We start from the raw sequence: 57,489 nt of genomic DNA on the forward strand, positions 1-57,489 counted from the left end.
GGCCGCGTGGCCCTCGGCGACCGTCCTGCTCACCACGTCCGCCGTCCGGGCCGGGCGGGCGGCGTCCTGGTGCGGTCCGTCCCCGTCGGCCCGGACGGCGGACGTGGTGAGCAGGACGGTCGCCGAGGCCCACGCGGCCCGGTCCAGGCCACCGGGCCACGCGCTCGCCTCCCCGGACACGTTGGCCACCACGAGCAGGGTGGTGGCACCGAGGCGCCGCTCCACCGCGTAGACGTGGCGGTGGTCCGGCAGGAGCACGGTGATGTCGCCGTCCACCAGCGCGGGCTCGTCGCGGCGCAGGCGGAGCAGCGCCCGGTGCAGCGCCAGCACCGACGCGGGGTCGTCCCGCTGGGCGGCGACGTTCCGGTGCGGGCTGTCCGGGTGGGCGGGCATCCACGGCGTCCCCGTGGTGAAGCCGCCGTGCCGCCCGGCGTCCCACGCGACCGGCACCCGGGCGTGGTCCCGGCCGAGCGCGCGCAGCCCGTCGAGCACGGCGTCCGCGTCCTCCCCCGCCGCGACGGCGGCCGCGAGGACGCCGCGGGCCTCGACGTCCAGCACGTCGCGGACGCCGGCCAGCGGCCGGTTCGCCATGCCGATCTCGTCGCCCTGGTAGAGGAACGGCGTCCCCCGGTGCGCGTGCAGCAGGACGGCCCACAGCGCCGCGGACCGGGACTGCCACCGTCCGGGGGACCCGTACCGCGAGGCGATGCGCGCCTGGTCGTGGTTGCCGAGGAACAGCGCCGGCCACGGATCGGGTCCGGACTGCCACCGCCGCGCCCACGCCTTGAGGTCCCGCAGGTCGAACGGCCGCCGTCGCCAGCGGGCCGGCTCGCGGTCGAGCTCGGCGTGCTCGAACTGCAGCACCATGTCGAGCCCTCCCGCGCGGGGGTCCGTGAGGGTCGCGGCCTGGGCCGGCGTGGTGCCCGGGGCCTCCCCGAGCAGCAGCACGGCGTCGTCCGGGCGGACCGGGCGACCGCGCCGCACGGGCGCCCGGTCGGCGGCGTCCCGCAGCTCCCGCAGGTACCCGGGCAGCCGCGGCCCGCCGGCGCACAGCGCGACCCCGTCGGCGTACCGCGCGCCCGGCGGCACGGGACCGTCCCGGAGCACCGGCGGCTTGTCGACCAGGTTGATCACGTCGAGCCGGAACCCGTCCACGCCGCGCCCGCGCCACCACCGCAGCACGTCCGCGAGCGCCGCCCGGACGTCCGGGTTCGACCAGTCGAGGTCCGGCTGCCACGGGGAGAACAGACCGAGCCGGTACCGCCCGGTCGCGGGCTCCCACGTCCAGGCCGACCCGCCGAACGCCGCGCCCCAGTTGGTGGGCTCGGCGCCGGGCGTGCCGCCGACGTGCCCGGAGCGCGGCGGGCGCCACAGGTACCAGTCGTGACGCGGCGCGGCGAGCGACCCCGCCGCCTCGCGGAACCAGGGGTGCTGGTCCGAGGTGTGGTGCAGCACCTGGTCGAGCACGACGCGGATCCCCCGCCGGTGCGCCTCGTCGACCACGGCGTCCAGGTCGGCGAGCGTGCCGAACCGCGGGTCGACCGCGCAGTGGTCAGCGACGTCGTAGCCGTTGTCCCGCTGCGGCGAGGGGTACACCGGGCACAGCCACAGCGCGCCGACCCCGAGCCAGGCGAGGTGGTCGATCCGCGCGAGCAGCCCGCCGAGGTCCCCGACGCCGTCCCCGTCCGAGTCCGCGAACGAGCGCGGGTAGACCTCGTAGACGACGGCGTCCCGCCACCAGGAGCCGCGACGCGCGCGCGACAGCGCGGGCCGCCGCTGCGCCGGCGCGGTCATGCGCCGGCCCCAGGCACGCCGACCACCGCCACCGTGCCGCGGCCCGCGAGCCGCAGGGCCCCCTCGGCGTCGGGCACGAGCACGGACTCCCCCGCCCCGAGCGCGCACCGTCCTTCGCGCGTGGTCACCGTCACCGCCCCGGACAGCCCGAGGACCGCACGCGGCCCGCCCGGCGTCGGGACCGCGGTCGCCGCGTCGACGTCCAGGTCCACGACGGCCAGCGCGAACTCCGCGGTGTCCGTCACGTACTGCCGGACGGCGACTCCGCTGCCGTGCGCGCGGGGCACGGGTCGCAGGACGGGCGCCGGTCCCGGGTGGGTCCGCACCACCGCGAGCAGCTCGCCGACGTCCACGCGCTTGCCCGTGAGCCCGGCGCGGAGCACGTCGTCGGACGCCGCCATCACCTCCAGCCCCAGCCCCGCGACGTAGCAGTGCAGCACGCCCGCGTCGACGAACAGCGCCTCCCCTTGGGCGAGCACGACGGCGTGCATCAGGAACGACGCGACCACGCCGCGGTCGGCGGGGAACTGGTCGGCCAGCAGCCGCGCCACGCCCCGGGCATCGACGTCGGCGACGGGGGGCAGCGCGCAGGGAGCGGTCGACGCCAGCGCGGCGGTGACGGCGGCGACGGCCTCCAGCGGCAGCGCCAGCACGCACGTGAGCGCCGTCCGCAGCCGGACGTCCTCGGGACCCGGGGCGCGCAGCGCGGCGACCACGTCCGCCACCGCGTCCCCCGCGTCCAGGGCGGCGAGAGCAGCGGCGGCCTCGTCCGGCGGGCGCAGACCCGCGAGGGCGAGCGTCGGGGCGAGCGCGACGAGCAGCTCGGGCTTGTGCCAGGGGTCGGGGTAGCTCCGCTCCGCCGCGGGGACGCCCTGCGCCGTCTCCTCGTCGTGCCGGCGACGCGCACGGTCGGCGTCGGGGTGCACCTGCAACGACAGCGCCCGCTCCGCGGCGAGCAGCTTGACCAGGTACGGCAGCCGGTCGCCGAACCGGGCGCGCACGCCGGCCCCGAGGATGCCGTCCGGGTCGTCCGCGACGAGCGCGTCGAGGGGACGGACGACGGGCGCCTCGGCCCCGGACGTCCGCACGGCGGCGGACGGGCCGGCCGGGTGCGCCCCGAGCCACAGCTCCGCGTGCGGGCGGCCGTCCGGCGGCCGTCCGAGCAGCGCGGGCAGCGCGTCGGTCGACCCCCACGCGTAGTGCTGGACGGCGTTCTCGAGCCGCAGCACGTCAGGCCACCCGGTCGAGGCGGGCGACACCGATGCGGGCGTCCGCCATGCCGTAGAACACGAAGGTCGCGTCCCCGATCCGCTCGATCGCCGTCGGGAAGACGACGTCCGCGACGGTGCCCACCCGCTCGTCCGGCGTCTCCGGCTCCAGGAGCGGGCGCTCGGTCCGGGCGATGACCCGGCCGGGGTCCTCCGCGTCCAGCAGCATCGCTCCCGCGCAGTACCGGACCGGGTTGTGCGGGGACCACGGGTCCCGGATCTCCCCCGTCACGCCGTGGTGGAGCAGCAGCCAGCCCTCGGGGACCCGGATCGGTGCCGGGCCGGCGCCGATCTTCAGCGCCTCGAAGGGGTACGCCGGGGCGGCCAGCTCGCGGGCGCCGTGCTGCAGGGCCAGGGCGGCGAGGTCCTCCCGGACGGCCGCAGCGGGCGCGTAGGAGATCCAGATCGCCGGGCGGGGGTCGGTCACGTGACCGGGCGGCCTCTCCCCCTCGCCGGCGCGGACCAGCCCGAGGTCCCACGTGGGGCGGTGCAGCAGCGCGTAGCTGGGCTCGCCCCCGGGCCCGGGCACGACCTCCGGGAGCAGCACGACGTCCTTGGTCGGGTACAGGTTGAGGTCGACGTCCAGGTCGGGGTCGTACCGGAACAGCAGGGGCCCGAGGCGGCGCCACCGCACGAGGTCCTCGGACACGGCGAGCGCCGTGCGGGGCCCGAGCGGCCCGTAGGAGACGTACGTCATGACGTGCACCTGCAGGTCCGGCAGCCACGTCGTGCGCGGGTCCTCGGTGCCGGCGTTCCGGGCTCCGCTCTCCCAGCGGTTCGCGGGCTCCAGCACGACGCCGCGGCGCTCCACGCCGACGGGCTCGCCGTCCTCGACGACCACCCGGGCGAGGCCGACACGGGACACGTTGCCTGCCGCGACGAGTCGCGGCAGGAGGTGCAGCTCCCCGTCGGGGGTGCGTCCGGAGGCGGGGTTGAGGACGCCCTCCGCCTCGAGCGGGTTGCCGGGCTCGGCCTCCATCAGCGTGCGCAGCCGCGTGAGGGTGTACGGGACGGACGTGGGGATCACGGGTCTCCTCGGTGCCGGAGCGGGTCAGGGGCGGCGGCTGAGGTGCGGCAGGGCGCGCGAGGGCGCACGGTCGCGTGGCGATCGGGCGACGCGGTGAGCGTGTCGCCCCGTCGGAGCAGGGGGGTCGTGCACACCACGGACGCGCGGTGGTGGTCAGAGGTCAGTGGTCGGTCATCAGTGGTCGGTGCCCGGCGGCGCGGTCGAGTCCCGCACCACCAGCCGGGGCGCCTGCATGGTGATCTCGACGCGGCCGCGGCCGTGCACGAGGTCGATCAGGCAGCGGCCCGCGGCGGCGCCCCACCCGTACGGGTCGGTGCGGATGGTGGTGAGCGCGGGACGCACGTGCGCGGACAGCTCGGCGTCGTCGAACCCCACGACGGACAGGTCGCGCGGGAGCACGAGGCCGCGCGACTGCGCCGCGACGGTCCCGGCGACGGCCATGGTGTCGTTGCCGTAGAGCACGGCGGTCGGCCGCTCGTCCGGTGTGCGGTCGAGGAGCGCGTGCGTCGCCTGGGCACCGCCCTGCGCCGTGAAGTCCGACTCCTCCCACGCCCCCGGCGCGAGCCCGTGACCGGCGAGGGCGTCGAGCCAGGCGTCGCGCCGCCGGAGGGCGTGCAGGTACCGCAGGGGGCCGCTGACGTGGCCGATCCGGCGGTGCCCGAGCGCGACGAGGTGCGACACCGCGTGCCGCACCGCCGAGAGGTCGTCCTGCCGCACCGCGAGGAACGGCGACGGCACGTCCGGCTCGTTGAGGGTCACGGCGGGCAGCCCCAGCCCCGCGACCAGATCGATGCGTGGGTCGTCGCACCGCAGGTCGGCCAGGACCAGCCCGTCGACCCGGCGCCCCTCCGCCAGGCTGCGGTGCGCGGCGACCTCCTGCTCCTCGTCCGCGACGAAGCGCAGCAGGACGGCCGTGTCGGTGCCGGCGAGGCCCTGCTCGAGCCCGCCGAGGAACGCGGCGAAGAACGAGTCCGACCGCAGCGTCTCCGGGTGCCGGGCGAGCACGAGCCCGATGGCGTCGGCGCGGGACCGGGACAGGGCGCGGGCCGCGCCGCTGGGCGAGAAGCCGAGCTCGTCGATCGCCGCGAGGACTCGCGCACGGGTCGCCGGGGCGACACCCGCGCGGCCGTTGAGCACGAACGACACGGTCCCCTTGGACGTGCCGGCGCGCGCTGCGACGTCGCTGATCGTGGGACGCCGCTGCGCGACGGGTCGGACGGCGTCCGCGTCGGGACCCTCACTCGCCATGCGTGCCTCCGTGCCGTCAACGTGTTGAAACCGGTGTTGAACCGGTTTGAGCCCAGTCAAGCGAACCGGCCGGGCCACGTCAAGTGCCGCCCGGTCGGCCCGTAGATCGCGCGACCGCAGCGCCCCTTGACACCGCCGAGCCACTCATGAGTAGCATCTTTCAAACCGGTTCAGACGCCGGTCCACCGCCCGTGGTGCCGCGCACGGGCCCATCCAGAACGGGAGATGCGCGATGAAGCGTCCGACCACGGTGGCAGCGCTGGCTGCCGCAGCCCTCACCCTCGCGGCCTGCGGGACCGCCTCCGGCGACGGGAGCGGTGCCGACCCCCGCACCTCCTCCGGGCCCATCACCATCTGGTACTCCAACAACGCGCAGGAGGTCGCGTGGGGCGAGGCCGCCGTCAGCGCCTGGAACGCCGACCACCCCGACGAGCAGGTGACCGCCGAGGAGATCCCCGCCGGCAAGTCCTCGGAAGAGGTCATCGGCGCCTCGATCGCGGCGGGCAACACCCCGTGCCTCGTCTACAACACCGCCCCCGCCGCCGTCGCGGACTTCGAGCGGCAGGGCGGTCTGGTCGACCTCTCGCAGTTCGAGGACGGGACGGCGTACATCGAGGACCGGTCCGGCGAGGCAGCGGCGCAGTTCGCCTCCGCGGACGGCTACTTCCAGATGCCGTGGAAGTCGAACCCCGTCGTGATCTTCTACAACCGCGCCCTGTTCGAGCAGGCGGGTCTCGACCCCGACCAGCCGCGGCTCGGCACCCACGAGGACCTGCTGGCGACGGCCCGGGCGCTCGTCGACGCCGGCGTGTCGCCCTACGCGATCTACCCGTCGCCCAGCAGCGAGTACTACCAGGCCTGGTTCGACTTCTACCCGTTCTACGCGGCCGAGTCCGGCGGCCGGCAGCTCCTGGTCGACGGCGAGCCGACGTTCACGGACGACGACGCGCTGGCCGTCGCGGAGCTGTGGCGCACCCTCTACGACGAGGGGCTGGCCGGGCAGGAGCCCTACACCGGGGACGCCTTCGTCGACGGGGTCGCCGCCATGGCGGTCGCCGGCCCGTGGGCGGTCGCGAGCTTCGCCGACAAGGTCGACTGGGGAACCGTCCCCGTGCCGACGTCGGCCGGGACGGACGCCGCGACCACCGCGACGTTCGACGACGCCAAGAACATCGGCATGTACACGTCGTGCGAGAACCAGGCGACGGCCTGGGAGTTCCTCAAGTTCACCACGAGCACCGAGCAGGACGGCGCGCTGCTCGAGCTGACCGGGCAGATGCCGCTGCGCACCGACCTCGCGGGGACGTACGCGGAGTACTTCGCCGCGAACCCGGAGTACGCCACGTGGTCCACCGGGAAGACGGTCGCCGTGCCGAACACCCTCGGGTCCACCGAGATCTGGCAGACCTTCCGCGACGCCTGGTCGAGCGCCGTGATCTTCGGCGAGGGCGAGATCGCCCCCACGCTGGACGGCGCCGCCCGCACCGTCGCCGACCTGGCGCAGGACTGACGTGGCGGGGCTCCGCCGGCTCACCGGACGGGACCCGGTCGGCTGGGTGCTGTCCGCGCCGTACGCCGTCTTCCTCGCCGCGGTGTTCGTCTACCCGCTCGGCCTCGGCGTGTGGATCGCGTTCCACGAGTACACGTTCACCGCGCCGGGCGCGACCGTCGACCGGCCGTTCGTCGGGCTGGACAACCTCACCGCCGCGCTGAGCGACCCGCAGGTGCTGGCGGCGTTCCGGCACGTCGCCGTCTTCCTGGTGATCAACGTGCCGCTCACGGTCGCCGGGTCGCTCCTGCTCGCGGTGGCGCTGAACGCGGCGGTGCGCGGCCGGACGTTCTTCCGGGTCGCGTACTACGTCCCCTACGTGACGGCCAGCGTCGCGACGGTCACCGTGTGGCTCTTCATGTTCAGCGAGGACGGCGTGGTCAACGGTGCGCTCGGCGGCCTCGCGCCGAGCCCCTCGTGGCTGGTGAGCTCCACCTGGGCGATGCCGATGATCGCGCTGTACGTGACGTGGAAGCAGCTGGGCTTCTTCATCCTGCTGTACCTGTCGTCGCTGCAGAACGTCCCGCGCGAGCTCTACGAGTCGGCGCGCACGGACGGGGCGGGCTGGTGGCAGTCGTTCCGCGCGGTGACCTGGCCCGGGACCCGCGCCGCGACCGCGCTGGTCGTGACGCTGGCGCTGATCACCGGCGCCAACCTGTTCACGGAGCCGTACCTGCTGACCAACGGTGGCGGCCCGAACGGCGCGTCGACCACTCCGGTGCTGCTGATCTACCAGCAGGCGATCCAGCAGAACCACCCGGACCGCGCCGCCGCGATCGGCCTGGTGCTCGTCGTGGGCGTGCTCGCGCTCGCGTGGGTCGGGCGGCGTCTGACCGAGGGACGCGACTGATGCCGGCCCGTCGCTGGTGGTCCGTCGTCGCCTCGTACGTCACGCTCACGGCCGGTGCCGTCCTGTTCGCGTTCCCGTTCGCGTACATGGTCGTCGCCTCGCTGCAGCGCACCAAGGACGCGACGCTCTCGGGCACGGTGCCTCGACCGTCCAACATGGCCCTCGACAACTACCGCGCGATCGACCAGGCGGTGGACCTCGCCGGCTCGCTGCTCAACTCGTTCGTCGTCACCGGAGGCGTCGTCGGCTGCACGCTCCTGCTGGGCTCCGTCGCCGGCTACGCGCTGGCGGTCCTCCGGTGGCGCGGCCGGGGCAGCCTCTTCGCGCTCGTCCTGCTCGTCCAGGCGGTGCCGTTCCAGCTCCTGATGGTGCCGCTGTACGTGCTGACGGTCCGGACGTTCGGGCTCGCGGACACCTACCTCGGCATGATCCTGCCGTTCGCGGTGAACTCCACGGCGGTGCTGATCTTCCGCTCGTACTTCCTGCAGCTGCCGCCGGAGCTGTTCCACGCCGCGCGCATCGACGGGGCGTCCGAGCTGCGGATCCTGCGGTCGATCGCCCTGCCGCTCGTCCGCCCCGCCCTGCTGACGGCGACGCTCGTGACGTTCATCGGGCCGTGGAACGAGTTCCTGTGGCCCTTCCTGGTCACGAAGAAGCAGTCGATGCAGCCGCTCGCCGTCGCGCTCGCGAACTACATCGACAACGCCGCGGCCACGGCCGCGAACCCGTTCGGCGTCGCGCTCGCCGGCGCGGTGGTGCTGTCCCTGCCGGCGGTCGCGCTCTTCGTGGCGTTCCAGCGGCACTTCACCTCGGCCGACCTCGGGTCCGGGGTGAAGGGGTGACTTGACGGCGCTCCACCCCGTGCGGCTACGATCCACTAAACCGGTTTGAACCACACCGGAGCACGTCCCTCAGCCGCAGCACGCAGAGCGCGCCGTCCGTCGACGCGCCCTTCCCCAGCACCGTGCCGTCCGACACCCAGAGCCGGGTGCCGGGCCGATGAGGAGACCCCATGCACCGACGACTGCTCACCCCTGCCCCGGCGCTCGCCGTGGGGGTCACCCTGGTCCTCGCGGCCTGCGGTGGCCCGGCCGCCTCCGACGACGAGGCCGGTCCGGTCGAGCTCACGCTCGCGACGTGGGCCAACGAGACCGAGTCGGGCGAGCTCGACGCGATCCTCGACGAGCTCAACGCCGCGCAGGACGTCTACCGCCTCGAGCAGATGGTCGTGCCGGGCGGCGAGTACTACACCAAGCTCCAGACGATGATCGCCGGACGGCAGGCCCCGGACCTGTACTGGCTGTCCCAGGAGTACGTGCCCGCGTACGCGACGAACGGCACGCTGACGGACCTCACCGGTCTGGTGGAGGACGCCGTCGACCTCGACGACTACCTGCCGGGCTCGCTCGACACCGCCACCGTCGACGACACGTTGTACGGCCTGCCGTGGATCGGCCAGCCGTACGTCGTCTACTACAACGCCGACCGCTTCGCCGAGGCGGGGCTCACCGCCCCGGCCGACGACTGGACGTGGCCCGAGTTCCAGGAGACGGCTCGTACCCTCACGGGCGACTCCCGCTGGGGGTACGCGACCACGGGGACACCGCCGCTGGCGCTCCACGCCTGGGGCGAGGGCGGCGACTACGTCGACCCGGACGGCGAGATCGTCCTCGATTCCGAGGAGACGATCCGGGGCCTGACCCTCGCGCACGAGCTCGCGAACGACCCGGCGACCACGATGCCCCAAGCGCTGGCGCAGTCCCGCGGCGTCGAGTCCTCGTTCGTCGACGGGACGGTGGCGATGATGGTGGGTGGAGCGGCCGACGACGTCGAACGGAAGGTGGCGGAGTCCGGCGACCCGTTCGAGGTGGGCATGGCGCTCATGCCGGCCGGCAGCGCGGAGCAGGTCACCTTCAGCTGGACGGCCTCCACCGTGCTGTCGGCGGGCGTGGCGGACCAGGACGCCGGGATCGCGGCGCTCACGGACCTGACCCAGGCGATGTTCGACTGGAAGGTCCCGGCGCCCGTGGCATCCCGGGTGGGCGACATCGCGTCCGTCAACCCCGAGAAGGCGTACGCGGTCGACGTGGTGACCCGGTCGGCCGAGATGGCGCGCGGCTTCCACAACCTCCCCGAGCAGAACGAGCTCGGGACGGTGCTCTGGGAGCAGCTGGAGAGCCCGATCCTGACGGACGGCGACGGACGCGGAGTCGGTGACGTCGGGGACCTGGCGCGGGCCGCTGCGGACCGGATGCGGACGATCGTCGACCGCTGACGAGCGCTGCCCGGGCTGGCGCACGCGCCCGCCCGGGCAGCACCCGCCGCTCCCCCACTCTTCCTCGGAGGATCCGTGCCTCGACCCGACCCCGCCCCCGCTGCGGTGGCCCTGCACCGCGGGACGCCGCCCGTGCGCACACCCGCGGAGCGCGAGCGCCGCGCCGCCGAGCTCGTCGCCGCCCGGACGCGGCGGCGTCGCATCAGCCCCGCCTACGCCTACGTCGCGCCCTGGTTCGTCGCGTTCGGCCTGTTCGCGCTGGTGCCGATGATCATGTCGGCGGTCATGAGCTTCACCGACTGGCCCGTGATCGGCACCCCCACCTGGCGCGGCCTCGGCAACTTCACCGAGCTGGCCCGGGACGAGCAGTTCTGGCGGTCGCTGTGGGTGACCGTGCGCTTCGGCCTCGTGTCCGTCCCCCTGGGCATGGCCGCCTCGCTCGGCGTCGCGATGGTGCTGAACTCCCGCATCAAGGGCATCAGCCTCTACCGGACGATCTACTACCTGCCGGCCGTCGTGTCCGGCGTCGCGGTGGGCCTGATCTGGCGGTGGGTGCTGGACCCGGCCGCGGGCCTCGTCAACGGCGCCCTCGGCATGCTCGGGGTGCAGGGCCCGGGCTGGCTCACCGACCCGGCGTGGGTCCTGCCCTCCTACACGATGATCGCCCTGTGGGGCGCGGGCGGCGGGATGCTCACCTACCTGGTGGCGCTGAACGAGGTGCCGCGGGACCTCGGGGAGGCCGCGACCCTCCAGGGTGCGGGGTGGTGGGCGCGGCTCGCGTTCGTCACCCTCCCGCTGATGCGGCCGATCCTCTTCTACAACCTCGTGATGGGGATCATCGGCGCGTTCAAGAAGTTCAACGACGCGTACGTGCTCGGTGGTGCCGGCGGCGAGGGCAACTTCGTGATGCTGCACATCTACCGGACCGCGTTCGAGCACTTCCGCATGGGCTACGCCTCGGCGATGTCGTGGGTGTTCCTGGTCGTCGTCCTGGCCGCCACCGCCCTGGTGTTCCGCTTCAGCGACTTCTGGACCTTCTCCCGCGCGAACGAGGAGTCATGACGGCCGCCGACCCGCGCCGGGGGCGGGTGCTCGCCGTGGCCGCCGCCCGCCGCCGTGCGCACCGGCGCCGCACCTGGCACCGCTCGGTCGCCAAGCACGCGATGCTGTCGGTCGTCGCCCTGTCGATGCTGCTGCCGTTCGCGTGGATGGTCACGACGTCGCTGAAGCCGGACGGCGACGTGTTCTCGATCCCGCCGCAGTGGCTCCCCTCGGACCCGCAGTGGCAGCACTACCGCGAGGTCTTCGAGGCGCTCCCGTTCGCCCGGTTCTTCCTCAACACCGCGCTCTACACGCTCGCCGTGATGGCCGGTGAGGTCGTGGTGTCGATCGTCGTGGCGTACGGCTTCGCCCGGTTCGAGTTCCGGTGGAAGAAGCCGCTGTTCCTGTTCCTCCTGGTGACGATCATGCTGCCCGGCGAGATCACCATCGTGCCCGGGTACATCTTCTGGGCGGAGATCGGGGACCGCCTCGGCGTCGAGCTGATCAACACCTACTGGCCGCTGATCCTCCCCGCGCTCGGCGGGCAGGCGGTGCACGTGTTCTTCCTGTTCCAGTTCTTCCGGTCGATCCCGCGGGACTTCGCCGAGGCGGCCTACATGAACGGCGCCGGCTGGTGGGCGATCCTCTGGCGCGTCTTCGTCCCCATGTCCCGCCCGGCGATCGTCACCGTCGCGGTCACCGCCTTCATGGGCACCTGGAACGCCTTCCTCGGGCCGCTGATCTACCTCAACGACGTCGAGAAGTTCACCGTCCAGGTGGGCCTCACGATGTTCCGCGGCCAGTTCGAGACCGACTGGCCGCTCCTCATGGCCGCGACCACGCTCTCGATCGTCCCCGTGCTCGTCCTGTTCTTCACCATGCAGCGGTACTTCGTGCCGTCCCACACGTCCGAGGCGGTCCGGTGACCGCCGCCCCTGCCGAGAGCGAGGCCCCCGTGCCCCCGACCGTCCGCACCGATCAGCTGCTGGCCGCGTACCGCGGGTCCGGCCACGGTCCCCGCGCCGTACGCCGCCTGGCGTTCGACGGCGTCGGTGACCGCGACGTCTACAACGTCTCGGCGCCGTTCGCAGGGCCGGACGGGACGCTCCTGCTGGCCGGCCGCGTGGAGCACCGGGCCGACGAGCGGTCCGAGACCGTCCTCTTCGGCCGCGGCGACGACGGCACCTGGCGGCCGCTGCCCGGCGCCGCACGGCCGGCGCTGCAGGACCCGTTCGTGTTCCAGCACGACGGCGCGACGCACCTCGGCGGGGTCGAGGTCGTGGAGGTGCCGGACGCCCCGCTCCCCGACGGGCGGCCGACCCTGCTGTACCGGACCGTGGTGCTGCGTCTGGTCGACCCGTGGCACCCCGCGTCGGCGTTCGCGGGGCCGTGGGGCATGAAGGACCTCCGGTTCGCCGAGCTGCGCGACGGCCGGCTCGCCGTGCTGACGCGGCCCCAGGGCGGCTCGGACGGGCGGGGCCGGATCGGCGTGACCGTCGTCCCGTCGCTCGCCGCGCTCACCCTCGCGGACGTGGCGACGGCTCCGCGCCTCGAGCACCTGTTCGCCGCCGACGAGTGGGGCGGGGTCAACCAGGCGGCGGTGCTCGACGACGGGACGCTCGGGCTGCTCGGTCACATCGCCCGGTTCGACGCCGCCGGCGACCGCCACTACTACCCGTTCGCCTTCGTGCTCGACCCCGGGACCCTCGCGTACACCGCCCCCCGTCTGCTCTTCGAGCGCGCCGACCTGCCCCCGGGCGCGAGCAAGCGGCCGGACCTCGCGGACGTCGTGTTCCCCGGTGCGATGGTGCCGCGCGAGGGCGGCGTGACCGTGTACTGCGGCGCCGGCGACGCCGAGGCCTTCGAGGTCGACCTCGACCCGGTGCACGAGGTCTGAGCGATGGCACCCGGCCCGCGGCCCGGTCCGGCCGCCCGGATCGCCGCCCTCCCGCGGCTCTGGGTGGTGCTGCTGCTCGCGGTCGGCGCGCTCAACCTCGCCGTGGTGTCCTCCGCGCCCGCGCACGGGCTCGAGGGGCTCCGCCCCGCCGATCTCGCACCGCTCGTGGCGGCACTGCCGGACCCCGTGCTGGTGGCGGACGGCAGCCTCGTCGCCGCCGCGACCACGCGCTCCGACGCCCACCACGCGGTCGTGGTCGACCCGACGACCACCGTCGCCGACGCCCAGCCGCCCGCCGGCACGTCCGCGGTCGTGCTCGCGGGCGACGGGCTCGCCCTGCTGTCCGGAGGCGACCGGTGGACCGTCCCGTACGCGGGCTCGCTGCACGCCAGCGAGCTCGGAGCGCTGCTCGCGGGGTGGGAGCAGGCGCAGCGTGGCCCCACGCTCGCGTTCGCCGTGATGTCCGGCGTGCTGGCCGCGACGCTGGCCACCGCCGTGCTCACCTTCGGCATGCGGCTCGCCGCACCGCCCGGCCGTGCGGGCGCACCGCGGTCGCCCGCGGTGATCCGCTGGTGGTCGGTCTGCCTGGCCGGCGCGAGCACCGTCGCAGCGACGAGCGTCTCCCTGACCGACCGTGGCGGTCAGGGCGATCACGCCGCCACGCTCGCCGTCGACGACGTCTCGCTGAGCATCGACGACCGTGAGTTCGTCGTCCTGATCGGACCCTCCGGCTGCGGCAAGTCGACGCTGCTGCGCATGCTCGCGGGCCTGGAGGACGTGACGGCGGGCGACGTCCTGGTCGACGGGCGCCGGATGAACGACGTCCACCCCAAGAACCGGGACGTCTCGATGGTGTTCCAGAACTACGCGCTGTACCCGCACATGTCCGTGGCGCAGAACATCTCGTTCGGGCTCCGGCTCCGCCGCACGCCGCGCGCCGTCGTGCAGCAGAAGGTGGGCGCGGTCGCGGACGCCCTCGGGCTCACGCCCTACCTGGACCGGCCGCCGGCCGAGCTGTCGGGCGGTCAGCGTCAGCGCGTCGCGCTCGCCCGCGCCATGGTGCAGGACTCGCGGATCTTCCTCATGGACGAGCCGCTGTCGAACCTCGACGCGAAGCTCCGGAGCACGATGCGGGCGGAGATCCTGGACCTGCACCGCTCGCTCGGGGTCACGACGGTGTACGTCACGCACGACCAGGTCGAGGCGATGACGATGGCGGACCGGGTGGTGCTGCTCCGCGACGGGGTGGTCGTCCAGCAGGGTCCCCCGCGTGAGCTGTACCGGAACCCCGTGGACCGGTTCGTCGCCACGTTCCTCGGCGACCCGGAGATCAACCTGCTCCCGGCGGTCCGTGACCACGCCGGGCTCGACGTCCCGGGCGCGCGCGTCCCGTGGGGGTGGCTGCCCGCCGGCTCGGCCGCCGCCGCGGCAGGCTCCCGGCTGAGCCTCGGTGTCCGCCCGGAGCACCTGCGCGTGGGTGGTCACGACGAGTCCGGCCGGGGCGTCGAGGACGCCTCGCTCGACGCGGAGCTCGTCCTGCTGGAGCTGCGCGGGGACGACGCGTTCGCGACGTTCCGGGCGGGCGACCGCACGCTCGTCGCGAAGGTCCCGGCGGAGACGCCGCTCCGGCCGGGTGACCGCACGACGCTGCGCCTCGACACCGCCCGGGTGCACGTCTTCGACGACACGACCGGGGTGACCCTGCCGGGATGACGGGGGCCGGGGTGAAGCCCGACCGACCGCGCACCTGCACGCGGGCCGTGCCTCAGCCCTTGCTGGACCGCCGGACGACCTCGTCACGGCTGAGCGCCGTCCCGTCGCCCGCCACGGGGAACCACGCGCGGTGCTCGCACTCGTGGCAGGACACGAACGTCACGTCGGTGCCGTCGGCGAGCGCCAGGTGCAGCCGCGTGAGCCGCTCCGACCCGCACACCTCGCACGTGCTCGTGCCGGGTGCGTGCGTCTGCCCCGTCTGGCTCAGGGACCCCAGGGGCGCTGCCTCCGGCTCGGCCCGGCGGCCCTTGCGGCGTCCCGGTGCACCGCCCCCTGCGGTCGCCATCGCGCTAGTCCTCGTCGCTGCGCAGGACGCGGAGGTGCCCGCGGCGGCGGGTCTCGGTCTCGGCGAGCTGCGAGGCCGCCGGCAGCCCGTCCGGGACGGCGGCGGCGTGCCTCGGCGCGGGTCGGCCCGCCTCCCGCACGGCGTCGGCGAGGGCGAGCAGGTCGTCGTGGCTGGGGCCGGACTCGACGAACTCCGGGGTGAGCCGGACGACCTCCCACCCGCGGGGTGCGGTGAGGCGCGACGCGTGCTCGGCGCACAGGTCGTAGGAGTGCGGCTCGGCGAGCGTCGCGAGCGGGCCGAGCACGGCGGTCGAGTCCGCGTACACGTACGTCAGGGTGGCGACCGCCGGACGACCGCACGCGGTGCGGGAGCACTGGCGGACTGGTCTCACGGGGTAGACCGTACCGCCGCATCCCCCCGGCGACGCGCGCGACCCGCGTTGTCACCCGGATACAGTGCCCGGATGGCTCTCCGTCGGTCCGTCCCCGCCCTCCCGGGCGACCGTCGCCCCGCCCCGACCGGCGCGGTCCGTCGTCGCGACCGGCGCGGGCGCGGCATCCGCGGGCCGCTGCTCCCGGCGACGCTCCCGGCGCACCGCACGCGGGCGGAGCGGTTCGACGACCTGGTGCTGGACTCCGTCGAACGGCTGGAGTCGCGGTGGGGCACGTACCTGGACGGCGTGGAGTTCGCCGTGGAGGACGTGCCGCCCTCGAACCCGGCGCCCTGGGAGGGCGGCGGCGTGCCGCTGGGCCGGTACTTCCCCGCCCAGCCCGGGCTCCCGCCGCGGATCGTCGTCTACCGGCGACCGGTCGAGAGCCGCGCAGGCGACGCCGACGAGCTGGCCGACCTGGTGCACGAGGTGGTCGTCGAGCAGGTCGCGCACCTGCTGGGCCGGTCCCCGGACGAGGTGGACCCCGAGGCCGGCGACGGGCGATAACCTGACCCGGCCATGACGATCCCTGCCCCGGACCCGCGCCGCACCGACGCCGACCACCCTGCCGACGCCCCGGCCGCCCGCCCGGCGGTGCGCGTGGTGAGCATCGTGTTCCACCCGGGCGACGAGCTCGCGGACTTCACCCGCTCCCTGGCCGCGGCGACCACCGCTGACGTCGACCTGGTCCTCGTGGACAACGGCACCGACGGCGTGGTCGCGGACCGCCTGGCGGCCGAGGCCGGGGGTCGTGTGGTCCGCACGGGCGAGAACCTGGGCTACGGCGGCGGCGCGAACGCCGGTGCCCGCGGGGCGACCCAGCCGTGGCTGGTGGTGGCGAACCCGGACGTCGTGTGGGAGCCGGGCTCGCTCGACACCCTGCTCGCCGCGGCGGAGCGGTACCCGCGGGCTGGGGCCCTCGGACCGGCGCTGCTGAACGAGGACGGCACGGTGTACCCGTCCGCGCGCGAGCTGCCGTCGCTCACGCAGGGCGTCGGGCACGCGGTGTTCGGCAAGGTCTGGCCCGGCAACCCGTGGACCCGGGCGTACCAGCGCCGGCAGGAGACCGCCGGCCAGGAGCGCCCCGCGGGCTGGCTGTCGGGTGCGTGCCTGCTGCTGCGCCGCGAGGCGTTCGAGGCCGTCGGCGGGTTCGACGAGTCGTACTTCATGTTCTTCGAGGACGTGGACCTGGGCGAGCGGCTGGCGCTCGCCGGCTGGGAGAACGTGTACGTCCCGTCAGCGCGCGTGGTGCACGTCGGCGGCGTGTCGTGGAAGGCGCGGCCGGCCCCGATGATCTCGGCGCACCACGCCTCCGCCGAGCGGTACCTGCACCGGCGCTACCACCGCTGGTACCAGTGGCCGGTGCGCGCGGCGATCTCCGTAGGACTCAAGGCCCGCGAGGTCGTCGAGCTGCGCGCCGCCCGCTGAGGGCCGTCAGCCGACGCCGAGCCGGCGCCCCTCGCGGACCTCGGCCTGCGTCACCGCGTCGGCGTCGGTGAGCGGCCCGACGACGGACAGGAAGGCCCCGTCCGCACGGGACACCGACGCCACCAGCGACCACGCGACGTCGACGGAGTCGTCGTCCGGTGCCAGCACCTCGACCCCGACGACCCCGTTGCCGAGCCGGCGGACGTCGAGCGTCACCGTGGAGCCGACGGGCACCTCGACGTCCTGCTCCCCGACCACGCCGGTCGCACCGTGGGCGCGCACGGTCACCGTCACTGCCGGGCCCTGGGGCTCGGCGGTGGCGGCCGGGTCGGGTCGCTGGCCCTGCGTCGGCTCGGGGGTGGGGGTCGCCGAGGGCGTCGGGGTCGGCGCGGCACCGCTGTCGTCGCCGGTGGGGACGGCCCCGAGCGCGAGCGTCCCGACCGTCCCGGCGGGGACGGCGACCAGGCCGCTGCCGGTGCTCGTCGCGGGGGCCCAGGCGCGCTCGAGCCGCGGCTGCTCGTCGAGCTCGCCGGGGTCGCCCGTCCGCGCGACCATCCCGCCGGCGACGACCGGCGCGGTCGACTCGACGACGGCGGTGTAAGTGCCGGCCGCCAGGCCGCCGAGCGACAGGTCCGTCACCTCGCCGGGTGCCAGGTCCACCGCCTCCGCGCCGGGCAGGACGACGTCGCCGTCCGGACCGAGCAGGCGCACGGACACGGTCGCGGGCTCGTCGCCCGGGGCCAGCAGCCGCAGGGCGCCGGCGTCGGCGGCGTCGACCGCGGTGCCCGGCACGGACAGCCCGGGGACGACCTGGGTGGTGGCCGGGGCCGCTCCGCCCGCGACCAGGTCGGTGCCCCGCGGGGTGAACCCGTCCAGCAGCGAGTCCTGCACGTACGCCGCGACCTGACCGCCGGAGGCGGAGACGTGCACGACCGTCCGGCGCTGCTCCGCGGCGACGCCCGGCAGGACGACGACCTGCTGCGCGCCCGGTGCCACGAGCAGGCGGCCGCCGTCCGCGAGCTCGACCCGGCCGGACGGCCCCCACACCTCGACGGTGACGTCGGCGGCGGTCGCCCCGGGGTTCACGACGACCAGGTCCGCGGTGCTCTGCAGCTCGGTGCTGCCGCCGACCAGCCATACGTCGGCGGTGGGCGGGGTGCAGGACGCGGCCGACAGGCCCCGCAGGTCGCCGTCGGTGACGATCGACGAGGTCGCCCCCGCCACCCGCGCCGGCTCGCCGTCCAGGGGCTCGGCCCGCAGGATCACCGGCGCCGTCGGCGAGGTGAGGCGCCCGGTGCCGGCGTCGAGCGCCACACCCGCACCGTCGAGCGGCGTGAGCGACGCCGTGCCGGACGACCCGGTGTCGAAGGCGCTGACGGACTCGTTCGGCGCGACCGGGACCCGGTCGAACGCGGAGTCGCCGGACGTCGTGTCGTCGGGCAGCTGCAGCGGGCCCGGGCACACGAGGGTCGCGGCGGCGGCCGGCACGTCGACGGTGCTCGCGGGCACCGGGTCCGAGCCGGCCGGGGGCGCCGCGACGGCCAGGGCGACCACCCCGCCGGTCAGGCCCAGCACCAGGACGCCGGACAGCACGCGCGCCACCCGGGCCGCGCGGGAGCGACGCGGCGTCGGCACGCCCGGCTCCTGGTGGTCGCTCGCGTTCACGTCCGCGGTCATCGTCTCCCCGCCCGCCTGCGCCGGACCGGCAGCGCCAGCAGCACCGCGAGCAGCAGCACCACCCCCTGCGCCACCGTCCACATGGTCCGGTCGGGGGCGCTGTGCGCGACGACCAGCCGGCCGCCGTCCGCCCCGACCTCGAACGTCTGCCGCCACCCGTCCGTCACCGCGCGCAGCGGGACGCCGTCGAGCGTGGCGTGCCAGCCGGCGTCCGCACGCTCGGCGAGCACCAGCAGCCGGGCCGCGTCGCCGGCCTCGATCCGGGTGTCGACGCGGCCCACCACGCCCGGCACGGCGGGCACGGCGGTGGCGTCCGCGCCGGCGAGCCCCGCGGCGTCCTGCGCGGCGGTGGCGTCCGGCACCAGGCGGGCCCAGGCGGCGACGACAGAGGCTGCTGCTGCGACGTCCGCCTGCTCGGTGTCGTCGGTGTCGTCGGTGTCGTCGGTGTCCGCGGCGTCCTCGCCCACGGCGGCGCCCGACGGCTGCACCCGCCAGATGACCCCGGCGACGCCCTCCGTGATGCGCTCGAGCCCGGGGGTCGCGTCGAGCCGTCCGACCAGCGCCGTGCGGGCCTGGTCCAGCGCGACGTCGCCCGCCTCGGTGAGCGGCGGGACCAGCACGTCTGCGACAGCCAGCGCCGCGAGGTCGGCCGCCACGTCGGTGCTCGACCCGACCGACAGCGCGCCGACGACGCCCTGCAGCTCCGCGGTCGCGTCGTCGGGGTCCGCGACGGCCGGGTCGGCGAGGGACCCGCGCAGCTCGCGGGTGCGGACCGCGGCGGCGTCCTCGACCACCTGCGGGCCGTTGCCGCGCAGCAGCTGCCAGTCCACGACGTCGCCGGTGGTCGGGACGAGCGCGAGCACGCGCGGGGCGTCCTCGGACTCCTGCGTCTGGCGGCCGATCGCCGGCACCACCGCGCGCGACATCGTCGTGAGGTCGGTGCCGCCGGCACGCGCCTCCCCCGCCCAGCCCGCCCAGGCGGCGAGCGGCAGCAGCACGACGACGAGCGTGACGACCCCCGCCGTCACCTGGCGCCAGCCGAACGACGCGCGGTCGAGCCACGCGCGCAGCCCGCGGGTGCCGGTGACGGCGGCGGCGAGCAGGCCGGCCATCGCGAGCGACACGCCCGACCCGGCCCAGCCGGGCACGAGCACGCCGTCGTCCTGACCGACGGCCACCCGGCCGGCGACCAGCGCGACGGCGAGCCCGACGGCCGCGGCGCACCAGCCGATCCGCACCACGCGCGCCTGCGGTGCGCCGCGCAGCAGTGCCAGCAGCGCGAGCAGCAGCACCGCCCCGCCGGTCGCGGCCGGCCACCAGTCGCCGACCACGTCCGGCACCCAGGACGGCAGCCACGACGGGACCAGGCCCGGGGCGTCGACCGGCACGCCGAGCAGCGTCGCCACCGGGGAGGCCGGCGCGGAGGCCAGCGGCGACCCGGGGTCGGCGAGCAGCAGGCGCAGCCCCTGCACGCCGCGGGACGCCGCCTCCGCGAGCGCGGGGCCGAGCAGGACGAGCGCGGGCACGGCCGCCAGCACGACACGCAGCCGCCGGCCCCGCGGGGCGCAGGCGGCGATCAGGAGCAGCAGCAGGACGCCCGGGAGCAGCAGGGCGGGTGCACCGGCGGCGACGGCGGCGAACGCGAGCGACGCGGCGGCGGCCGCGGCGATCGAGCCCGACGGGCGGGCGGGCGAGGCCGTCGCGGGGCCCTCGGGGATCGCGCTCGCGTCGGTGCCGAGGGGCGTGGCGACGGGCTCCGCGGCCGCCGTGGGCGCCCCGACGCCGGCGGTCTCCGCGCGGGGCAGGTCGCCGCCGCCAGCAGGACCGTCCGCGGCAGAGTCAGCAGCAGGGTCCGCGTCAGGCTCCCCGTCACCGTCCGCGGCAGAGTCCGCGCCGTCGACCCGGGCGGTGACCGACGTCCGGGCCGGCGGGTTCACGACGGCGCGCGTGCCGCGCACGGGGGTCACGGCGTCGAGCTCGCTGGTCGACGCGGCAGCCACGTCGCCGTCGCGGTCGCCCCGGAGGCCGTCTCGCGCGTCGTCCCCGTCGGCCGGCGTCGTCGCACCCTCCGGCGGCGTCGCGCCCTCCGGGGTCGTCGCACCCTCCGGCGTCGCCGCCTGGTCCCGCGTCGCGGCGTCGCGGTCCTCGTCGCCCGCCCGCCGCCGGCGGCGCCCACGCGGGGCCTCGCCGGCCCGGGCCCACGCCTCGGGGTCGGGCCACTCCTCCGCGCCGGGGTCGCGCACGGCCCCGGCGGCGTCGTCGGTGCGCGCGGCGGTCGCGACGCCGGACAGCACCTCGTCCACCTGCTGCACCCCGACCGCCCGGGCGAGCGCCAGCACGAGCCACGGCAGGGCCGCGTGCACGAGCACGGCGCCCGCACGGCCCTGGCCGGCGGCGAGCAGGAGGCTGGGCAGCGCGGCCCACACGATCGCCGCCCAGACCCGCACGGTCACGGAGCGTGTGGCGGCACCGGCGGCGAACCACGCGCCGAGGCCGGACAGCAGCATCCCGCCCAGCACGAGCACGGCGAGCGCGACCCCGAGGCTCCCGCCGGCGACCGCGGTGCCCGGCAGCAGGGCGCTGAGGAAGGCGTCGGCAGGGCCGGGCGCGCCGAGCTCACCGGAGACCCAGCCGCTCGTCGCCGCGTCCCAGAGGTCGCGGAGCCCGGCGGCCGCGGGCAGCAGCGCGCCACCGGCCAGCGTCTCCCCGCTCAGCACCCCGAGGACGAGCGGTCCGAACGCGGCGGCGGTGACGGCGACGAGCGCCACGACGACGACGACGAGACCGGCGCGGCGTCGCACCGCCAGCGCGGCGAGCTCCCGCAGCTCCAGCTCCGACGGCGCGCGGACGACCCGCCGGGCTTCGGCCCGGGTGAGGCGCCGGTCGCGCCACTGCTGCCAGACCGTGCGCAGGTCCGCCTGGAGCGGGCGGAGGGTGCGCCGGGGCACCCTCCGGGTCCGGCGGGCCTGTGCACGGGCGCGCACGACGGCGGCGGGCCGGCCGAGCGCGCGCAGCGGTGCCGCGACCTCCGCGGCCGCGAGCGCGGGCTCCTTGGTGGCGATCCGGACGAGCACCCGGACGGCGCCCGCGAGCACGGCCATGACGGCGACGAGCGGCAGCAGCGGCAGGGGCGCCCAGACGAGCCGCTGGTGCAGCAGCGCCGTGCGGCGGGCGGCGTACGAGCGGCGGGGCTCGGCGACGTCGGGCTCGCCGTCGGCGTCCAGGTCGACGAAGGCGCCGAGGTCCTCGCCGTGGTCCCGCAGCCCGTGGTACGACGCCTGGGCGTGCCGGACGACGGCGGACGGCACCACGACGACGCGGTGCCCCGCGAGGCGGGCGCGGCGCGACAGGTCGAGCCCGTCGCCGAACGGCCCGAGGGCCGGGTCGGTGCCGCGCAGCTCCTCCCAGACGTCGCGCCGGACGAGCGCGCCGACCATGCCGACGCCGAGCACGTCCTCGCGGCCGTCGTGCTGACCCTGGTCGACCTCGCCGGGCTCGACGTCGGTCATCCGGCGGCCGGAGCGCGACGTGCGGACCCCGACCTCGAGCAGGCGCGCGGGTGCGGTCCAGGTGCGCTGCTTCACGCCGGCCACGCCGACGGACGGGGCGGCATCGACGGCGCGGACCAGCTCGGCGAGCGCGGCGGGGTCGGGGGCGGAGTCGTCGTGCAGCAGCCACAGCCACCGCTGGGCGCCGCTGTCGGCGGCCAGCGCGGTGCGCACGGCGTCGCCGAAGGTCCGGGCCCGCGGGGCGGTGAGGAGCGTGGTGGACCCGGCAGGGAGTCCCGCGTCGCGCAGCACCGCGGCGAGGGCCGGGTCGGGCCGGTCGCCGACGTCGACGAGCAGCACCCGGGCCGGCGCGCGGCGCTGGGCCGCGAGCGCGCGGAGCGTCGTCGGGAGGAAGGGGGTGGCGCCACGGGCGACCACGACCGCCGTGACGGGGGCCGTGGCGGTCAGGGAGCCCGTGGCGGGCGCGCCGGAGGGCGGGACGTCGGACATGCTCACGACATCATGCGCCCCGGCGGGCGCGGCTCAGACCACACGCCGCTTGAGCTTGCGGCGCTCTCGCTCCGACAGTCCGCCCCAGATGCCGAACCGCTCGTCGTTGGCCAGCGCGTACTCCAGGCACTCGGCCCGGACCTCGCAGCCGGTGCAGACCTTCTTGGCCTCGCGCGTCGAGCCGCCCTTCTCGGGGAAGAAGGCCTCGGGGTCGGTCTGGGCGCACAGCGCGCGCTCCTGCCAGCCCATGATGCCGTCGTCCTCGGGCGTGCCGAACATCGGCAGCACGCTGGCGAGACCGTCCTGCTTGGGTGTGTGGGCGTCCGACGGGAAGGATCCCTCGTCGTCGAGCAGACTCCACATGTGTGCCTCCCCCGTCGTGCTCGGTGATGATGGTGCGGTGCTGTGTCAGGCCTCGTGACGAAGCCCTTCTGGGGGAATTACACGCGTGTCGTTCGGCGTAGTCAAGCGGAAGAGTGCTATTGCACCCCTCACCGGGCGATATGTCCGGTTGCCCGTCAGCATGCGGGACAGCGGGCCGGCGGTCCCCGGACCTAGGCTGCTCGCGTGCCCCCGACGAACCCCCGCCGTGCCGCCGACCTCCCCCACGTCCTGTCCGCCCTGCTCAGCGAGCCGGGCCACCCGCGCCTGACCTGGTACGGACCCGCGGGCGAGCGCATCGAGCTCTCCGGCGCGGTCCTCGACAACTGGGTGAGCAAGACCACCAACCTGCTCGTCGAGGAGCTCGACGCCGGACCGGGGACGCGGGTGCTGCTGGACCTCCCGCCGCACTGGCGGACGGTCGTCTGGGCGCTCGCCGCCTGGCGGCTCGGCGCGACCGTGGTCACCCAGGGCGCGGACGGCCCCGCGGCCGGCGACGTGGACGTCGTCGTGTCCGACCGGCCGGGCGAGCTGGACCTGCCCCGGGGCGCCGGGGTGGTCGCCGTGGCCCTGCCGGCGCTCGCGCGGCGGTTCGACGGCGCCCTGCCGCCCGGGGCGCTCGACGCTGCCCAGTCGGTCATGACCTACGGCGACGTGATCGGCTGGGCGCCGGTGCCCGAGCCCGACCGGCCCGCGCTGGGCGACCTGCCGCACGCGGCGCTGCTCGCGGCGGCCGCCGACGCCGCCCCGGTGCCCGACGGGTCCCGGACGCTGCTGACCGCCACCGACGACCGGGCGGCGACGGCGACGGCGCTGCTCGCGGTGCTGGGCGTGCTCGCCGAGGGCGGCTCCGTCGTGCTGCTGCGGCCGGAGCCCGGGGACGACGCCGCGCGGGTCGAGCGGGTGGTCGCCACCGAGCGGGTCACCGCGCGGCTCTGACGCCCGCCAGGTCCGTCACCCCGCCGCACCTCTCCCCGCCGCGCCCCTCACCCCGCCGGCGCGACGGAGCCGTCGGGCTGCACCAGGCCCACCCACACCTCGCTCCACGTCGTGTCCACCGCGGTCGGCGGGCCGGTCAGCGTGCGGCCGAGGGTCGTCGACGCCGTCCCCCCGACGGACGCCACGGGCGGGGCTGTCCACGGGTAGTCGGTGACGTCGAAGCTCAGCGCCGCGACCGGCTCCCCGCCCCACGCGGACCGCACCGCCGCGAGGTCGGCGGCGCTCGGCGGCTCCAGGTACTCGACCACCTCGACGTCGCACACCACCCGCAGCGTCGCGAGGTACCGGAACGGGCTGGAGTGCGTCCACACGACCCGCCGCACCCCGAGGTCCGCGAGCTCGTCGCACACCGCGTGCGCCTGCGTCGCGCGGCCCGACAGCTCCACGGTGCCGGAGACGGATCCCCACGTCGTGACCGGGAACGCGACCACCGCGGCCGCGAGACCCGCCGCGGTCGCCCGCCGCACGAGGGTCCACGGCCCGGCCCCCCCGCCGCCGGGCGCGCGGACAGGCCACGGCCCCGCGAGCGCCGCCAGCGCGCACGCCCCGGCGACGAGCAGCCCCGGGAACGTCGCGGGCAGCAGCCGCCGGACCGCCCAGATCTGGTCGGGCGTGATGCTGACCCGCACCAGCGGGAACACCGCCGCGACCCCGACCACCGCGACGAGCACCGTCGCCGCGGGGTCCCGCCGCGCGACGGCCCGCCACGCGAGCAGCGCCAGCCCCGCGAACCCGAGCACGACGGCCGGGACACCGAGGTACCAGGACACCCAGGCGAGGGTCTGCTCGTCGTAGGACCGGGAGGCGTCGAGCGGCTGCCCCGCCGCGGCCTGCAGCACCTGGACCGCGTACCCGAAGCCGGAGGCGGGGTCGGTGTGGTGGCCCTCCCACCACAGCGGCCGGCTCGCGAGCACCACCCCGACCAGCAGCGCCGTCCCCGCGGCCGCCCGGCCGAGCACCCGCGCCCGGCCGTGGACGAGCCGGCGCACCGGGGCCAGCCACGCCGCGGGCAGCAGCAGGGCCGCCACCGCCAGCACCACCAGCACGCCGGTGACGGCCAGGAGGCTGGTCAGCTGCGCGGTGTGGACGCGCACGTACTCCGGGCTGAGCAGCAGCACGTCGGTCATCCCGAGCGCCGCCATCGCGACCCCGGCGCCGATCGCCGCGAGCGCCGCCCGCACCGCCGCGCGCCGGTCCCGCCGGCCCAGCGGGGACGCCGCGACCAGCACGTACCCGAGCGCCAGCCCGATCACCACCACCGCCCCGTCGATCCGCGCCGCCGCGACCGCGCCGAGCAGCGTCCCGACCAGCACGTGCGGTCCCGCCCCGGCCTCCCGGCGCCACACCCCGTGCGCGACCGCGAGGCCGCCGCACAGGAACGCCACGGTGAGCGGCTCGGTGTACGCCGCGCGGGTGAAGGTGCCGAACGGCAGGCTCAGCGCCAGCGCGGCGGTGGGCACGAGCGCCCACAGGGGGCCCGCGAACCGGCGCGCCGCCGCGAACACCGCCAGGAGCGCCACCACCCCGATCGCCAGGTTCCCGGCCAGCACCGCGCGCTCGCCGCCCAGCCAGCCCTGCATCGCCAGCAGCGCCGGGAGCATCTTGTTGCCCTGCGCGTACAGGTGGCCGTCGTGCAGCCAGAACGCCTCGGTGCCCGCGCTCGCCCCGGCGACCGCGGCGTCGGCCGCCGACCCGACGGGGACCGGTGCCGCGGCGTGGTCGGTGAGCCACAGGGCCTGCAGCGTGAGGAACCCGGGGTCCCGGTTGACGACGACGTACTCGGCGACGGACCGCAGGCCGAGCACGACCCACCCCGCGCACAGCACCAGGACGGCGGCCAGCGCCCCGGTCTGCGCGGCGGACGCACGCGGCGCGCGCGGGACCCAGCGCCAGGTCGCGGCGGTGAGCGCGGCCGCGAGCGCGAGCACCACGACGGGGCGGAACGCGCCGAGCAGCACCGCGACCAGCCCCGCCAGCCCGAGCGCCAGCAGCACGACGGGCAGCCGGTCCGGCAGCGCGAGCAGCGCGCGGACGACGGCCGGGGCGCGCGGGACCGCCGGCCGGGCCGGCGTGCCCCCGGCGGCCGTCACGGCCGGGCGGGCAGCGTGAGCACCGCCGACTCCCGGGGGTACGGCAGCGACGGCACCCAGCCGCGGTAGCGGTGCACGGCCAGCCCGGAGCCGGCGAGCGCCGCGGCGTACCGGGGACGCTGGCTGTCGTCCAGCAGCACGATCCCGCCCGGTGCCAGGCGCCGGGCCGCGGCCTCGACGCAGGCGGTGCGCGCGCGGCCGTCGACCACGACGAGGTCCAGCTCGCCGGGCACCCGGTCGATCGCGCGCACGTACGCCGCGTAGTCGAGCCCCTCCTCGCCCCGCCGGCCGGAGGGCACCACCGGCGCGCGGGACTCCTCGGGCGCGACCTCCAGGAGCTCCAGCCGGTCCGCCACGCCGGCGTCGCGGGCGAGGTCCCGGACCAGCGCGGCGAACCCGGCGTGGTGCTCGACGCTCGTCACCTGCGCGGCGCGCCGGGCCAGCCAGATGGACGACGCCCCGGAGCCGTACTCGAACACCCGCGCGGACCCGCCCAGCTCGGCGAGGCGCTCCTCGACGCGCGCCGCGGCACCGTACGTCCACCACGGCACGTCGAGGGCCACGAGGTCGGCGGCGTCGTGGATCGCGAACAGCGACCGCGTGTGGGCCGCCAGGCCGCCCGGGTGCGCCCGGCCCCGCCGGTCCAGGGCGCCGAGCGCCCCTGCGGCCTCGGCGGCCCGCCGCGCGGACCGCCACAGCCCCACGTACGCGGTGCGGCCGATCGAGCCGGCGGTCACGGCAGGTCCTCCCGGGCGTCGTACTGCAGGCGCTTGGTCCGCTCCAGCTGCTCCTCCAGCAGCACCCGGTTGGTGCGCAGCAGGTCCGACAGCACCCCCAGCGCCGCCGACAGCAGGCACGCGACGGCCATGATCGCCCCGAAGATCAGCGACTGGACGTTCCCCGCCTGCCCGTTCGCCACCCACAGCACCAGGAACCGCACCATCGGGACGAGCGCCAGCACGCCGAACACCGCGGCGAGCGTCGCGAACACCACGTACGGCTTGTACATCAGGTACGACCGCACGATGGCCGACGCGGACCGGGCCATGTGGTGGAACACGCTGCGGAACAGCCGGGACTCGCGCGTCTTGGCGTGGGTGACCACCGGGATGCTGACGATCCGCAGCCGCTTGTGGCCGGCCTGGATGATCGTCTCCATCGCGTACGAGAAGTCGGTGAGCACGTTGAGCCGCAGCAGCGCGCCCCGGGAGTACGCCCGGAACCCGCTGGCCGCGTCCGGCAGCCGGGTGTCCGCCGCGCCGTTCACGACCGCGCTGCCGAACCGCTGCATCCGCTTCTTGAACCAGGAGAACTCCGCGATCGTCGCCGTCTGCCGGTCGGCGATCACCACGTCCGCCACGCCCTCCAGGACCGGCCGCACGAGGTCGCCGATCCGGTCCTGCGGGTACTGGTCGTCGCCGTCGGTGTTCACCACGACGTCCGCCCCGTGCGCGAGCGCCCAGTCGACGCCGTCCCGGAACGAGCGCGCGAGCCCCATCGTCCGCGCGTGCCGCACGACCGCGGCGCCGTGCTCCCGGGCGATCTCCGCGGTGCGGTCGGTGGACCCGTCGTCGACGACCACGACCGCGATCTCGTCCACGCCGTCGATGTGCCGCGGGATCGAGGACAGCACCGCGCCGAGCGTCGCCTCCTCGTCGAGGCACGGGACCTGCACGACGACCTTCATGCGCTGCTCACACCCGCTCACGACCGTTCGCCGGACCGCCCCGCACCGGCCGGCCGCGGGTCGTCGGTAGCCTAGCCACCAGGGCCGACGTGCAGAGCCGCTGCGCCGCGCCCCCGACGGAACCGGAGACCACATGGCACGCGCACTCATCACGGGCATCACCGGCCAGGACGGCCTGTACCTCGCCGAGCTGCTGCTCGCGAAGGGGTACGAGGTGTTCGGGCTGGTGCGGGGGCAGAACAACCCGAAGATCGCCCTGGTGCGCGAGGCCGTCCCGGAGGTCCACGTCCTGACGGGCGACCTGACCGACATGTCGAGCCTGATGGGCGCGCTGGCCGTCGCCCGCCCCGACGAGGTCTACAACCTGGGCGCGATCTCCTACGTCGCCTACTCCTGGCAGAACGCCCGCATCACGACCGACGTCACCGCCGCCGGCGTCCTGAACATGCTCGAGGCGGTGCGGCTGCACTGCGGCGACGACCCGCGCCGCGTGCGGTTCTACCAGGCGTCGTCCTCGGAGATGTTCGGCAAGGTGCAGGAGGTCCCGCAGCGCGAGACCACGCTGCTCTGGCCCCGGTCGCCGTACGGCGTGGCCAAGGTGTTCGGCCACTACATGACGATCAACTACCGCGAGTCGTACGGGATGCACGCCTCGTCGGGGATCCTGTTCAACCACGAGTCCCCGCGCCGCGGCCCGGAGTTCGTCACCCGCAAGGTGTCCCGGGCGGTCGCCCGCATCTCGCTCGGCCTGCAGGACGAGCTGGTGCTCGGCAACCTCGAGGCGCGCCGTGACTGGGGCTTCGCCGGCGACTACGTCGAGGCGATGTGGCGGATGCTGCAGCAGGACGAGCCCGACGACTACGTGGTCGCGACCGGCGCGACGCACTCCATCCGGGACCTGCTGGACGCGGCGTTCGCGCACGTCGGCATCGACGACTGGTCGCACCTGGTGCGCACCGACCCGGAGTTCGTCCGCCCGGCGGAGGTGGACCTGCTGGTCGGCGACGCGTCCAAGGCACGCGACGTGCTGGGCTGGCAGCCGACCGTCGACTTCCCGGCCCTGGTCGCCATGATGGTCGAGCACGACCTGGCCGAGCAGCGGGCCCTCGTCGGGTGACCGTCGCACTGGTCACCGGCGCGACCGGGCAGGACGGGTCGTACCTGGTCGAGAGGCTGCTGGCGGAGGGCGTCGACGTGCACGGGGTGGTCCGCCCCGGGGACGGGGTGCCGCCGGGGACGGCGTGGACCGCGCACAGCGTGGACCTGGCCGACCGCGCCGCCCTGCGCGCGCTGGTGCTCCAGGTCGCCCCGGACGAGGTCTACAACCTCGGCGGCATCAGCTCGGTGGCGCTGTCCTGGCGCGAGCCCGAGGCGACCGCCGAGCTCTCCGGCCTCGCGCCGCTGACCGTGCTCGACGCGGCGCTGGCCGTCCAGGACGCGGCCGGCAGGCCGGTGCGGGTGGTGCAGGCGTCGTCGGCGGAGATCTTCGGGCACCCGGACCGCGTCCCCCAGGACGAGTCGACGCCCGTCGCGCCGCGGAACCCGTACGGGGCCGCGAAGGCGTTCGCGCACCACCTGGCCGCCGTCTACCGGGAGCGCGGCCTGCACGTCGCGTCCTGCGTGCTGTTCAACCACGAGTCCCCGCGCCGCCCGGAGACCTTCGTGACCCGCAAGATCACGCGCGGCGCGGCGCGGATCGCGCTCGGGCTGGACGACCGGCTGACGCTGGGCAACCTGGACGCCCGCCGGGACTGGGGGTGGGCGCCGGACTACGTGGACGCGATGGTCCGCGCGGCGCGGCACACCGCGGCGGGCGACTGGGTCGTCGCGACCGGGCAGGCGCACAGCGTCGGCGACTTCGTGCGCGCCGCGTTCGCCCGGGCGGGCGTCGAGGACTGGGAGCGGCACGTCGAGGTGGACGCCGCCCTCCTGCGCCCCGGCGACGCGCCCGAGCTGGTCGGCGACCCCGGGCGGGCGGAGCGCGAGCTCGGCTGGCGGCGCACGCACGACTTCGACGCGCTGGTCGGCGCGATGGTCGACCACGACCTCACGCTCGCGCGGGGCTGAAAGCGGCCCCCGCCCGGGCTCACCGGCGCCCCGCGCCCGGCACGGTCAGGGCACGTCGGCCTGGACCAGGCGGGCCTTGCCCTGGACCTCGAGCGGCCCGTCGGAGGCCGGCACGAACGCCGCGTCGCCGCGGTCGAGCACCAGCGTCGAGCCGGACCGCGCCTTGACGGTCACGGTGCCGTCCAGGCACAGCACGATGCGCGGGCCGCGGCCGGGCAGCGGGTGCACCGACTCGTCCTCGACGTGGCTCAGCGAGAGCTCGAAGTCGTCGACCGGCGCGTAGTAGACGCGGGTGGCGCCGTGGAACCGCTCGGGGGCGATCCGGATGGGCGGGGCCGCGACGTAGTCGACGTTGCGCAGCAGCTCCGCGACGTCCACGTGCTTCGGGGTGAGCCCGGCGCGCAGCACGTTGTCCGAGGACGCCATGATCTCGACGCCCACGCCGCTCAGGTACGCGTGCACGCCGCCGGCGGGGACGAACAGCGCGTCGCCGGGGTGCAGCGTCACGGGGTTGAGCAGCAGCGAGGTGACGACACCGGGGTCGCCGGGGTAGGCCTCCGCGAGCCGGACCACGATCCGGTCGGCGCGCGGCGACGGGGAGCCGTCGGCCAGGCGGGCCTTGCAGGCGTCCACGACACCCTGCACCGCCACCGCGTCGGGACGGGTCCCGGGCTGCAGCAGCTGGGTGAACGCCGCCTCGATGCCGCGGGCGTCGGGCTGGTCCGCCAGCACGTCGTGCAGCTCCTTGGCCAGCGGCGCGTCCAGCCCGGCGAGCAGCTCCGCGGCGCGGCGGGGCGCGCGGAACCCGCAGACCGCCTCGAACCGGGTCAGCGCGTAGACGAGCTCGGGCTTGTGGTTGCGGTCGCGGTACGACCGGTGCGGCGCGTCGATCGGGACGCCCGCGGCCTCCTCCCGCTCGAACCCCTCGCGCGCCGCGTCGACGTGCGGGTGCACCTGCAGGGACAGCGGCCGGTCGGCCGCGATCACCTTGAGGAGGTACGGCAGCGTGGGGCCGAACCGGGCGACCACCCCGTCGCCGAGGGCGCCACGCGGGTCGCGGGCGATCGCCTCGGTGAGGGTCTCGCCGCCGTGCGGCGCGGAGGGCGCGGCGACGACGCGGGAGGGCCCGGCGTGGTGGGCGCCGAACCAGGCCTCCGCCACGGGCTCACCCGTCACCGGCGTGCCGAGGAGGCCGGGGATCGCGGACGGCGAGCCCCAGGCGTAGTGCAGCTCGGCACTCGAGATCCGGATCATCACGCTCCCATCATCGCCCGAATTCGGACAGATTGGCACATAACGGACATCGGTGACCACGCCCCGCCGCCGATGTCACCCGTCCGGCCCGCCTCGATGGGCCACACTGTATGACCATGCGAGGCATCATCCTGGCCGGCGGGTCCGGCACCCGACTCCACCCGATCACGCTCGGCGTGAGCAAGCAGCTCGTCCCGGTGTACGACAAGCCGATGATCTACTACCCGCTGTCCACGCTGATCCTGGCGGGGATCAAGGACGTCCTGGTCATCACGACGCCCCACGACGCGGAGCAGTTCCGCCGCCTGCTCGGCGACGGCTCCCAGTTCGGCATCTCGATCAGCTACACCGTCCAGGCGGAGCCCAACGGGCTGGCGCAGGCGTTCGTGCTCGGCGCCGACTTCGTGGGCACCGACGCCGCCGCGCTGGTGCTCGGGGACAACATCTTCTACGGGCACGGTCTCGGCTCCCAGCTGCAGCGCTTCGAGCAGATCGACGGCGCAGCGGTGTTCGCGTACCGCGTCGCGGACCCGACGGCGTACGGCGTCGTGGAGTTCGACGACGCCGGCCGCGCGCTCTCCCTCGAGGAGAAGCCCGCGCAGCCGAAGTCGTCCTACGCCGTGCCCGGCCTCTACTTCTACGACAACGACGTCATCGAGATCGCGCGGGACCTGAAGCCGTCCGCGCGCGGCGAGTACGAGATCACCGACGTGAACCGGCACTACCTGGAGCAGGGCCGGCTGCAGGTCGAGGTCCTCCCCCGCGGCACCGCCTGGCTCGACACCGGCACGTTCGACTCGCTGCTCGAGGCGTCCGACTTCGTCCGGACCATCGAGAGCCGGCAGGGCATGAAGATCGGGTCCCCGGAGGAGGTGGCCTGGCGCCGCGGCTTCCTGTCCGACGACGAGCTGCGCGTGCGCGCGGAGGGCCTGGTCAAGTCCGGGTACGGCTCCTACCTCCTCGGGCTGCTGGAGTCCGGCGACCGCTGACGCAGGCGCACCACCGGCCCCCGGCGCGGCCCGGGTCGCGGCGACCACGCCGCGCCCGGGCCGTGCGCGCGTCAGAGGTAGTACTTCTGCGCGATGACCAGGACACCGGTGACGTGCAGCGCGAGCACGCCCACGGCCACCGTCCACGCCGCGACGGCCGCCGCCGGGCGCCGGCGGCTCAGCCGCTCCGCGAGCAGCGGGGGCAGGGCGAGCAGCGCGGGGACCACGTTGAGCAGGTACCGGCCCTGCAGGAGGTTCGTCAGGCCGGTGGACGAGAAGAACCCGTACTCCACGGCGTACATCCCCGCCAGCACGCCCAGACCCGAGAGCACGCACAGGGTGATCCACCGGTCGATGTCCCGCAGCCCGGCGTCGACGGTACCGGCGCGCCGCTCGCGGACCAGGACGACCAGCCAGACCAGCACGGCCGCGGCGAGCGCGAGGTAGAGGACCCAGATCACCTGCTGCGCCCCGAACGGGAGCGGCGTGTTCACCCAGCCGAAGTTGCCCCACATCTGGTCGACCCAGAGCTGGCGGAACTCGGCGAGGTCCGGGCTGAGCTGGCTGCGCGCGTAGGTCAGGAGGTCACGCGGACCGTCCTGGGCGCCCTCCGGGAAGCCGAGGCCGGTGTCGATCCCGAGCACCCGCGCCGCCACCAGCCAGACGCCGTACGTGGCCGCGACCCCCGCGGCGGCGAGGACCGGCTCGCCGAGCAGCACCTTCCAGTCCCGCACGCGGTAGCGGATCTTGCCCAGCAGCCACCCCAGCGCGATCGGGATGACCATCAGCCCGGCGAACGGCTTCCCGAGCGCACCGAGCCCCGCGATCGCCCCGGCCGCCAGCATGAGCCAGGGCGCTCGTGCGGACCGGACCAGGCGCGCCGCGACCCACAGGGCCGCGAACCCGGCAGCGATCACCCAGGCGTCGTTGTTCACCAGGGCGAACTGGTGCGCGAGCATCGGCTGGAGCGCGATCGCCGTCACGAGGCCGGCCCGCGCCGCGCGCCGGCCGGGCAGCACCTCCCCCGCGAACAGCCACGCGAACACGATCGCCGCCACACCGAGCACGACGGACCACAGCCGCACCGCGTGGACCTGGGCGACGGTGTCGTCCACGGCGGAGTGGTAGAACGCCGCACCCACCGCGTAGTAGGGCGGCGGGTAGGACGCCGCGGGGCCGGTGCCGTCCGACTCCGTCCCCACTCCCGCGTCGGCCTCGCGCAGGTGCTCGACGGACTCCTCGTCGTAGTCGGGCCGGTCGGTCGGCTGGAACTGCGAGACCCCCATCTCGTGCGCGGCCGCGGACAGGGAGTCCGAGTAGGCCTGCGAGCGCTCGTCGGTGCTCCAGTTGGGCAGCCGGCCCTCTTCCGCGATGAACTGCACGTTCGCGAAGTGCGCGGGCTCGTCCATGCCCTGCAGCGGCGGGATCAGGACCGCCCAGAGCAGCCCGCGCGCGGCCACCAGCACGATCACCGTGACCAGGCCCCAACGGGGCCGCAGCGCCAGCAGGGCGACGCAGGCGAGCACCAGCACGCACAAGGCCACCACCCAGCCGGGCGAGCCCCACGCCGGGGCGTAGGCGGCGATCCGGTCGAGCGCCTCGGCGGCGGCCGACGGCAGCGTCCGCTCGTGGTCCCCGTAGAGCGCGACCGCGGCCGGCGTGCCGTCCAGCGTCTTCCAGAGCGCCGGCGGGAGCGTCGAGTCCTCGTCGACGGCGAGCGTCAGCGTGTACTCCTCGTCCGCCGAGTCCGGGATCGGGTCGAAGGTCACGATCGGCGTGAGCGACGTGTCCTCGATGTCCGTGCACTCGGTGTCCTGCGTCGCGATCTGCTCCCCGTCCTGCGAGAGCGTCGCGGTGAGCGTGCAGACCGCGGAGTCCGTCCACGTGCCGAGGACCATCGCGACGGCGCTGAGGTCGTCCTCCGTGGCGGTGAGCTCGAGCTCGACCGGCTCGTGCGACGCCAGGACGCCGTCACCCTCGGTCAGGGTGAAGTGCTGCGTGGCGTCGCCCTGCGTCGGGCCGACGCGCGCCGACAGGGCCAGCACGACCCCCAGCAGCACCACCACGGCGCACAGCACCGGGGCGAGCCACCGGTGCCCCCGCCGCGTGCTGCCGCCGGACGGCTCCGCGGTCACCGTCGCACCGTCCTCAGCCGTCACCGACACCTTGCCTCCTCCCGCGACGTGCCTGTCGGCACGCACGGCCAGCCATCGTGCCACAACGCCGTGGTGGTGCTGGGACCGTGACGCGACGATCCCGTGCCCTCGGCCCGGGCGGTCACACCGCCGGCGCGCCGGCCCCGGCACGGTCGGGCTCGACGCGCCCGGGCTCGGGCTCGTCGGCCTCCGCGACCCGCGCCGGGCCGCCCGCCAGCCACCCGAGGAGCAGCACGGCGGCCAGGACCGTCACCACCGCCCCCCCGAGGAGCACCGGCTCGGGCAGCAGCGGGGTCCACGGCCGCTCGACAGGCTCGAACCACGGCGCGGACGTCCCCGCCACGTACCGGCGCAGGTTCTCCCAGAAGCTCATCACGTGCACCACGCCCACGGCGGCGAGCACGATCCAGGACACCCGGCGCGCGACCTGCCCCGCGATCCCCGGGCGGGAGTCGAGCATGACCCCGGCGACGAGCGGCACGCCGACGGCGACGGCCATGAGGTACCGCCCCTGCCACGGGAGGCCGACCTGGCTCGCGTTCGGCACCTGCAGCACCACGGGCAGGGCCACGACGACCACCGCGAGGCCCAGCAGCGCGAGGGACTCGCGCCGGCGGCCCGCCGCGAGCGCCAGCGCCGTCAGCAGCCCGAGGGCGCCGGCCAGCAGCAGGTAGACCGTCCCGGGGGCGGGGGTGTCGTGCCAGCCGAACCGGCCGAACATCTGCTCGACGTACGACGACGTCAGGCGCAGCACGTTGTTGAGGGCCCGTTCGGCCGTGAGGTCCGGGAACGCCGTGATGCCGGCGCCCGAGACCGCCCCGGCGCGCAGGATCCACAGGACCGCGGCCACGGATCCCGCGATGCCCAGCGCGAGGCCCGGCCAGGCCCGCCGGTCCGTGAGCGCCGCCCGCACCGGCCCCCAGCCCGCGAGGACGGCCGCGGCCAGCACGATGATGCCCAGGTACAGCGGCGAGAAGGCCTTGGCGTTCACGAGCAGCACGACCAGGACGCCCGCCCGCCACCAGCGGCGCCCGGTCAGGGCGGGATCGGGAGCGCGGAGCGTCAGCAGCAGCGTGAGCCACAGCCCGATCCCCGCGGAGGCCTCCACCGCGTTGGGGTTCACCGTGCTGTTCATGAACACGACCATGGGCGTCATCGCCACCCCGACGGCCGGGACCACCCAGCGACGCCGGGCCGTCTCCGCGACGGTGCGCAGGCCCAGCGCGAGGCAGAAGGCGCACAGGGCCGCGCTCACGAGCCGCATCAGGTACAGCACGCCGAGGCGCGGCTCGAGCAGCGTCGGCGCCCCGACGACCGCGTAGTACAGCGGGTTGTAGTTGCCGGCCGTGGTCGCGGTGAGCTCGATCGCGCCCACGTCGCCGAAGTCGCGGGGCCAGCAGCTGGCCGGCTCGGTCGAGCGGAACGCGTAGCAGCCGGGCATCTCGTGCGTCACGGCGTAGATGCGCGGCAGCTCGGTCTGCCAGCGGCCCGGGCGCTCCTCGACGAGCTCGGCCCGGTTCACCAGCGCGGCGGCCCGGACGATGTGCGCCGGCTCGTCGGGCGACGCGCCCATCGGGTTCGCCAGCGCCCAGACGCCCGCCAGCGCGGTGAGGACCACCCACGCCGACCAGAACACCGCCCGCGGCGAGCGGTCCCGCAGCGCGGTGCGCAGCCGTCCCCGATCGGGACGGGCGGCCGTCGCGTCCTCGGTGCTCTCAGTGCTGCTCGCCACGCGCCGCTTCCTCGTCGTCGGTGTTCCCCGGCGCCGGCGCCGGGCTTCCCACGGCCTCGTCCACCGCGATCCGGCGGGCGAGCAGCGTGATCTGCTGCTCGAGCTCGCGGAACCGCCGGTAGGTCGTGACCATGTACAGCAGGAACGCCACGATCAGCCCGTACAGCAGCAGGTCGGTCCCCCGGCCGACCCCGACCACGCGGGCGATGGCGTTCCAGGCGTCCGGGAAGATCACCGACAGGGTGGCCACGAGCGCGCCGCCCACGACGGCGACGCGACGGATCGCGAGGTGCCGCGCCCCGGAGGGCACACGCAGGCCGAGGACGAAGACGGCGGCGATGGCGACGAGCAGCAGCAGCTTGATGAGCACGGGTTACCTGTAGATCATCTCGGTCAGGATGTTCACGGCGTTGAAGACGGACTGCCCCTTGGAGCGCGAGTAGTCGGTGTAGAGGATGTGCACCGGGTGCTCCACCCAGCGCAGCCGTGCGCGCCCCACCTGCTCGATGATCTCCGAGGCGTGCGCCATCCGGTTCTGCCGGATCCGCAGCGTCCCGGCCGCGCGCCGGTTGAGCGCCCGGAGCCCGTTGTGCGTGTCCGTCAGGTGCACGCCCGTCGTCGCGTTCGAGTAGACGATCGCCGCACGCAGCACGAGCCGCTTCACCAGGCCGGGGCGGGTGCGGCTGTCGAGGAACCGCGAGCCGAACACCACGTCGGCCTCGCCCGAGCGCAGCCGCTCCACCATCGCCTCGGCGTCCGTGCGCTGGTGCTGCCCGTCGGAGTCGAAGGTGACGACGTACTGGGCGCCGAGGCGCAGCGCGACCTCGATGCCGGTCTGGAGCGCCGCGCCCTGGCCGAGGTTCACCGGGTGCTGCACCACGTGCGCGCCGGCGGCGGCCGCGACGGCGGCGGAGTCGTCCGAGCTGCCGTCGTCGACGGCGACGACGAGGGGGAACGAGGTGCGCAGGTCGCGGATGACGTCGCCCACGACCGTGCCCTCGTTGTACAGGGGGACGACCACGCACGTGTCGCTGTGCTGGGCCTGGTGGGCCACGGTGACGTCTCTCCCATCGCCAAGGTGCGGACGGTCAAGCGTACCCGCGACCACGCGCCCGTCCGACGGCGCCGCGCCCCGTAGGCTCCAGGGCGTGGAGTCCCAGAACCACTACTACGGCCACAGCAGCGCCCTCGCCCGGTACGCCGGCCTGACCCGGCCGCGGCACCTGCCCGGTCTCCTGCAGCACGGGTGGACGGCGGCGTCCCCGCTGGCCACGCACTTCCGCGACTTCCCGGCGGTCGGTGCGCCCGGCGGGCGCCGGGACCGCTCGCTGTTCGTCTGGTCCCACCGCTCCCGCGCGTGGGACCCCGCGTCCGAGGACCGTCGCAGCGTGGAGGTCGGCGCGCCGTGGCACTACCTGTGCGCCGTCGCCGGCGACCGGCCGGCCGGGACCGGCGCCAGGAGCGGCACCGTCATCCTCCCGGTCCACGGCATCGCCACGCAGCCGCTGCTCGGCGACCACGCCTCCGTCGCCCGCGCCTGGGCGGCGACGGAGGGCCCGGCGACCGTGTGCCTCTACCACGTCGAGGCCGGCGACCCCCGCGTGGTCGAGGCCTACGCCGCGGCGGGGCACCGGCTCGTCACGCTCGGCACCCGCACGGACCCCGCGTTCCTCGGGCGGCTGCACACCCTGCTGACCGGGGCGGCGCGCGTCGTGTCCAACCGGTTGTCCACGCCGGTCGTGTACGCGGCGTCCCTGGGCATCGACGCGACCGTGACCGGAGACGCGATGCGGCTCGCCGGTGAGCGCCAGGACGACCCCGGGACGCTCGCCGGGCGCTGGCCGGAGTTCTACGAGCCCGGCACGTCGCTGGCCGAGCGCACCGCCGTCGCACGGGCCGAGACCGGCGCGGACGCGCTGCTCCCCCCGGACGAGCTGCGCCGGCTGCTCGGCTGGGACCGCCGCCACCCGGGGCCGTGGCTCGACCACTGGGTGCGCGCCCCGTTCGCCCGCGCGGCGACCCAGCTGCGCCGCCGCGCGTCCGGGCCGCAGGCGCACGCGCCCGCCGGGGACGTGCCGTCGCTGTCGTTCGGGGCGTGGTTCGCGGCGGCGACCGAGTACCTGCCGCGTCCCCTGGGTGCCGCCCCGGACGCCCCGGGTGCGCCGCTGCCGGTCGGCGTGGGCGCCTGACCGGTCGCCCCGGGGCGTGCGCCCGTCAGCGGGCCCGCGCCGCCCGCAGCGTCTCGCGATCCACGAGGTGCACCGTCTCGACCGCCGCGAACGGCCGCAGGCCGGCGCGTGCCCATGCCCGCTGGACCCGCACGTTGTGCACCTGCGTGGAGATGACGAGGCGCGACAGCCCGCGCTCCAGCGCCCATGCCTGCACCGCCACGAGGAGGTCGCCGTAGAGCCCCCGGCCCTGTGCCGACGGGACGAGACCGGCCAGCAGCACCTCGACGTGGTCGTCGGCCCGTTCGAGCGTGGCCACGCCCACGCAGGCCCCGTCGACCGTCTGCACGAGCACGTCGTCGGACTCGCGCGCGAGCGAACCCGTCGCCCACTCCTCGTACCCGGCGAGCGCCGCGTCGCGGTCCAGCAGCGGGTCGGCGGTGTAGTGGTTGCCGTAGTCGGCGAACGACGAGCGCACGACCTCGCGCACCGCCGCCTCGGCGGCGTCCCCGCCCAGCTCACCCGGACCGACGACCGCGCTGCGCGCGGGCGCACCGACGGAACCGTGCTCGAGCGCCTTCTCCCAGTACGTCAGCGCGCCCGCCGGCAGCACCGCCCGGGAGCCCGACGCGAGCAGCGCGGGCACCTCCTGCCGGCCCGCGTCGTACCGCACGACCAGGACGTCGGCCGCCGAACCGGCCACCAGGGCGGCGAGCTCGTCGGGGTCGAGCGCCCCGGCGCCGATCGTCAGCCGGCTCACGGCGCGGCCGAACCGGGCGGACTCGGCGGGCGAGTCCGCGAGCACGAGGCCGGGTGCCGCGAGCTGGTCCCAGGACACGTCAGACGGCCACGGGCCGGAAGTCCAGGACGGCGTCGCGCACCCGTTCGGCGGCTGCCGAGCCCATGCCGGCCCACAGCGGGAGGCGCACGAGCCGCTCGGAGAAGTCGTCCGTCGCGGTGCACGGCCCCGGCGTACGCCCGAACCGCCGGCCGGCCACGGAGGAGTGCAGCGGGATGTAGTGGAACGTCGCCCCCACCCCGCTCGCCCGCAGGTGGGCGAGCAGCCCGTCGCGCGACGCCGCGTCCGGGGTCAGCAGCCAGAACACGTGGGCCGGGTGCTCGGACCGCGCGGGCGGCGACATCAACGTCGCACCGATGGTGTCCGCCCAGTCCGCGAGCTCCCGGGCGTAGAAGTCCCAGATCGAGTGCCGCTCGCCCTGGATGGTGTCGAACGCCTCCAGCTGCGCCGTCAGGATCGCGGCCGTCAGCTCGCTCGGCAGGTAGCTGGACCCCCGGTCGATCCAGCTGTACTTGTCCACCTCGCCGCGCAGGAACCGCGACCGGTCGGTGCCCTTCTCCCGCAGCACCTCGGCCCGCGGGCGGAGCCGCGCGTCGTTCACCAGGAGCGCGCCGCCCTCGCCGCACTGGATGTTCTTCGTCGCGTGGAAGCTCTGCGCCGCCAGCACGCCGAACGTCCCGCAGCCCTGGCCGTCCCACCGGGCGCCGAGGCCGTGCGCGTTGTCCTCCACGACCGCGACCCCCGCCGCGTCCGCGACCTCGAGCACGCGGCGCATGTCGGGGGCGACGCCGCCGTAGTGCACGACGTAGACCGCCCGGGTCCGCGGGGTGATCGCCGCCGCGAACGAGTCCACGTCCATGCTGCCCGTGGCCGGGTCGATGTCGACGAACACCGGCGTCGCACCCGTCATGATCACGGAGGCAGCCGTCGTGGAGAACGTGAAGCTCGGCACGACGACCTCGTCGCCCGGCTCCAGGTCCAGCAGCCAGCTCGCCAGCTCCAGGGCGTGCGTGCCCGACCCCGTCAGCAGGGAGTGCTGCGCACCCGTCACCGACTCCACCAGGCGCGCCGCGCGCGCGGTGAAGGGACCGTCCCCGTGGGTGTGCCCGCTCTCGAGCACCTGATCCAGGTACGCGAGCTCACCGGGCGCCCGGAAGGGCTTGGAGAAGGGGATCCACACGTCGCTCATCGCCGCCAGGATAGGGCCTGCTGCGACCCCCTACACTTCCCGGGTGCCCGCCGTGTCCGCCGTGTCCCGACCGGGAGGTCGGGGACGTCCCGGTCCCCGGCCGCCCGCCAGCCGGCACGCGGCACCGCGCCGACGGCGCGTGCCCGGCCCGGACCTGGGGTGGCTGGCCCTGGCCCTCGCGGTCACGGTCGCGGTCGCCGCACCGGTCCTGTTCCGGCTGAGCGCCCCGGGCGCGTCCTCCGACATCCAGTTCCACTCCGCGATGGCGGCACAGATGGTGCGCGTCGGCGGCGGCTTCGCGTACTCCACCTGGTACTGGGTGGTCCACCTGGCCAGCGGGGGCTCCGCGTCGGTCTCCGCCCTGCGCACCGCGTCGTTCGTGATGCTGCTCCTCGCCGTCGTGGCGAAGATGGTGCTCAGCTACGCGTTCGCGCGCCGGCGGGTCGCCGCCCCCGTGGCCGCGGCGGTCGCGGTCCTCGCGTGCGTGGCGATGCCGCTGATCGACCCGTCACGGCCCCGCGAGATCTACATCGGGCAGATCAGCGCGAACGTGTGGCACAACTCGACGCTCATCTTCGCGATGCCGTTCTCGCTCCTCGCCTTCATGGCGGCGGTCCGGCTGCTCGAGCGCCCGTCCCACCTGCGCGCCCTGGTGTTCGGCCTCGCGATGGCGGTGTCGACCTCCGCCAAGCCCAACCTGACGCTGGCGCTGCTGCCCGTCGTCTGCGTGTGGCTCGTGCTGCGCCGGCCCGAGGGGCCCGGTGGCAGCCGGTGGACCGGGCTCCTGCAGGCGGTCGTCGCGGGGGTCCCGTCCGCGGCGCTGCTGCTCTTCCAGTACACGCACACGTTCGGGGAAGGTGGCGCACGGGGGACGCAGACGGTGCTCGCGCCCCTGGCGAACTGGGCGATGCTGTCGCCCGACGTGCTCGTGTCGGCCCTGGTGTCCGTGGCCGGACCGGCCGTCGCGCTCGCCGTGCTCCCGCGGGTGAGCCGGCGCCGCCCGGAGGTCGTCCTCGCCTGGTCGACGTTCACCGTGGCCGCGCTCCAGATGGCCCTGCTCGCCGAGACCTCGCCCGAGGGCGTCGTCCTGAAGGACGGCAACTTCTTCTGGGGGGCGCACGCCGCGATGTTCCTCGTCTTCCTCGTGACGACGACCGAGCTGTGCGCGTCGGTCCGCCCGGGACTGACAGGCCTGCGACGCGCCGGCGCCGTGGTGGCCGCGGTCCTCCTCGTGCTCCACGCCGTGTCGGGGGTCTACTACGCCGCGCGAGCGGGCGTCGACGGCTTCCCGGTGACGATGGAGCTCGACGGCAGGTGACCCGGTCCGCTCCCGCCGGGCTCGCCTACACTCGGGCCGTGCCCCAGCCCTCTCCGTGCGTTCCCGCGCGCCCGCAGCGATGAACGGCCCGATCACCCTCGTCCGCGCCGCGTACGCCAACGAGCAGATCCGCTACCTGATGGTCGCCGGGACCACGACGCTGCTGTACCTCGGGCTGCTCGCCGCGCTCCTCGCGACCGGGCTGCCGTACATGGTGGCCATCCTCGTGGCGCAGGCGCTGATCATCGCCCTCGCGTTCCCGACCTACCGCCGCCTGATCTTCCGGTCCACCCGGCCGTGGCGCCAGGACCTGCCCCGGTTCGTCGGCGTGTGGGGCGGCGGGTTCGTCGCCGGGCTCGTGGCCACACCGCTGCTCGTCGAGCTGGTGGGCATCCCGCCGCTGCCCGCCCAGGTGCTCGCCGTCGTGGTCGTCGCCGTGCTGTCCTACCTCGGGCACCGGTACATCAGCTTCCGGTCCGCCCGGTGACCGCGCACCCCGGCACCACGTCGTCCGCGGCCGTCCCGGCCTCGCCCATGCGGCATCCTGGTCCGATGCACGTCAGCGTCGTCATCCCCTGCTACCGGTCGGAGAGCACCCTCGGCGACGTGGTCTCCGACGTGCTCGCCGAGCTCGCGCCCTCCGGCGTCACCGCACCGCCGGTCGAGGACTTCGAGGTCATCCTCGTCGTCGACGGGAGCCCGGACGGCACCGCCCGCGTCGCGCGGGACCTGGCCGCAGCGCACCCCGACCGCGTGCGCGCCGTCGAGCTCCGCCGCAACTACGGGCAGCACAACGCGCTGATCGCCGGGATCCGGCGCGCCCGGCACGACGTCGTCGTGACGATGGACGACGACCGGCAGCACCGCGCGGACCAGATCGCCGCCCTGCTCGGGGCCCTCACCGACGACGTGGACCTGGTCTACGGCGTGGCCGTCGAGGAGGAGCACGGGGTGCTCCGGTCGGCCGCCTCCCGGCTCGTGAAGCGCACCCTCGCCATGGCCGGCGTCCCGCGCGCAGAGGACGTGAGCGCCTTCCGGGCGTTCCGGACCTCGCTGCGCGACGCCTTCACGCACGTCACGGACCCGTACAGCTCGCTGGACGTGCTCCTGTCGTGGGCGACCACCTCGATCACGCGCGTCGTGGTCCGCATGGACGAACGCACGATCGGCACCTCGTCGTACACGCTGCGCTCGCTGGTGCGGCACGCCCTCAACATGGTCACCGGCTACAGCAACGTGCCGTTGCGGATGGTCGCCTGGCTGGGCTGGTTCTGCGCCGCGCTCGGCATCCTGCTCGGCGCCGTCGTGGTGTGGAAGTTCACGACCGGCGAGACCACCGTCGCGGGGTTCACCACCATCGCCGCGATGGTCGCCCTCTTCTCGGGCGCCCAGATGCTCTCGCTCGGCGTGATCGGCGAGTACCTGGGGCGGCTGCACACCCGCAGCATGGGCAAGCCCACCTACGCCGTCCGCCGCGACAGCCACGTCCTCGAGAGCGACGCGCGGGACGACACGTGAGCGTCGACGCCCGACGCGGCACCGCCGGGCCGGGCGGCCCGGGTCCCGACCCCGCTCCCCCGGTCGCCCGGCACGCACGGCCCGGAGCCGGGGGGACCGCGCGCCCGGTCCTGCTCGCCGCGCTCCGGTACCTGCCCACGGTCACGGCGACCGTGGTGGTGCTCGCGGTCCTGCACCGGTACGGCACCCCGGTGCCGGTCGCACTGGGGTACCTCCTGCACCTGGCGCTCACCGCCTCCCTCCCCGGCGCGCTCGTGTGGCGGGCCGTCCGGGGCGCTCGGGTCTCGTTCGTCGAGGACGTCGCTGTCGGGACCGCGCTGGGCCTCGCGGTCCAGGTCCTCCTGGCGTTTGCGCTGTCCCCCGTGCACCTGTCCACCTGGTCGTGGCTGTGGGCGCCGGCCGCCGTCATCGCCTCGCTCGCGGTGCGCCGCTGGCGGGTGGCCGCCTGGTCCCGCCCCGGGCCCGCCTCGACGGACCCGTTCTCCGCGTGGGTGCAGGCCGGGACCGTCGTCGCGGCCACCGTGTGGCTCGCGGCGACCGCCCTCGCAGGCAACCCCGTGACGTACGCGGACGGATCCGGTCCGTGGAGCCGGGCGATCCCCGCCTCGGTGTACGTGGACCTGCCGTTCCACCACGCCATCGCCGCCGGCGTGGACACGTACTACCCGCTCGTCTACCCCTACCTGTACGACGAGCCGCTGCACTACCACCTGTTCGTGTACGAGCACCTGGCCGTCGCAGCGCACTCGGCCGGGCTCGACCTCACGTGGCTGCTGTACCGGACCGAACCCGTGGCCCTCGTCGCGCTCGGCGTCGTCCTGGTCGGTGTGCTGGCGCGCCGGCTGACCGGTGTCGGGTGGGCGGCTCCGCTGGCCGCCGCCGTCGTGACCCTGTCGTCGTCGGCCAACGTGTACGGGTGGACGGCGTTCCCGTTCCAGAACCCCGGCTTCCTGCACTTCGCGACCTACCGCAGCCCGACGCAGACATTCGGCATCGCCCTGTTCCTCGCGGCCCTGACCGCCGCGGTGGCCCTGCTGCGCGGCGGCCGGCTGCGCGGGAGCCTGCCGCTGCTCGGTGTGTTCACGGTGCTCGCGTGGGGCGCCGGCGGATCGAAGTCGACCTTCCTGCCGGTCCTCGTCGCGGGTCTGGCCCTCGCCGTCGTCGTCGGTCTGGTCCTGCGGGCGGCCGCCGCCCGCGTCGCCGCCGCGCTGCTCGGCATCTCCGTCGCCGGCTTCGGGCTGCTGCTCGTGCTCGTGCTCGGCGGCCAGTCCGGCAGCCTGGCGATCACGCCGTTCACGACGACCCGGGCGTTCGCCGCGGCGCAGCTCGTCGCCGACCCGGCGAGCGGCCGCCACACCGCGATCATCACCGCGCTGGCGCTGGCGTCGTGGTTGTGCGCCGCCAGCGGGCTGCTCCTGCTCGTCCGGCGTGCCGTCCTGCGTGACGTCACCTTCTGGCTGCTCCTGGGCGTGGCAGGGGCGGGCATCGGCGCGTGCCTGCTGACCACGGCCAACGGCCTCAGCCAGCTCTACTTCCTGTACGCGTCGTGGCCCCTCCTCGGGGTGCTCACCACGTGGGGCGTCGTGGTCGCGGTGCGCGCGTGGCCCCGGTGGACGCTGACCCTGGTACCGGCCGGCCTGCTCGCCGGGATGGTGCTGCTGTGGGCGGTTCGACGCGTCGACGGGCTCGCCGCTCCCGTCGCGGCCCCGGCACCGGCCTTCCCGTACCGGGCGATGGCGGGACCGTGGGCCCTGCTGCTCGCCGGCGCCGTGGTGCTCGCCCTGGTCGTGGCCGCCGCCGCGCTCGTCCGGTCGCGCAGGGGTCCCGGGGTTCCCGTGGCGCCGGTGACGGCCGCCCTCGTCACCTTCAGCCTGGTGCTCACCGGCGCCGCCATGCTGCAGCGCACCACCGAGACGATCCGCGCCGCCGGGTCGGTTGTCCGCGACGGGCCCGGCCCGGGCGAGGGCTACCCCGTCCCCCGGAGCGGTGCCCTCGCGGCTCTGCTCGTGCGCGACAGCTCCTCGCCCGACGAGGTGGTCGCGACCAACGCCCACTGCTACGGGCCCCCCGAGGCGTGCGACACCCGGCACTTCTGGGTGTCCGCCCTCACGGAGCGGCGGGTCCTCGTGGAGGGCTGGGCGTACCCGGAGGGCTTCCGCCCGGGGCAGACCCGGACCAGCCCGTTCTGGGACGCCGAGCGCTACCAGGCGAACGAGGCCGTGTTCCAGGACCCGGACGAGGCCGCGGTGGCCCGGCTCGCCGACGAGTGGGGCGTCCGCTGGCTGCTCGTGGACCGCACGCTGGGCCTCGAGAGCCCGGAGCTCCGCCGGTACGCGGAGCTCGTGCACGAGGACGACGACGCCGCGGTGTACCGGATCCGGTGAGCCCCTCCGGGTCGTCGGCCCGCGGCCCGACGCGACCCGTCAGGCCCGGTCGGCCGCCGCCGGACGTGCCTGCCGGCGCACGGCGACGAACCCGCCGGCGCCCAGGAGCAGCGCCGCCCCGACCCGGGCCCAGGACCCCGCCCCGGACAGGGGCAGCAGCGCCCCCGCCGCCCCGACGACGAGCCACAGCACCACGACGAGCGGCATGACCGGCGGCCACCACGGGTGGTCGGCGACCCGGCGCTGGACGGCGGTCGTGGCGACCGCCAGGAGCAGGTACGCCACCAGGTACCCCGCGCCGATGCCGGCGAGCCCCCACACCTCGGCGAGCAGCGCCCCGGCGCCCAGCCCGACCGCCACCGCGGCGGGGGTGCTGACGGCCAGCCACCCGGTGCGCCCCCGCGCGAAGACCAGGTGGCCGCTCGCGAGGTAGACGACCGACGGCAGCGCGGCGGCGCAGGCCAGCGCGACGGCGGGGACGAGGTCGGCCGGCCGGTAGGACGCGGGCGCGGCGAACCGGACGAGCCACGGCGCGAGCAGCGCCACGCCCCCCGCGAGCACGACCGACACCAGCGCGATCACCCGGGACGTCTCGTCGAGCACGCGACCGCGGTCCCCGGGGTGGGCGCGGTACACGACGGGCGCCCAGGCGTTGTTGAGCCCGGCCGTCACCACCGTCGCGCCCGCGCCGATCGTGAGCGCGACGTTCGCCCGCCCGCCGTCGCCCAGCACCCGGTCAGCGACGACGACGAGCCCGGCGAGCGCGAGGTAGAGCGACACCTGGTGCGGCACGGTGGGAGCCCCCACCCGCAGCGCGTCCCGGAGGCCGCGCCGGGTGAGGTGCAGCGGCCCGGAGCGGAGCACGAGCAGGAGGCCCGCGACCCCCGCGAGCAGGTACCCCCCGGTGACCCCCGACAGGTAGACCACCGCGGTCGGCCCGGCGACCGCGACCGCCACCAGGCCCGCGGCCGGGCCCACGAGGCTGGCGGCCACCGCCAGGAGCACGAACGGCCCGGGACGGTCCGCACCGCGCAGGTACGCCTGGGCCAGCACCATCCACGCCCCGCCCGCCCCGGCGACGAGCGCGAGCAGCACCTCGACCGTGAACGGCCTCCCGAGCAGCAGCGGGGCCCAGAGCGGACCGGTGACGGCGAGCACGGTGGTGAGCAGCGTCGCCACCCCCGCACCGGCGAGCACCACACCCCGCGCGCCCGGCGCGCCGTCCGCGTCCAGCACGTACTGCCGCGTGATCGCCGCGCCCAGGCCGAGCGCGACGAGGATGTACGCGACCTGCACGACCACGGTCGCCACGGCGACCAGGTCGTACTGCGGCACGGGCAGCAGCCGGGTGACGACCGGCACGACGGCGAGCGCCGCGAGCGCCGGACCGGCCGTCGCGATCGTGTACAGCGACCCCCGCCCGAGGACGGCGCGCGTGGCGGACGGCTGCCCGGCCGCCACGACGGGGTCGCCGGCCGCGGTCTCCGAGGGGTCGCCGGGGACGGGTGAGCTCACGGCGGGCTCAGCGGCCCGTGACCGCGCGGCGCACCTCGTCGACCACCCGGTCCACCTGCGCGTCCGTCAGGTCCGGGAACAGCGGCAGCGAGATCTCCTGCCGGTAGTACTCCTCGGCGTTCGGGCACATCCCCCGGCGGTACCCCAGGTCCTCGAAGACGGGGTGCCAGTACGCGGGGACGTAGTTCACCTGCACGCCGATGCCCGCGGCCCGCAGGCTCTCGAACACCTCGCGACGACGGCCCTCGAGCACGCGCATCGGGTACAGGTGCCAGGCGGGCTTCGCCTCCGCCCGGCGGGCGGGCGTCAGCACGCCGTCGAGGTCCCGCAGGCCGTCGTCGTACCGGGCGTGGATCTCGGCGCGGCGGGCCCGGAAGGCCTCGAGGCGCCGCAGCTGGGAGGTGCCGAGCGCGGCCAGCACGTCCGGGAGCCGGTAGTTCAGGCCGAACTCGTGCACCTCCTGGTGCCACGGGCCCTCGTCCGGGAACCGCTGCAGCGCGGGGTCGCGGACCAGCCCGTGGTTCTTGAACCGGCGTGCCCGGGCCTCCAGCGCGGGGTCGGCGGTGACGACGGCGCCCCCCTCGGCGGTGGTGAGGTTCTTGGTCGGGAAGAACGACAGCGTCGTGAGGTCGGCGAACGAGCCCACGGGCCGGCCGTGCCACGTCGAGCCGATCGAGTGCGCGGCGTCCTCCAGGAAGAGCGCGCCGTGCTCGTGCGCGAGGGCCGCGAACGCGTCCGGGCTGGCGGGCAGGCCGGCGTAGTCGACCGCCGCCACCACCCGGGTGCGCCCGGTGATCGCCGCGCGCGCGGCGTCCACGTCCAGGTTCCCGGTGTCGGGCTCCACGTCGGCGAACACCACCGTGGCACCGTGCAGCGCCGCGCCGGCCGCCGTGGCGACGAACGTCAGCGGCGTGGTCACGACCTCGTCACCCGGGCCGACCCCCGCCGCCGCGTAGGCCACGTGCAGCGCCGCGGTCCCGGATGTCACGCTGAGGGCAGCCCCGCCGCCGACGTGCTCGGACACCGCGGCCTCGAACGCGTCGACCGCCGGACCGGTCGTCAGCCAGTCGCTGCGGAGCGCGTCGACGACGGCCGCGACGTCCGCGTCGTCGATCGACTGGCGCCCGTAGGGCAGCACCGCCGCCGCCTCAGGCGAACCGCGCGACCATGTCGCGCAGCTCGTCGGTGCCCAGCCACAGGTCGTTCGTGTCGGACCGGTAGGTCCAGCCGTCCTCGACCGGCTCGCCGCCCGCGGGCGTCTCGTAGCCCCAGCCGCTCACGTAGGGCATGACGACGTACCGGTCGCCGAGCCGCACCGTCCGGCGCGAGTCGTCGGGGGCGATCATCTCCTCGTGCAGCTTCTCGCCGGGGCGGATGCCGATCTCGTGCATCGCCGCACCGGGGGCGACGGCCTGCGCCAGGTCCGTGACCTTCATGCTCGGGATGCGGGGCACGTACAGCTCGCCGCCCGTCATCAGCTCGAACGAGTCCAGGACGAACTGCACGGCCTGCGGGAGGGTGATCCAGAACCGGGTCATCCGCAGGTCCGTGATCGGCAGCGACGCGCCCTCCTCGGCGAGCCGCCGGAACACCGGGATGACCGAGCCGCGCGAGCCCATGACGTTGCCGTACCGCACCACCGAGAACCGCGTGTCGTACGCCGCGGCGTAGTGGTTGCCGGACACGAACATGCGGTCCGCGCACAGCTTCGTCGCGCCGTACAGGTTGATCGGGCTCGACGCCTTGTCGGTGGACAGGGCCACGACCTTCTTCACGCCCGCGTCGATGGAGGCGTCGATGATGTTCTGCGAGCCGTTGACGTTGGTCTGCACGTACTCGAAGGGGTTGTACTCCGCCGTGTCGACCTGCTTCAGCGCCGCCGCGTGCACCACGTAGTCCACGCCGTGCATGGCCCGGTCGAGCCGCTGCCGGTCACGGATGTCCCCGATGAACCAGCGCAGGCGGGGGTCGTCGTCGAAGTGGCGGCGCACCTCGTACTGCTTGAGCTCGTCCCGGCTGAAGACCACGAGCCGGCGCGGGTCGTGGTGGTCCAGCACCTCGCGGAGGAACGCCTTCCCGAAGGACCCCGTGCCTCCGGTGATGAGGATCGAGGCCCCGGTGAGCAGAGACATGCCGTGGAACTCCAGACGGTCGGTCGGTGGCGCGCGGCGCCGCCGCGCGGGGCGGTGCGCCCGATGCAGCATCATGGCACGGTGCACAACGAGCCCACCTCCCGCCGTGCCCGCGTCGTCGCCGTGATCCAGGCCAGGACGGGCTCCTCCCGGCTGCCGGGCAAGGTGCTGCTGCCGCTGGCGGGTCGCCCGGTGCTGGGCTGGGTGGTGCGCGCCGCGCTGGCCGCGCCCGGCGTGGACGAGGTCGTGGTCGCCACGTCCACCGCCCCGGGGGACGACGCCGTCGCCGACCTGGCGGCGGCGCTCGGGGTCCTGGTCGTGCGCGGCAGCGAGCTCGACGTCCTGGCCCGGTTCGTGGCCGCACGGGACGCCGTGGACGCCGACGCCGTGGTCCGGCTGACCGCGGACTGCCCGCTGCTGGACCCCGACCTCATCGGTGCCGTGGTCGGCGCGTGGCGGGCGGACCCCACGCTGGACTACGTCGCGACCACGCTGGTCCGGACGCTGCCGCGCGGGCTCGACGTGGAGCTCGTGTCGTCCGCCGCGCTCGACGCCGCCGACACCGTGGCGCGCGACCACCACCGGGTGCACGTCACCTCCGCTCTGTACGCGCACCCCGGCGAGTTCCGGACGCTCGGGCTGGTGGTGGCGCCGGACGCGCACGACCTGCGGGTGACCCTGGACACGGCGCAGGACGCGGCGCTGCTCGACGCCCTGGCCACCGAGCTGGGCGACGCCCCGGTCCGGTGGCGCCAGCTCGTCGCCCTGCTGCGCTCCCGCCCCGACCTCGTGGCGCTGAACGCGGACGTGCGGCAGAAGGCGCTCGAGGAGGCGTGATGCGCGTCCTGCTGCGCTGCGACGCCAGCGCGGGGTCCGGGGTGGGCCACCTGGTCCGCTGCCTGGCCCTGGCGGAGGCCGCCCGCTCCCGGGGGTGGGACGTCGCGCTGCTCGGCGACGTCGACGCGCCGCTCGGCCGGCGGCTCGTGGCGGGCGCCGGGCTGACGGTGCTCCCGGCGCCCGATGACCCCGCGGGGCTGGTCGTCGCGGCCGCCCGCGCCGACGTCCTGCACGTGGACCACTACGGCGTCGCCGGCGACCTGCGCACGCCCGGCGGGCCGCTGGTCTCGTCGATGGAGGACGGCACCTTCGGTCGGCGGCCCGCCGACGTGGTGGTGGACTCCACCCTGGGCGCCGAGCACGCGCACCGGCCCGACGACGGCTCCGGGACGGTCCTGCTCGGGGTGGCCTACGCGCCGCTGCGGGCGTCCGTGCGTGCGGCGCGAGCCGCCCGGGCAGCGCAGCCGGCGCAGGACGTCACCACCGCGCCCGGAGCCGCGGCTCGTTCCGGCGACGTCCTCGTGGTCATGGGCGGCACCGACGCGTTCGGCGTCAGCGCCGCCGCCGCCCGGGTGGCGCGGCTGGCGGGCGCGACGCGGGTGCGGGTGGTCGCCGGGGCCGACGTCGCCGAGCGGGTGCGTGCCGCGGAGCCCGGCGCGGAGGTGCTGCCGCCGCAGGAGGACCTCCCGGCTCTCGCGGCCACGGCGGGCGTCGTGGTGAGCGCGGCCGGGACGTCCGTGTGGGAGCTCGCGTGCGTCGGGGTGCCGACGGCGCTGGTCGCGGTCACCGAGAACCAGCGTGCCGGCTACGAGCGCGCCGTGACCGCGGGGATCGCCGCCGGGCTCGGGCCGGTCCAGGACGTGCGAGGTGCCGGCGCGGGCCCGGTCGGCGCCCTGCGCGGCCTGCTCGCCGACCCCGCCCGCGCCGCCGCGCTCGGGACCGCCGGGCGGGCCCTGGTCGACGGGCTCGGCGCGGACCGGGTGCTCGACGCCTGGTGGGCGGCCACCGGGCGGCCCGTGCTCGCCGCCCGGGGTGCCGGCCCCGCGGACGCGGACCTGCTCCTGGGCTGGCGCAACGACCCGGCGACCCGCGAGTCGTCCCGCTCGCAGGACCCGGTCGCGCGCGCCGACCACGTGCGCTGGCTCGACGGCGTGCTCGCCGACCCCGACCGGGTGCTGCTCGTCGTCGAGCACACCGGGCACCCCGCGGGCACCGTGCGGTTCGACCGGGTGGACGACGCGCTGTGGGAGGTGTCGATCACCGTGGCGCCCCACGCCCGGGGCCGGGGCCTCGCCGCCCGGGTGCTGGCTGCCGGGGAGGCGGCCTGGCGGGACCGCGTCGGCGACGGCCCCGCCGTGCTCGCGTGCGTGCGACCCGGCAACCGCGCGTCGGCCCGGCTGTTCGAGGCGGCGGGCTACCGCCGCCGGGACCAGCCGGGCGAGGACGGGCTCGACGCGTACGTGAAGCCCTGACGCGGCGTCGGGGTCAGACGAGCTCCCACGTCAGCGCGGTGCCCCGCGCCACGTCCGTCCGGAAGGTGCGGCCGAGCACCACGTCGAGGTGCGCCGGCTCCAGGCCCCCCGCCGGGCGGATCGAGCGCACGTTGTCCTCGGTGACGACGTCGCCCGCGCGCACGTCCGCCACCACGTAGAGCGAGCGCCGCAGCCGGCGGCTCTCGGCCTCCCCGGCGGTGGGGTCGAGCCGCACCGTGCCGAGCGCCTGCCAGGCGACCTCGGTCTCCGTGGCCAGCGCGGCCAGCTCGTGCGGCTCCAGCGAGAAGTCGGAGTCCACGCCGCCGTCGGCCCGCGACAGCGTCACGTGCTTCTCGACCAGGCAGGCACCCAGCGCCACGGCCGCGACCGCCGCGCCGATGCCCTTGGTGTGGTCCGACAGGCCGACCACCACGTCGAAGGCGTCCCGGATGACGGGGATCGACCGCAGGTTCGACTCGGTGGGCAGCGCCGGGTACGACGAGGTGCACGCCAGCACGACGACCTGGTCGTTGCCCTCCGCGCGGATCGTGCGGACCGCCGTGTCGACGTCCGTGATCGAGGCGGCGCCGGTCGAGATGACGACCGGCTTGCCCGTGCGCGCGACCTGGCGCAGGAGCGCGAGGTCGCCGATCTCGAGCGAGGCGATCTTGTACAGGTCGGCACCGAGGTCCTCGAGCAGCTCGACCGCGGTCGCGTCGAAGGGGCTCGAGAACGGCACCAGGCCGTGCTCCCGCGCCCGCTCGAAGATCGGCGCGTGCCACTCCCAGGGGGTGTGCGCCTCCTCGTACAGCTGGTAGAGGTTCTTGCCGCCCCACAGCTCGTGCCCGTCGGACACGCGGAAGGCCGGGCCGTCGGCGTCGATGGTGATCGTGTCGGCCCGGTACGTCTGGAGCTTCAGCGCCTGCGCGCCGGACTCGGCGACCGCGTCGACGATCGCGAGCGCCCGGCCGAGGTCGCCGTTGTGGTTGCCGGACATCTCGGCGACGACGAACGGGCGGTGGTGGGCGTCGACGGTGTGCGCGCCGACCTTCAGGGAACGGTCGCTGGTCACGCCAGCACCTCCTTCGCAGCGGTGGACCACCGCTGCTGCCAGTCTCCGACCGGCTCGACGCCGGCTGCACGCAGGGCGTCGTGGCCGAGCACGGAGAACGCGGGACGCGGGGCCGGACGGACGTAGCCCTCGCTCGTGGTCGGACGGACGATCTCGGGGTCCAGGCCGGCCGCCTCGACGACCTCGCGGGCGAACCCGAACCAGGACGTCCGGCCCGAGGAGGTCGCGTGGTAGGTGCCGGCCGGGGCCTGCGCGTCGACGAGGCGGACGGCGAGGTCCGCCACGTCGGCGGTCCAGGTCGGCTGGCCGACCTGGTCGTCCACCACGTCGAGTGAGCCGCGCTCGGCGGCGACCCGGGCGATGGTCTTCGGGAAGCAGCCGCCGCCGGCGCCGTACAGCCACGCGGTCCGCAGGACGAGGTGGTCGGGCGCCTCGGCGCGCACCGCCCACTCCCCCGCGAGCTTGGTGCGCCCGTAGGCCGACCGCGGCGCGGCGAACCCGTCCTCGGCGTACGGCTCGGAGGCGTGCCCGTCGAAGACGTAGTCCGTCGACACGTGCACCAGGCGGGCACGGTGCCGGGCGGCTGCGCGGGCGAGCGCCTGCGGGCCGACGGCGTTCACGGCGAAGGCCTCGGCCTCCCGGGTCTCGGCGTCGTCCACCGCGGTCCACGCGGCGCAGTTCGCCACCACGTCGAAGCCCGCGACCGCGTCGAGGACGGCCGCGCCGTCCGTGACGTCCAGGTCGCCGCGGCCGAGCGCGACGACCTCGTGGCCGTCCTCCCGCACCCGCGCGACCAGGTCCTGGCCCAGCATGCCCCGGGCTCCCGTCACCAACCAGCGCACCGCATCCTCATCTCGCCTCGACGTCCGTCCAGGGCCAGGGTAGTCGCCGCGGGTAGTCTGAGCCGCGCCGCGCGGCCCGCGCGCACCGACTGAAGGAGAACCGCCGTGCAGTACCGCGAGCTCGCCGTCCCCGGGGCGTGGGAGATCACCCCGCAGCAGTTCGGCGACCCCCGCGGGGTGTTCCTCGAGTGGTTCAAGGCGGCACCGTTCGGCGAGGCCGCCGGGCACGCGTTCGACCTGCAGCAGGCCAACCTCTCGGTGTCGGCGGCCGGCGTGCTGCGCGGCATCCACTTCGCGGACGTGCCCCCGGGCCAGGCGAAGTACGTGACGTGCGCCAAGGGCGCCGTGCTGGACGTGGTCGTCGACATCCGCGTCGGCTCGCCGACCTTCGGGCGGTGGGACTCGGTCCTGCTGGACGACGTGGACCGGCGCGCGATCTACCTCGCCGAGGGGCTGGGCCACGCGTTCATGTCGCTCGAGGACGACTCGACGGTGCTGTACCTCTGCTCGGCCGGCTACGCGCCGGGTCGTGAGCACGGCATCCACCCCCTCGACCCGGCGATCGGCATCGACTGGCCGGCCACCGCGCGGGACGGCAGCCCGATCGAGCCGCTGCTGTCCGACAAGGACTCCGTGGCGCCCACCCTGGAGCAGGCCCGCGCGGACGGGCTGCTCCCCCGGCTCGCGGACGTCGAGGCGTTCCTGGCGAGCCTGCGTGCCTGAGGCGGCGACCGCCGGGGTCGTCGCGGTCGTCGTCACCTACCTGCCGGACGTCGAGGCCACGACCGTCCTGCTGCGCGCCCTGGGCCCGCAGGTCGCGTCCGTCGTGCTCGTCGACAACGGGAGCCCCGCCGACGTCGTCGCCGCCCTGCGGCCCGAGGTCGAGGCCGCCGGTGGCGAGGTCCTCGCGCTCGCCCGGAACGAGGGCATCGCCGCCGCCCAGAACCTCGGGATCGAGCGCGCCCGGGCCCGCGGCGCCACGGCCGTGCTGCTGTCCGACCAGGACTCGGTGCCGGCGCCCGACATGGTCGCGCGGCTCGTGGACGGGCTGGAGCGCGCCCGGGCCCGCGGGCCGGTCGCGGCCGTCGGCCCGGTCACCGTGGACGAGCGCAACGCCGGCGCCGCGCTGCTGTTCTCCGACCGCCGCTGGGGGCCGCGCCGCGCGACGGTCCCCGCCACCGACGGGGAGCTCGTGCCCGCCACGTTCCTCATCGCGTCCGGCTGCCTCGTCGACTCCGCAGCGCTCGACGCGGTCGGCGTGATGAACGCCGACTGGTTCATCGACCACATCGACCTCGAGTGGGGCCTGCGCGCCCGGCGCGCCGGCTACGCGCTGTACGGCGTCGTCGGCGCGCACCTGGGGCACGCGCTCGGGGACCGGGTGCAGCGGATCCCGGGTCGTGAGCGCGACGTGCACATCCACTCCCCCGTGCGGAACTACTACATGGCGCGCAACACGGTGCTCCTGGTGCGCTCGGGGCTGCTCCCCGCGGCGTGGCAGCTGGGCTACCTGGCGTGGATCACGAAGTACACCGGCTTCTACGTGCTCGCGGTCGCCCCGCGGCTGCGCCGAGCCGGCCTGCTGCTGCGCGGGCTGGCCGACGGGCTCCGGGGACGGACCGGGCCGCTGCAGGAGGACGCATGACCGACCCGACCCCCGGCGCGGGCCCCCTCGCCGCCGACGTGCTGATGCTGGCGTTCGGCCCCGAGCCGTACCTGCACGAGGCGGTCGCCGCCGTGCTCGCCTCCACGGACGTGGACGTGCGGGTCGTGCTCGTCGACAACGGCTGCACGACCGACGCGGTGGCGACGCTGCCGCCCGATCCGCGCGTGCGCCTGATCGTGCCCGGCACGAACCTCGGCTTCACCGGCGGGATGAACGCCGCCGCCGCCGCGACCTCCGGGCGGCCCCTGGTGCTGGTGAACTCCGACGCGGTGGTGGCGCCGGACGCGGTGGCGACCCTCGTGCGCGCCCTGGCGGACGACCCCCGCGCGGGCCTGGCCGGCGGGCTCGTCCGGCTGGCGTCGGACCCCGGCCGCGTCAACTCGGCGGGCAACCCCCTGCACGTGCTCGGGCTCTGCTGGGCGGGCGGCCTGGACGACCCCGTCGAGCAGCACGCCGTCGGGCGCGAGGTGGCCTCCGCGAGCGGCGCCCTCGTCGCGGTCGACCGGGCGCTGTGGGACGAGCTCGGCGGGTTCCCGGACGAGTTCTTCGCGTACATGGAGGACCTCGAGCTGTCGTGGCGTGCGTGGCAGCACGGCCGGACCGTGCGGTACGTGCCCGAGGCCAGCGCCGTGCACCACTTCGAGTTCAGCCGCTCGCCGCTCAAGATGTACCTGCTCGAGCGCAACCGGCTGCTGTTCGTGCTCACCACCTACCAGGGCCGCACCCTCGCCCTGCTCGCGCTGCCCCTGCTCGCCTTCGAGGTCGCGATGCTCGCCGTCGCGACGGCGCAGGGCTGGGGCCGGCAGAAGCTGCGCGGGTGGGCGTGGGTGCTGCAGCACCCCGGGACGGTCGCCCGCCGGCGCCGGCTGGTCCAGGCGACCCGCACCGTGCCCGACCGGGACCTCGCCCACCTGATGACGGACACGTTCGACTCCGCCCAGATGCCGCTGCCGGCCGCGGCCGCCCCGGTCCAGGGCCTGCTGCGCCTGTGGTGGCGGCTGGCGCGGAGGGCGCTGTGACCGCCGCCGGGGTCGTCGCCGCGGTCGTGACCGCGTTCCGGCCCGACGACAGGCTCACGGACGTGGTGCGCTCCGCCGCGCGGCAGTGCGCCGTCGTCGTGGTCGTCGACAACACACCCGCCGGCGAACCGGGGACGGACGCGCTGCCGGAGGTGGCGGCGTCCGCGCGGGTGCACCGGCCGGGCACGAACCTCGGCCTCGCCGCGGCGCTGAACGCCGGGGTGCGCGAGGCCGGCCCCAGCAGCGCGGTGCTCCTGCTCGACCAGGACTCGGTCGTGCCGGACGGGCTGGTCGAGCGGCTCGGCGCCCGTCTCGCGGCCGACCCGCGCGTCGGGGTCGCCACGCCCGTCCCGTGGGACGCCGCGGAGGACCGGCCGCTCGACCCCCGGGCGTCGGCACGACCCGAGCTCGCCGACCTGCCGGTCGCCATCACCTCCGGGATGCTGGTCCGGCGGGCGACGCTCGACGCCGTCGGGCCGTTCCGCGAGGACTTCTTCGTCGACTGCGTCGACCAGGACTTCTGCCTGCGGATCCGCCGGGCGGGGTGGCGCGTCGTGCAGGATGCCACCGTGCGCCTGCCGCACTCGCTCGGTGAGACGCGGTGGCGCGGCGTCGGCCCGGTCCGGCTCCGGTCCACCAGCCACGCGACCTGGCGCCTGTACTGGACGGCCCGCAACGGGACCGTGCTCGCCCGGGAGAGCTGGCGCACGGAACCGGCGTGGGTGGCGACGTCCGTCGCGCTGCAGGCCTACGTCGCCCTCACGGTGCTGCTGTTCGAGCCCCCGCGCCTGCGCCGCCTGGCCACCCTGGCCCACGGGGTCCGCGACGGCTGGGCCGGCCGCACCGACGCGCGGATGCGCCCCGGGTCCCCCGCATGACCAGCCCCGCACCCGCCGCGACCTCGTACCGCCGGGACGCGCTGCTCGTCGCCCTCGCGCGCATGGCGCCCCTGGGTGTCCAGCTGCTGGCGACCCCGTTCGTGCTCGACCGTCTGGGCGACGGCGCGTACGCCGCGTGGGCGCTGATGATGACGACCATCAACCTGCTGCTCACCGCGGACCTCGGCGTCGTGGGCATCATGCAGCGGTACCACGGCGTCGCCCGCGGGCAGGCGGACGTCCGCCTCGGCGGCCGCATCACCGCCTCGGTGCTCCTCGTGCTGGGGGCGCTGCTCGTCGTCGTCGTGGCCGCCGGCCCCTGGATCTCGCGGGCCGTCCTCGCCGTCGTGAACGTGCCCGCCGCCGTCCGGGACGACGCCGCGCTGCTGTTCCGGCACGCCGGCACGCTCGCGGTGCTGCAGCTCGTCGCCCTCGCGCTGAGCTCGTACCTCGCCGCGCACTCCCGGTTCGTGGCGGTCGCCGCGCAGTCGCTGGCGGCGCGGGCGGTGCTGGCGGGCGGCATCGTGTGGGCCCTGACCACCGACCGCGGCCTGCCGGGCCTGCTCCTGGCGTCGTTCGCCGACGCCGCCGTCGCCGTGCTGCTCGGCGTCGCGCTGTGCCGGCACCACCTGCTGCGCGAGGTCCGCCGCCCCACCGACCGCGCGCAGACGCGTGAGCTCTGGGCGTACTCCTGGCGCAACCAGCTCTCCGCGCTGGGGTTCGTCGCCCAGCGCGAGCTGGACGTGGTGCTGGCGGGCATCCTGCTGCCCACGGCGGCCCTGGC

At 75.7% G+C, this 57,489-nt stretch carries 50 protein-coding genes (1 of these 50 only partly in view); 26 read left to right on the plus strand and 24 right to left on the minus strand.

The features are described 5' to 3' along the window. The 4 genes from KJP73_RS16750 to KJP73_RS16765 form a co-directional block, all read right to left on the minus strand. Positions 1-1,794: glycoside hydrolase family 13 protein (locus KJP73_RS16750; RefSeq protein WP_213284020.1), on the minus strand; the 1,794-nt coding region annotated here is incomplete at its 3' end. Next, complete coding sequence (gene manA / locus KJP73_RS16755; RefSeq protein WP_213284021.1) at positions 1,791-3,023, minus strand: mannose-6-phosphate isomerase, class I; 1,233 nt, start codon at positions 3,021-3,023, stop codon at positions 1,791-1,793. The genes manA (KJP73_RS16755) and KJP73_RS16750, both read right to left, overlap by 4 nt. Before the next feature lies 1 nt (position 3,024). Further along, on the minus strand, positions 3,025-4,089 hold the full coding sequence (locus KJP73_RS16760) for a glycoside hydrolase family 130 protein (protein WP_249669479.1): 1,065 nt from the start codon (positions 4,087-4,089) through the stop codon (positions 3,025-3,027). 174 nt (positions 4,090-4,263) lie between these two features. Next, a complete protein-coding gene (locus KJP73_RS16765) occupies positions 4,264-5,337 on the minus strand; it encodes a LacI family DNA-binding transcriptional regulator (RefSeq protein ID WP_213284022.1) in 1,074 nt (357 codons plus the stop codon). A 232-nt stretch (positions 5,338-5,569) separates the two neighbouring features. Here KJP73_RS16765 and KJP73_RS16770 point away from each other — a divergent pair, with 232 nt between their 5' ends. The 8 genes from KJP73_RS16770 to KJP73_RS16805 all read left to right on the plus strand — a co-directional run bounded on the left by KJP73_RS16770 (position 5,570) and on the right by KJP73_RS16805 (position 14,662). Continuing rightward, positions 5,570-6,847 (plus strand): extracellular solute-binding protein, encoded by a 1,278-nt coding sequence (locus KJP73_RS16770; protein WP_213284023.1) that lies wholly within the window; start codon positions 5,570-5,572, stop codon positions 6,845-6,847. Between the two features lies 1 nt (position 6,848). Beyond that, positions 6,849-7,736: a carbohydrate ABC transporter permease gene (locus KJP73_RS16775; RefSeq protein WP_213284024.1), complete on the plus strand. Its 888-nt coding sequence runs from the start codon at positions 6,849-6,851 to the stop codon at positions 7,734-7,736. Further along, complete coding sequence (locus KJP73_RS16780) at positions 7,736-8,578, plus strand: carbohydrate ABC transporter permease (RefSeq protein WP_213284025.1); 843 nt, start codon at positions 7,736-7,738, stop codon at positions 8,576-8,578. Before KJP73_RS16775 ends, KJP73_RS16780 begins: the two co-directional genes overlap by 1 nt. Positions 8,579-8,748: 170 nt before the next feature. Then, the gene (locus KJP73_RS16785; protein ID WP_213284026.1) at positions 8,749-10,011 is read left to right on the plus strand and encodes an ABC transporter substrate-binding protein; all 1,263 of its coding nucleotides are present in this window, start codon (positions 8,749-8,751) and stop codon (positions 10,009-10,011) included. 75 nt (positions 10,012-10,086) lie between these two features. Beyond that, on the plus strand, positions 10,087-11,073 hold the full coding sequence (locus KJP73_RS16790; RefSeq protein WP_213284027.1) for a carbohydrate ABC transporter permease: 987 nt from the start codon (positions 10,087-10,089) through the stop codon (positions 11,071-11,073). Next, positions 11,070-11,978 carry a carbohydrate ABC transporter permease gene (locus KJP73_RS16795; protein WP_213284028.1) on the plus strand — a complete coding sequence of 303 codons (909 nt, stop codon included), beginning with the start codon at positions 11,070-11,072 and terminating at the stop codon, positions 11,976-11,978. The genes KJP73_RS16790 and KJP73_RS16795 overlap by 4 nt, the downstream gene beginning before the upstream one ends. Positions 11,979-12,007: 29 nt before the next feature. Further along, entirely contained in the window at positions 12,008-12,949 is a 942-nt protein-coding gene (locus tag KJP73_RS16800; protein WP_213284029.1) for a DUF1861 family protein, read from the plus strand. A gap of 3 nt (positions 12,950-12,952) precedes the next feature. Continuing rightward, positions 12,953-14,662 carry an ATP-binding cassette domain-containing protein gene (locus tag KJP73_RS16805; protein WP_249669480.1) on the plus strand — a complete coding sequence of 570 codons (1,710 nt, stop codon included), beginning with the start codon at positions 12,953-12,955 and terminating at the stop codon, positions 14,660-14,662. A gap of 52 nt (positions 14,663-14,714) precedes the next feature. On the opposite strand, the gene KJP73_RS16810 is transcribed toward KJP73_RS16805, so the two are convergent. Next, entirely contained in the window at positions 14,715-15,008 is a 294-nt protein-coding gene (locus tag KJP73_RS16810; protein ID WP_213284030.1) for a hypothetical protein, read from the minus strand. 4 nt (positions 15,009-15,012) lie between these two features. Next, positions 15,013-15,399: a DUF3499 domain-containing protein gene (locus KJP73_RS16815; protein ID WP_213284031.1), complete on the minus strand. Its 387-nt coding sequence runs from the start codon at positions 15,397-15,399 to the stop codon at positions 15,013-15,015. A gap of 72 nt (positions 15,400-15,471) precedes the next feature. On the opposite strand from KJP73_RS16815, the gene KJP73_RS16820 reads away from it, so the two are divergent. Next, positions 15,472-15,945, plus strand: a complete 474-nt coding sequence (locus KJP73_RS16820; protein ID WP_213284032.1) for a metallopeptidase family protein — start codon at positions 15,472-15,474, stop codon at positions 15,943-15,945. A 12-nt stretch (positions 15,946-15,957) separates the two neighbouring features. Beyond that, complete coding sequence (locus KJP73_RS16825; protein WP_213284033.1) at positions 15,958-16,866, plus strand: glycosyltransferase family 2 protein; 909 nt, start codon at positions 15,958-15,960, stop codon at positions 16,864-16,866. A 6-nt stretch (positions 16,867-16,872) separates the two neighbouring features. On the opposite strand, the gene KJP73_RS16830 is transcribed toward KJP73_RS16825, so the two are convergent. The 3 genes from KJP73_RS16830 to KJP73_RS16840 are packed head-to-tail and all read right to left on the minus strand — an operon-like array spanning position 16,873 to position 22,820. Beyond that, a complete protein-coding gene (locus KJP73_RS16830; protein ID WP_213284034.1) occupies positions 16,873-18,543 on the minus strand; it encodes a DUF5719 family protein in 1,671 nt (556 codons plus the stop codon). After that, positions 18,540-22,541, minus strand: coding sequence for a glycosyltransferase family 2 protein (locus KJP73_RS16835; RefSeq protein WP_213284035.1), 4,002 nt, complete (start codon positions 22,539-22,541; stop codon positions 18,540-18,542). Before KJP73_RS16835 ends, KJP73_RS16830 begins: the two co-directional genes overlap by 4 nt. Before the next feature lie 33 nt (positions 22,542-22,574). Next, positions 22,575-22,820: a WhiB family transcriptional regulator gene (locus KJP73_RS16840; protein ID WP_282948175.1), complete on the minus strand. Its 246-nt coding sequence runs from the start codon at positions 22,818-22,820 to the stop codon at positions 22,575-22,577. Between the two features lie 288 nt (positions 22,821-23,108). Here KJP73_RS16840 and KJP73_RS16845 point away from each other — a divergent pair, with 288 nt between their 5' ends. Continuing rightward, the gene (locus tag KJP73_RS16845; RefSeq protein ID WP_249669481.1) at positions 23,109-23,861 is read left to right on the plus strand and encodes a TIGR03089 family protein; all 753 of its coding nucleotides are present in this window, start codon (positions 23,109-23,111) and stop codon (positions 23,859-23,861) included. A gap of 47 nt (positions 23,862-23,908) precedes the next feature. Here the strand turns inward: KJP73_RS16845 and KJP73_RS16850 are convergent, their stop codons facing one another. The 3 genes from KJP73_RS16850 to KJP73_RS16860 are packed head-to-tail and all read right to left on the minus strand — an operon-like array spanning position 23,909 to position 27,698. Beyond that, the gene (locus KJP73_RS16850; protein ID WP_213284036.1) at positions 23,909-26,011 is read right to left on the minus strand and encodes a hypothetical protein; all 2,103 of its coding nucleotides are present in this window, start codon (positions 26,009-26,011) and stop codon (positions 23,909-23,911) included. Continuing rightward, a complete protein-coding gene (locus KJP73_RS16855) occupies positions 26,008-26,748 on the minus strand; it encodes a class I SAM-dependent methyltransferase (protein ID WP_213284037.1) in 741 nt (246 codons plus the stop codon). The genes KJP73_RS16850 and KJP73_RS16855 overlap by 4 nt, the downstream gene beginning before the upstream one ends. Continuing rightward, entirely contained in the window at positions 26,745-27,698 is a 954-nt protein-coding gene (locus KJP73_RS16860) for a glycosyltransferase family 2 protein (protein WP_213284038.1), read from the minus strand. The genes KJP73_RS16855 and KJP73_RS16860 overlap by 4 nt, the downstream gene beginning before the upstream one ends. 133 nt (positions 27,699-27,831) lie before the next feature. On the opposite strand from KJP73_RS16860, the gene KJP73_RS16865 reads away from it, so the two are divergent. Continuing rightward, positions 27,832-28,815 (plus strand): GDP-mannose 4,6-dehydratase, encoded by a 984-nt coding sequence (locus tag KJP73_RS16865; protein ID WP_213284039.1) that lies wholly within the window; start codon positions 27,832-27,834, stop codon positions 28,813-28,815. Then, positions 28,812-29,765: a GDP-mannose 4,6-dehydratase gene (locus KJP73_RS16870; RefSeq protein ID WP_213284040.1), complete on the plus strand. Its 954-nt coding sequence runs from the start codon at positions 28,812-28,814 to the stop codon at positions 29,763-29,765. Before KJP73_RS16865 ends, KJP73_RS16870 begins: the two co-directional genes overlap by 4 nt. Positions 29,766-29,810: 45 nt before the next feature. On the opposite strand, the gene manA (KJP73_RS16875) is transcribed toward KJP73_RS16870, so the two are convergent. Next, positions 29,811-31,019 carry a mannose-6-phosphate isomerase, class I gene (gene manA, locus KJP73_RS16875; protein WP_213284041.1) on the minus strand — a complete coding sequence of 403 codons (1,209 nt, stop codon included), beginning with the start codon at positions 31,017-31,019 and terminating at the stop codon, positions 29,811-29,813. Positions 31,020-31,135: 116 nt separating this feature from the next. On the opposite strand from manA (KJP73_RS16875), the gene rfbA reads away from it, so the two are divergent. Further along, positions 31,136-32,008 (plus strand): glucose-1-phosphate thymidylyltransferase RfbA, encoded by an 873-nt coding sequence (gene rfbA, locus KJP73_RS16880; RefSeq protein ID WP_213284042.1) that lies wholly within the window; start codon positions 31,136-31,138, stop codon positions 32,006-32,008. A gap of 71 nt (positions 32,009-32,079) precedes the next feature. Here the strand turns inward: rfbA and KJP73_RS16885 are convergent, their stop codons facing one another. The 4 genes from KJP73_RS16885 to KJP73_RS16900 form a co-directional block, all read right to left on the minus strand. Next, complete coding sequence (locus tag KJP73_RS16885) at positions 32,080-34,167, minus strand: DUF2142 domain-containing protein (RefSeq protein ID WP_213284043.1); 2,088 nt, start codon at positions 34,165-34,167, stop codon at positions 32,080-32,082. 118 nt (positions 34,168-34,285) lie between these two features. Continuing rightward, positions 34,286-35,896: a DUF2142 domain-containing protein gene (locus KJP73_RS16890; protein WP_213284044.1), complete on the minus strand. Its 1,611-nt coding sequence runs from the start codon at positions 35,894-35,896 to the stop codon at positions 34,286-34,288. After that, positions 35,880-36,266: a DUF2304 domain-containing protein gene (locus tag KJP73_RS16895; RefSeq protein ID WP_213284045.1), complete on the minus strand. Its 387-nt coding sequence runs from the start codon at positions 36,264-36,266 to the stop codon at positions 35,880-35,882. The genes KJP73_RS16890 and KJP73_RS16895 overlap by 17 nt, the downstream gene beginning before the upstream one ends. Positions 36,267-36,269: 3 nt before the next feature. Next, the gene (locus tag KJP73_RS16900) at positions 36,270-36,950 is read right to left on the minus strand and encodes a glycosyltransferase family 2 protein (RefSeq protein ID WP_213284046.1); all 681 of its coding nucleotides are present in this window, start codon (positions 36,948-36,950) and stop codon (positions 36,270-36,272) included. A 94-nt stretch (positions 36,951-37,044) separates the two neighbouring features. Between KJP73_RS16900 and KJP73_RS16905 the strand changes: the two genes are divergently transcribed. Further along, on the plus strand, positions 37,045-38,085 hold the full coding sequence (locus KJP73_RS16905) for a hypothetical protein (RefSeq protein WP_213284047.1): 1,041 nt from the start codon (positions 37,045-37,047) through the stop codon (positions 38,083-38,085). Positions 38,086-38,110: 25 nt separating this feature from the next. Here KJP73_RS16905 and KJP73_RS16910 read toward each other — a convergent pair whose 3' ends face one another. Further along, the gene (locus KJP73_RS16910) at positions 38,111-38,902 is read right to left on the minus strand and encodes a GNAT family N-acetyltransferase (protein WP_213284048.1); all 792 of its coding nucleotides are present in this window, start codon (positions 38,900-38,902) and stop codon (positions 38,111-38,113) included. 1 nt (position 38,903) lies between these two features. Next, complete coding sequence (gene rffA, locus KJP73_RS16915) at positions 38,904-40,052, minus strand: dTDP-4-amino-4,6-dideoxygalactose transaminase (protein WP_213284049.1); 1,149 nt, start codon at positions 40,050-40,052, stop codon at positions 38,904-38,906. 139 nt (positions 40,053-40,191) lie between these two features. Between rffA and KJP73_RS16920 the strand changes: the two genes are divergently transcribed. The 4 genes from KJP73_RS16920 (at position 40,192) to KJP73_RS16935 (ending at position 45,272) form a co-directional block, all read left to right on the plus strand. Further along, entirely contained in the window at positions 40,192-41,370 is a 1,179-nt protein-coding gene (locus tag KJP73_RS16920; RefSeq protein ID WP_213284050.1) for a hypothetical protein, read from the plus strand. Between the two features lie 79 nt (positions 41,371-41,449). Beyond that, positions 41,450-41,857, plus strand: coding sequence for a GtrA family protein (locus KJP73_RS16925; protein WP_213284051.1), 408 nt, complete (start codon positions 41,450-41,452; stop codon positions 41,855-41,857). A 65-nt stretch (positions 41,858-41,922) separates the two neighbouring features. Next, positions 41,923-42,888: a glycosyltransferase family 2 protein gene (locus KJP73_RS16930; RefSeq protein WP_213284052.1), complete on the plus strand. Its 966-nt coding sequence runs from the start codon at positions 41,923-41,925 to the stop codon at positions 42,886-42,888. Beyond that, positions 42,885-45,272 (plus strand): hypothetical protein, encoded by a 2,388-nt coding sequence (locus tag KJP73_RS16935; RefSeq protein WP_213284053.1) that lies wholly within the window; start codon positions 42,885-42,887, stop codon positions 45,270-45,272. The genes KJP73_RS16930 and KJP73_RS16935 overlap by 4 nt, the downstream gene beginning before the upstream one ends. A 39-nt stretch (positions 45,273-45,311) precedes the next feature. Here KJP73_RS16935 and KJP73_RS16940 read toward each other — a convergent pair whose 3' ends face one another. Genes KJP73_RS16940 through pseB form a run of 3 tightly spaced genes read right to left on the minus strand, consistent with a single transcriptional unit; the run spans position 45,312 to position 48,919 of the window. Continuing rightward, positions 45,312-46,787 (minus strand): lipopolysaccharide biosynthesis protein, encoded by a 1,476-nt coding sequence (locus KJP73_RS16940; protein WP_213284054.1) that lies wholly within the window; start codon positions 46,785-46,787, stop codon positions 45,312-45,314. A 7-nt stretch (positions 46,788-46,794) separates the two neighbouring features. Further along, entirely contained in the window at positions 46,795-47,925 is a 1,131-nt protein-coding gene (gene pseC / locus KJP73_RS16945; RefSeq protein WP_213284055.1) for a UDP-4-amino-4,6-dideoxy-N-acetyl-beta-L-altrosamine transaminase, read from the minus strand. A 10-nt stretch (positions 47,926-47,935) separates the two neighbouring features. After that, positions 47,936-48,919 (minus strand): UDP-N-acetylglucosamine 4,6-dehydratase (inverting), encoded by a 984-nt coding sequence (gene pseB / locus KJP73_RS16950; RefSeq protein WP_213284056.1) that lies wholly within the window; start codon positions 48,917-48,919, stop codon positions 47,936-47,938. Between the two features lie 3 nt (positions 48,920-48,922). Here pseB and KJP73_RS16955 point away from each other — a divergent pair, with 3 nt between their 5' ends. Both KJP73_RS16955 and KJP73_RS16960 read left to right on the plus strand, forming a co-directional pair. Continuing rightward, positions 48,923-49,756, plus strand: a complete 834-nt coding sequence (locus KJP73_RS16955) for a cytidylyltransferase domain-containing protein (protein ID WP_249669482.1) — start codon at positions 48,923-48,925, stop codon at positions 49,754-49,756. Beyond that, positions 49,756-51,228, plus strand: a complete 1,473-nt coding sequence (locus tag KJP73_RS16960) for a bifunctional UDP-2,4-diacetamido-2,4,6-trideoxy-beta-L-altropyranose hydrolase/GNAT family N-acetyltransferase (protein WP_213284057.1) — start codon at positions 49,756-49,758, stop codon at positions 51,226-51,228. Before KJP73_RS16955 ends, KJP73_RS16960 begins: the two co-directional genes overlap by 1 nt. Before the next feature lie 13 nt (positions 51,229-51,241). Here the strand turns inward: KJP73_RS16960 and pseI are convergent, their stop codons facing one another. Next, positions 51,242-52,300: a pseudaminic acid synthase gene (pseI, locus tag KJP73_RS16965; protein ID WP_249669483.1), complete on the minus strand. Its 1,059-nt coding sequence runs from the start codon at positions 52,298-52,300 to the stop codon at positions 51,242-51,244. Continuing rightward, entirely contained in the window at positions 52,297-53,142 is an 846-nt protein-coding gene (gene rfbD, locus KJP73_RS16970) for a dTDP-4-dehydrorhamnose reductase (protein ID WP_213284058.1), read from the minus strand. Before rfbD ends, pseI begins: the two co-directional genes overlap by 4 nt. Before the next feature lie 105 nt (positions 53,143-53,247). Between rfbD and KJP73_RS16975 the strand changes: the two genes are divergently transcribed. The 5 genes in view from KJP73_RS16975 to KJP73_RS16995 are tightly spaced (each overlapping or abutting the next) and all read left to right on the plus strand, a layout consistent with a single transcriptional unit that may run on beyond the window. Then, on the plus strand, positions 53,248-53,865 hold the full coding sequence (locus KJP73_RS16975) for a dTDP-4-dehydrorhamnose 3,5-epimerase family protein (protein ID WP_213284059.1): 618 nt from the start codon (positions 53,248-53,250) through the stop codon (positions 53,863-53,865). Then, positions 53,858-54,787, plus strand: a complete 930-nt coding sequence (locus KJP73_RS16980) for a glycosyltransferase family 2 protein (RefSeq protein WP_213284060.1) — start codon at positions 53,858-53,860, stop codon at positions 54,785-54,787. Before KJP73_RS16975 ends, KJP73_RS16980 begins: the two co-directional genes overlap by 8 nt. Continuing rightward, positions 54,784-55,827, plus strand: a complete 1,044-nt coding sequence (locus KJP73_RS16985) for a glycosyltransferase (RefSeq protein WP_213284061.1) — start codon at positions 54,784-54,786, stop codon at positions 55,825-55,827. The genes KJP73_RS16980 and KJP73_RS16985 overlap by 4 nt, the downstream gene beginning before the upstream one ends. After that, the gene (locus KJP73_RS16990; protein WP_213284062.1) at positions 55,824-56,705 is read left to right on the plus strand and encodes a glycosyltransferase; all 882 of its coding nucleotides are present in this window, start codon (positions 55,824-55,826) and stop codon (positions 56,703-56,705) included. Before KJP73_RS16985 ends, KJP73_RS16990 begins: the two co-directional genes overlap by 4 nt. Next, positions 56,702-57,489: the 5' portion of a lipopolysaccharide biosynthesis protein gene (locus KJP73_RS16995; protein WP_213284063.1), read on the plus strand. 691 nt of this gene lie beyond the right edge of the window; 788 of the gene's 1,479 nt are visible here — the first part of the coding sequence; the start codon lies at positions 56,702-56,704; its stop codon lies beyond the right edge, outside the window. The genes KJP73_RS16990 and KJP73_RS16995 overlap by 4 nt, the downstream gene beginning before the upstream one ends.

It is taken from the genome of Cellulomonas hominis (assembly GCF_901521055.1).
In the GTDB taxonomy this organism is placed as follows: Bacteria; Actinomycetota; Actinomycetes; order Actinomycetales; family Cellulomonadaceae; genus Cellulomonas; species Cellulomonas endometrii.

Excerpts from the sequence above, each read along its gene's own strand:
- KJP73_RS16765 (WP_213284022.1), bottom strand. The coding sequence starts at position 5,337 with ATGGCGAGTGAGGGTCCCGACGCGGACGCCGTCCGACCCGTCGCGCAG.
- KJP73_RS16770 (WP_213284023.1), top strand. The coding sequence starts at position 5,570 with ATGAAGCGTCCGACCACGGTGGCAGCGCTGGCTGCCGCAGCCCTCACC.
- KJP73_RS16780 (WP_213284025.1), top strand. The coding sequence starts at position 7,736 with ATGCCGGCCCGTCGCTGGTGGTCCGTCGTCGCCTCGTACGTCACGCTC.
- KJP73_RS16785 (WP_213284026.1), top strand. The coding sequence starts at position 8,749 with ATGCACCGACGACTGCTCACCCCTGCCCCGGCGCTCGCCGTGGGGGTC.
- KJP73_RS16795 (WP_213284028.1), top strand. The coding sequence starts at position 11,070 with ATGACGGCCGCCGACCCGCGCCGGGGGCGGGTGCTCGCCGTGGCCGCC.
- KJP73_RS16805 (WP_249669480.1), top strand. The coding sequence starts at position 12,953 with ATGGCACCCGGCCCGCGGCCCGGTCCGGCCGCCCGGATCGCCGCCCTC.
- KJP73_RS16810 (WP_213284030.1), bottom strand. The coding sequence starts at position 15,008 with ATGGCGACCGCAGGGGGCGGTGCACCGGGACGCCGCAAGGGCCGCCGG.
- KJP73_RS16820 (WP_213284032.1), top strand. The coding sequence starts at position 15,472 with ATGGCTCTCCGTCGGTCCGTCCCCGCCCTCCCGGGCGACCGTCGCCCC.
- KJP73_RS16825 (WP_213284033.1), top strand. The coding sequence starts at position 15,958 with ATGACGATCCCTGCCCCGGACCCGCGCCGCACCGACGCCGACCACCCT.
- KJP73_RS16830 (WP_213284034.1), bottom strand. The coding sequence starts at position 18,543 with ATGACCGCGGACGTGAACGCGAGCGACCACCAGGAGCCGGGCGTGCCG.
- KJP73_RS16835 (WP_213284035.1), bottom strand. The coding sequence starts at position 22,541 with ATGTCCGACGTCCCGCCCTCCGGCGCGCCCGCCACGGGCTCCCTGACC.
- KJP73_RS16840 (WP_282948175.1), bottom strand. The coding sequence starts at position 22,820 with ATGTTCGGCACGCCCGAGGACGACGGCATCATGGGCTGGCAGGAGCGC.
- KJP73_RS16860 (WP_213284038.1), bottom strand. The coding sequence starts at position 27,698 with ATGAAGGTCGTCGTGCAGGTCCCGTGCCTCGACGAGGAGGCGACGCTC.
- KJP73_RS16865 (WP_213284039.1), top strand. The coding sequence starts at position 27,832 with ATGGCACGCGCACTCATCACGGGCATCACCGGCCAGGACGGCCTGTAC.
- manA (WP_213284041.1), bottom strand. The coding sequence starts at position 31,019 with ATGATCCGGATCTCGAGTGCCGAGCTGCACTACGCCTGGGGCTCGCCG.
- rfbA (WP_213284042.1), top strand. The coding sequence starts at position 31,136 with ATGCGAGGCATCATCCTGGCCGGCGGGTCCGGCACCCGACTCCACCCG.
- rffA (WP_213284049.1), bottom strand. The coding sequence starts at position 40,052 with ATGAGCGACGTGTGGATCCCCTTCTCCAAGCCCTTCCGGGCGCCCGGT.
- KJP73_RS16925 (WP_213284051.1), top strand. The coding sequence starts at position 41,450 with ATGAACGGCCCGATCACCCTCGTCCGCGCCGCGTACGCCAACGAGCAG.
- KJP73_RS16930 (WP_213284052.1), top strand. The coding sequence starts at position 41,923 with ATGCACGTCAGCGTCGTCATCCCCTGCTACCGGTCGGAGAGCACCCTC.
- pseB (WP_213284056.1), bottom strand. The coding sequence starts at position 48,919 with ATGTCTCTGCTCACCGGGGCCTCGATCCTCATCACCGGAGGCACGGGG.
- KJP73_RS16960 (WP_213284057.1), top strand. The coding sequence starts at position 49,756 with ATGCGCGTCCTGCTGCGCTGCGACGCCAGCGCGGGGTCCGGGGTGGGC.
- KJP73_RS16985 (WP_213284061.1), top strand. The coding sequence starts at position 54,784 with ATGACCGACCCGACCCCCGGCGCGGGCCCCCTCGCCGCCGACGTGCTG.